This is a genomic window from Streptomyces sp. NPDC049627 (assembly GCF_044465645.1).
GTDB lineage: Bacteria > Actinomycetota > Actinomycetes > Streptomycetales > Streptomycetaceae > Streptomyces.
Window position 1 is genome coordinate 283,117 of sequence record NZ_JBITLW010000001.1, and the last position, 54,203, is coordinate 337,319.

At 72.1% G+C, this 54,203-nt stretch carries 53 protein-coding genes and 2 pseudogenes (1 of these 55 running past the window's edge); 26 read left to right on the forward strand and 29 right to left on the reverse strand.

Translation table 11 applies throughout. The features are described from left to right. The 4 genes from ACIBU0_RS01275 to ACIBU0_RS01290 form a co-directional block, all read left to right on the forward strand. Positions 1 to 2,699: the 3' portion of a hypothetical protein gene (locus tag ACIBU0_RS01275; RefSeq protein WP_398809820.1), read on the forward strand. 1,963 nt of this gene lie to the left of the window's left edge; the window shows 2,699 of its 4,662 coding nt (coding positions 1,964-4,662); the start codon falls outside the window, past its left edge; the stop codon is at positions 2,697 to 2,699. 2 nt (positions 2,700 to 2,701) lie between these two features. Continuing rightward, positions 2,702 to 4,423 (forward strand): hypothetical protein, encoded by a 1,722-nt coding sequence (locus ACIBU0_RS01280; protein WP_398809823.1) that lies wholly within the window; start codon positions 2,702 to 2,704, stop codon positions 4,421 to 4,423. A gap of 104 nt (positions 4,424 to 4,527) precedes the next feature. Continuing rightward, positions 4,528 to 5,511 carry a WD40 repeat domain-containing protein gene (locus ACIBU0_RS01285; RefSeq protein ID WP_398809826.1) on the forward strand — a complete coding sequence of 328 codons (984 nt, stop codon included), beginning with the start codon at positions 4,528 to 4,530 and terminating at the stop codon, positions 5,509 to 5,511. A 244-nt stretch (positions 5,512 to 5,755) separates the two neighbouring features. Next, entirely contained in the window at positions 5,756 to 6,934 is a 1,179-nt protein-coding gene (locus ACIBU0_RS01290) for an Ig-like domain-containing protein (protein ID WP_398809827.1), read from the forward strand. Here ACIBU0_RS01290 and ACIBU0_RS01295 read toward each other — a convergent pair. The 6 genes and pseudogenes from ACIBU0_RS01295 to ACIBU0_RS01320 all read right to left on the reverse strand — a co-directional run bounded on the left by ACIBU0_RS01295 (position 6,901) and on the right by ACIBU0_RS01320 (position 10,750). After that, complete coding sequence (locus tag ACIBU0_RS01295; protein WP_398809830.1) at positions 6,901 to 7,212, reverse strand: hypothetical protein; 312 nt, start codon at positions 7,210 to 7,212, stop codon at positions 6,901 to 6,903. The genes ACIBU0_RS01290 and ACIBU0_RS01295 overlap by 34 nt on opposite strands. Further along, entirely contained in the window at positions 7,199 to 7,756 is a 558-nt protein-coding gene (locus ACIBU0_RS01300; protein WP_398811712.1) for a neprosin family prolyl endopeptidase, read from the reverse strand. The genes ACIBU0_RS01295 and ACIBU0_RS01300 overlap by 14 nt, the downstream gene beginning before the upstream one ends. A 9-nt stretch (positions 7,757 to 7,765) precedes the next feature. After that, positions 7,766 to 8,425 (reverse strand): hypothetical protein, encoded by a 660-nt coding sequence (locus ACIBU0_RS01305; protein WP_398809832.1) that lies wholly within the window; start codon positions 8,423 to 8,425, stop codon positions 7,766 to 7,768. Between the two features lie 61 nt (positions 8,426 to 8,486). Then, positions 8,487 to 9,731, reverse strand: coding sequence for a hypothetical protein (locus tag ACIBU0_RS01310; protein ID WP_398809834.1), 1,245 nt, complete (start codon positions 9,729 to 9,731; stop codon positions 8,487 to 8,489). A 520-nt stretch (positions 9,732 to 10,251) separates the two neighbouring features. Further along, positions 10,252 to 10,588: pseudogene (locus ACIBU0_RS01315) on the reverse strand (alpha-ketoglutarate-dependent dioxygenase AlkB); the annotation flags it as partial. A 33-nt stretch (positions 10,589 to 10,621) separates the two neighbouring features. Then, positions 10,622 to 10,750, reverse strand: coding sequence for a hypothetical protein (locus ACIBU0_RS01320; protein WP_398809837.1), 129 nt, complete (start codon positions 10,748 to 10,750; stop codon positions 10,622 to 10,624). Positions 10,751 to 10,875: 125 nt separating this feature from the next. Here ACIBU0_RS01320 and ACIBU0_RS01325 point away from each other — a divergent pair. After that, positions 10,876 to 11,350, forward strand: a pseudogene (locus tag ACIBU0_RS01325) (integrase core domain-containing protein); the annotation flags it as partial. A gap of 403 nt (positions 11,351 to 11,753) precedes the next feature. Here the strand turns inward: ACIBU0_RS01325 and ACIBU0_RS01330 are convergent. Further along, positions 11,754 to 12,719: a pirin family protein gene (locus ACIBU0_RS01330; RefSeq protein WP_398809840.1), complete on the reverse strand. Its 966-nt coding sequence runs from the start codon at positions 12,717 to 12,719 to the stop codon at positions 11,754 to 11,756. Between the two features lie 114 nt (positions 12,720 to 12,833). Between ACIBU0_RS01330 and ACIBU0_RS01335 the strand changes: the two genes are divergently transcribed. Genes ACIBU0_RS01335 through ACIBU0_RS01345 form a run of 3 tightly spaced genes read left to right on the forward strand, consistent with a single transcriptional unit; the run spans position 12,834 to position 14,165 of the window. Next, positions 12,834 to 13,325 carry a MarR family winged helix-turn-helix transcriptional regulator gene (locus ACIBU0_RS01335; protein WP_398809843.1) on the forward strand — a complete coding sequence of 164 codons (492 nt, stop codon included), beginning with the start codon at positions 12,834 to 12,836 and terminating at the stop codon, positions 13,323 to 13,325. Continuing rightward, positions 13,322 to 13,768, forward strand: coding sequence for a MarR family transcriptional regulator (locus tag ACIBU0_RS01340; RefSeq protein WP_398809845.1), 447 nt, complete (start codon positions 13,322 to 13,324; stop codon positions 13,766 to 13,768). The genes ACIBU0_RS01335 and ACIBU0_RS01340 overlap by 4 nt, the downstream gene beginning before the upstream one ends. 49 nt (positions 13,769 to 13,817) lie before the next feature. Continuing rightward, the gene (locus ACIBU0_RS01345; RefSeq protein WP_398809848.1) at positions 13,818 to 14,165 is read left to right on the forward strand and encodes a tetratricopeptide repeat protein; all 348 of its coding nucleotides are present in this window, start codon (positions 13,818 to 13,820) and stop codon (positions 14,163 to 14,165) included. A gap of 57 nt (positions 14,166 to 14,222) precedes the next feature. Here ACIBU0_RS01345 and ACIBU0_RS01350 read toward each other — a convergent pair whose 3' ends face one another. Beyond that, entirely contained in the window at positions 14,223 to 15,662 is a 1,440-nt protein-coding gene (locus ACIBU0_RS01350) for a PepSY-associated TM helix domain-containing protein (RefSeq protein WP_398809851.1), read from the reverse strand. A 162-nt stretch (positions 15,663 to 15,824) separates the two neighbouring features. On the opposite strand from ACIBU0_RS01350, the gene ACIBU0_RS01355 reads away from it, so the two are divergent. After that, complete coding sequence (locus ACIBU0_RS01355) at positions 15,825 to 16,472, forward strand: peptide deformylase (protein WP_398809854.1); 648 nt, start codon at positions 15,825 to 15,827, stop codon at positions 16,470 to 16,472. Between the two features lie 5 nt (positions 16,473 to 16,477). Here ACIBU0_RS01355 and ACIBU0_RS01360 read toward each other — a convergent pair whose 3' ends face one another. Further along, positions 16,478 to 17,911: a dihydrolipoyl dehydrogenase family protein gene (locus ACIBU0_RS01360; protein WP_398809857.1), complete on the reverse strand. Its 1,434-nt coding sequence runs from the start codon at positions 17,909 to 17,911 to the stop codon at positions 16,478 to 16,480. A 130-nt stretch (positions 17,912 to 18,041) separates the two neighbouring features. On the opposite strand from ACIBU0_RS01360, the gene trxA reads away from it, so the two are divergent. Next, positions 18,042 to 18,428: a thioredoxin gene (gene trxA, locus ACIBU0_RS01365; protein WP_398809860.1), complete on the forward strand. Its 387-nt coding sequence runs from the start codon at positions 18,042 to 18,044 to the stop codon at positions 18,426 to 18,428. A 17-nt stretch (positions 18,429 to 18,445) separates the two neighbouring features. On the opposite strand, the gene ACIBU0_RS01370 is transcribed toward trxA, so the two are convergent. The 4 genes from ACIBU0_RS01370 to ACIBU0_RS01385 are packed head-to-tail and all read right to left on the reverse strand — an operon-like array spanning position 18,446 to position 22,907. Beyond that, on the reverse strand, positions 18,446 to 19,882 hold the full coding sequence (locus ACIBU0_RS01370) for a benzaldehyde dehydrogenase (RefSeq protein ID WP_398809863.1): 1,437 nt from the start codon (positions 19,880 to 19,882) through the stop codon (positions 18,446 to 18,448). Positions 19,883 to 19,912: 30 nt separating this feature from the next. Next, complete coding sequence (locus ACIBU0_RS01375; RefSeq protein WP_398809866.1) at positions 19,913 to 21,091, reverse strand: 4-hydroxybenzoate 3-monooxygenase; 1,179 nt, start codon at positions 21,089 to 21,091, stop codon at positions 19,913 to 19,915. Positions 21,092 to 21,139: 48 nt separating this feature from the next. After that, a complete protein-coding gene (locus ACIBU0_RS01380) occupies positions 21,140 to 22,174 on the reverse strand; it encodes a LacI family DNA-binding transcriptional regulator (protein WP_398809869.1) in 1,035 nt (344 codons plus the stop codon). 58 nt (positions 22,175 to 22,232) lie between these two features. Next, a complete protein-coding gene (locus ACIBU0_RS01385; protein ID WP_398809871.1) occupies positions 22,233 to 22,907 on the reverse strand; it encodes a TetR/AcrR family transcriptional regulator in 675 nt (224 codons plus the stop codon). Between the two features lie 98 nt (positions 22,908 to 23,005). Between ACIBU0_RS01385 and ACIBU0_RS01390 the strand changes: the two genes are divergently transcribed. Next, positions 23,006 to 23,569 carry an NAD(P)H-dependent oxidoreductase gene (locus ACIBU0_RS01390; RefSeq protein WP_398809874.1) on the forward strand — a complete coding sequence of 188 codons (564 nt, stop codon included), beginning with the start codon at positions 23,006 to 23,008 and terminating at the stop codon, positions 23,567 to 23,569. A gap of 63 nt (positions 23,570 to 23,632) precedes the next feature. On the opposite strand, the gene ACIBU0_RS01395 is transcribed toward ACIBU0_RS01390, so the two are convergent. After that, positions 23,633 to 24,538 (reverse strand): LysR family transcriptional regulator, encoded by a 906-nt coding sequence (locus ACIBU0_RS01395; RefSeq protein WP_398811715.1) that lies wholly within the window; start codon positions 24,536 to 24,538, stop codon positions 23,633 to 23,635. A gap of 114 nt (positions 24,539 to 24,652) precedes the next feature. On the opposite strand from ACIBU0_RS01395, the gene ACIBU0_RS01400 reads away from it, so the two are divergent. Further along, positions 24,653 to 24,871, forward strand: a complete 219-nt coding sequence (locus ACIBU0_RS01400) for a hypothetical protein (RefSeq protein WP_398809877.1) — start codon at positions 24,653 to 24,655, stop codon at positions 24,869 to 24,871. On the opposite strand, the gene ACIBU0_RS01405 is transcribed toward ACIBU0_RS01400, so the two are convergent. Next, positions 24,847 to 25,728: an LLM class F420-dependent oxidoreductase gene (locus tag ACIBU0_RS01405; RefSeq protein WP_398809879.1), complete on the reverse strand. Its 882-nt coding sequence runs from the start codon at positions 25,726 to 25,728 to the stop codon at positions 24,847 to 24,849. The two genes, ACIBU0_RS01400 and ACIBU0_RS01405, sit on opposite strands and share 25 nt — an antisense overlap. Before the next feature lie 68 nt (positions 25,729 to 25,796). Then, positions 25,797 to 26,777: an ArsR/SmtB family transcription factor gene (locus ACIBU0_RS01410; RefSeq protein WP_398809881.1), complete on the reverse strand. Its 981-nt coding sequence runs from the start codon at positions 26,775 to 26,777 to the stop codon at positions 25,797 to 25,799. A gap of 56 nt (positions 26,778 to 26,833) precedes the next feature. Here ACIBU0_RS01410 and ACIBU0_RS01415 point away from each other — a divergent pair, with 56 nt between their 5' ends. After that, positions 26,834 to 28,093 carry an MFS transporter gene (locus tag ACIBU0_RS01415; RefSeq protein ID WP_398809884.1) on the forward strand — a complete coding sequence of 420 codons (1,260 nt, stop codon included), beginning with the start codon at positions 26,834 to 26,836 and terminating at the stop codon, positions 28,091 to 28,093. Here the strand turns inward: ACIBU0_RS01415 and ACIBU0_RS01420 are convergent. Further along, positions 27,978 to 28,973 (reverse strand): TerC/Alx family metal homeostasis membrane protein, encoded by a 996-nt coding sequence (locus tag ACIBU0_RS01420; RefSeq protein WP_398809887.1) that lies wholly within the window; start codon positions 28,971 to 28,973, stop codon positions 27,978 to 27,980. The two genes, ACIBU0_RS01415 and ACIBU0_RS01420, sit on opposite strands and share 116 nt — an antisense overlap. Positions 28,974 to 29,206: 233 nt before the next feature. Between ACIBU0_RS01420 and ACIBU0_RS01425 the strand changes: the two genes are divergently transcribed. Then, positions 29,207 to 30,181: an alpha/beta hydrolase gene (locus ACIBU0_RS01425; RefSeq protein ID WP_398809890.1), complete on the forward strand. Its 975-nt coding sequence runs from the start codon at positions 29,207 to 29,209 to the stop codon at positions 30,179 to 30,181. Positions 30,182 to 30,390: 209 nt separating this feature from the next. Next, positions 30,391 to 31,383, forward strand: coding sequence for a helix-turn-helix domain-containing protein (locus tag ACIBU0_RS01430; protein ID WP_398809893.1), 993 nt, complete (start codon positions 30,391 to 30,393; stop codon positions 31,381 to 31,383). 30 nt (positions 31,384 to 31,413) lie between these two features. Here the strand turns inward: ACIBU0_RS01430 and ACIBU0_RS01435 are convergent, their stop codons facing one another. Continuing rightward, positions 31,414 to 31,767, reverse strand: a complete 354-nt coding sequence (locus ACIBU0_RS01435) for a hypothetical protein (RefSeq protein ID WP_398809896.1) — start codon at positions 31,765 to 31,767, stop codon at positions 31,414 to 31,416. Positions 31,768 to 31,915: 148 nt separating this feature from the next. Here ACIBU0_RS01435 and ACIBU0_RS01440 point away from each other — a divergent pair, with 148 nt between their 5' ends. Both ACIBU0_RS01440 and ACIBU0_RS01445 read left to right on the forward strand, forming a co-directional pair. Then, positions 31,916 to 32,374, forward strand: coding sequence for a MarR family winged helix-turn-helix transcriptional regulator (locus ACIBU0_RS01440; protein WP_398809899.1), 459 nt, complete (start codon positions 31,916 to 31,918; stop codon positions 32,372 to 32,374). Positions 32,375 to 32,421: 47 nt separating this feature from the next. Further along, entirely contained in the window at positions 32,422 to 33,615 is a 1,194-nt protein-coding gene (locus ACIBU0_RS01445; RefSeq protein WP_398809902.1) for a CaiB/BaiF CoA transferase family protein, read from the forward strand. Positions 33,616 to 33,636: 21 nt separating this feature from the next. Here ACIBU0_RS01445 and ACIBU0_RS01450 read toward each other — a convergent pair whose 3' ends face one another. Beyond that, on the reverse strand, positions 33,637 to 34,344 hold the full coding sequence (locus ACIBU0_RS01450) for an SDR family oxidoreductase (protein ID WP_398809904.1): 708 nt from the start codon (positions 34,342 to 34,344) through the stop codon (positions 33,637 to 33,639). Between the two features lie 103 nt (positions 34,345 to 34,447). On the opposite strand from ACIBU0_RS01450, the gene ACIBU0_RS01455 reads away from it, so the two are divergent. Together ACIBU0_RS01455 and ACIBU0_RS01460 are read left to right on the forward strand one after the other, a co-directional pair. Next, entirely contained in the window at positions 34,448 to 35,284 is an 837-nt protein-coding gene (locus tag ACIBU0_RS01455; protein ID WP_398809907.1) for a helix-turn-helix transcriptional regulator, read from the forward strand. An 88-nt stretch (positions 35,285 to 35,372) separates the two neighbouring features. Continuing rightward, a complete protein-coding gene (locus ACIBU0_RS01460; protein ID WP_398809910.1) occupies positions 35,373 to 36,239 on the forward strand; it encodes a hypothetical protein in 867 nt (288 codons plus the stop codon). 21 nt (positions 36,240 to 36,260) lie between these two features. On the opposite strand, the gene ACIBU0_RS01465 is transcribed toward ACIBU0_RS01460, so the two are convergent. From ACIBU0_RS01465 to ACIBU0_RS01485, 5 genes are all read right to left on the reverse strand, one after another. Further along, positions 36,261 to 37,412, reverse strand: a complete 1,152-nt coding sequence (locus ACIBU0_RS01465) for a low temperature requirement protein A (RefSeq protein ID WP_398809913.1) — start codon at positions 37,410 to 37,412, stop codon at positions 36,261 to 36,263. A 33-nt stretch (positions 37,413 to 37,445) separates the two neighbouring features. Next, complete coding sequence (locus ACIBU0_RS01470) at positions 37,446 to 38,312, reverse strand: fructosamine kinase family protein (protein ID WP_398809916.1); 867 nt, start codon at positions 38,310 to 38,312, stop codon at positions 37,446 to 37,448. Positions 38,313 to 38,349: 37 nt separating this feature from the next. Beyond that, positions 38,350 to 38,805 carry a (2Fe-2S)-binding protein gene (locus ACIBU0_RS01475; RefSeq protein WP_398809919.1) on the reverse strand — a complete coding sequence of 152 codons (456 nt, stop codon included), beginning with the start codon at positions 38,803 to 38,805 and terminating at the stop codon, positions 38,350 to 38,352. Between the two features lie 73 nt (positions 38,806 to 38,878). After that, complete coding sequence (locus ACIBU0_RS01480; protein ID WP_398811718.1) at positions 38,879 to 40,984, reverse strand: molybdopterin cofactor-binding domain-containing protein; 2,106 nt, start codon at positions 40,982 to 40,984, stop codon at positions 38,879 to 38,881. A gap of 120 nt (positions 40,985 to 41,104) precedes the next feature. Further along, positions 41,105 to 42,277: an FAD-dependent oxidoreductase gene (locus tag ACIBU0_RS01485; RefSeq protein ID WP_398809922.1), complete on the reverse strand. Its 1,173-nt coding sequence runs from the start codon at positions 42,275 to 42,277 to the stop codon at positions 41,105 to 41,107. A gap of 266 nt (positions 42,278 to 42,543) precedes the next feature. On the opposite strand from ACIBU0_RS01485, the gene ACIBU0_RS01490 reads away from it, so the two are divergent. After that, on the forward strand, positions 42,544 to 43,086 hold the full coding sequence (locus ACIBU0_RS01490) for a hypothetical protein (protein ID WP_398809925.1): 543 nt from the start codon (positions 42,544 to 42,546) through the stop codon (positions 43,084 to 43,086). 38 nt (positions 43,087 to 43,124) lie between these two features. On the opposite strand, the gene ACIBU0_RS01495 is transcribed toward ACIBU0_RS01490, so the two are convergent. Next, complete coding sequence (locus ACIBU0_RS01495; RefSeq protein WP_398809928.1) at positions 43,125 to 44,852, reverse strand: helix-turn-helix domain-containing protein; 1,728 nt, start codon at positions 44,850 to 44,852, stop codon at positions 43,125 to 43,127. A 169-nt stretch (positions 44,853 to 45,021) separates the two neighbouring features. Here ACIBU0_RS01495 and ACIBU0_RS01500 point away from each other — a divergent pair, with 169 nt between their 5' ends. The 5 genes from ACIBU0_RS01500 to ACIBU0_RS01520 all read left to right on the forward strand — a co-directional run bounded on the left by ACIBU0_RS01500 (position 45,022) and on the right by ACIBU0_RS01520 (position 50,194). Beyond that, positions 45,022 to 46,770: an FAD-dependent oxidoreductase gene (locus tag ACIBU0_RS01500; RefSeq protein WP_398809931.1), complete on the forward strand. Its 1,749-nt coding sequence runs from the start codon at positions 45,022 to 45,024 to the stop codon at positions 46,768 to 46,770. Between the two features lie 62 nt (positions 46,771 to 46,832). Continuing rightward, positions 46,833 to 47,690, forward strand: coding sequence for an intradiol ring-cleavage dioxygenase (locus ACIBU0_RS01505; protein ID WP_398809934.1), 858 nt, complete (start codon positions 46,833 to 46,835; stop codon positions 47,688 to 47,690). Next, positions 47,687 to 48,769, forward strand: coding sequence for a maleylacetate reductase (locus ACIBU0_RS01510; protein WP_398809937.1), 1,083 nt, complete (start codon positions 47,687 to 47,689; stop codon positions 48,767 to 48,769). The genes ACIBU0_RS01505 and ACIBU0_RS01510 overlap by 4 nt, the downstream gene beginning before the upstream one ends. Positions 48,770 to 48,823: 54 nt before the next feature. Further along, positions 48,824 to 49,726 (forward strand): YceI family protein, encoded by a 903-nt coding sequence (locus ACIBU0_RS01515; RefSeq protein ID WP_398809939.1) that lies wholly within the window; start codon positions 48,824 to 48,826, stop codon positions 49,724 to 49,726. Between the two features lie 87 nt (positions 49,727 to 49,813). Further along, the gene (locus ACIBU0_RS01520) at positions 49,814 to 50,194 is read left to right on the forward strand and encodes a luciferase family protein (protein ID WP_398809941.1); all 381 of its coding nucleotides are present in this window, start codon (positions 49,814 to 49,816) and stop codon (positions 50,192 to 50,194) included. Positions 50,195 to 50,203: 9 nt separating this feature from the next. On the opposite strand, the gene ppk2 is transcribed toward ACIBU0_RS01520, so the two are convergent. From ppk2 to ACIBU0_RS01535, 3 genes are all read right to left on the reverse strand, one after another. Beyond that, complete coding sequence (ppk2, locus tag ACIBU0_RS01525) at positions 50,204 to 51,130, reverse strand: polyphosphate kinase 2 (protein WP_398809944.1); 927 nt, start codon at positions 51,128 to 51,130, stop codon at positions 50,204 to 50,206. 123 nt (positions 51,131 to 51,253) lie between these two features. Then, positions 51,254 to 51,718 carry an SRPBCC domain-containing protein gene (locus tag ACIBU0_RS01530; protein ID WP_398809947.1) on the reverse strand — a complete coding sequence of 155 codons (465 nt, stop codon included), beginning with the start codon at positions 51,716 to 51,718 and terminating at the stop codon, positions 51,254 to 51,256. Between the two features lie 75 nt (positions 51,719 to 51,793). Continuing rightward, the gene (locus ACIBU0_RS01535) at positions 51,794 to 52,222 is read right to left on the reverse strand and encodes a MarR family winged helix-turn-helix transcriptional regulator (protein ID WP_398809950.1); all 429 of its coding nucleotides are present in this window, start codon (positions 52,220 to 52,222) and stop codon (positions 51,794 to 51,796) included. Positions 52,223 to 52,290: 68 nt separating this feature from the next. On the opposite strand from ACIBU0_RS01535, the gene ACIBU0_RS01540 reads away from it, so the two are divergent. Beyond that, positions 52,291 to 52,737 carry a PaaI family thioesterase gene (locus ACIBU0_RS01540; protein WP_398809952.1) on the forward strand — a complete coding sequence of 149 codons (447 nt, stop codon included), beginning with the start codon at positions 52,291 to 52,293 and terminating at the stop codon, positions 52,735 to 52,737. Between the two features lie 52 nt (positions 52,738 to 52,789). Here ACIBU0_RS01540 and ACIBU0_RS01545 read toward each other — a convergent pair whose 3' ends face one another. Next, complete coding sequence (locus ACIBU0_RS01545; RefSeq protein WP_398809955.1) at positions 52,790 to 54,118, reverse strand: enolase C-terminal domain-like protein; 1,329 nt, start codon at positions 54,116 to 54,118, stop codon at positions 52,790 to 52,792. Between the last annotated feature and the right edge of the window lie 85 nt (positions 54,119 to 54,203).

Genomic DNA, 54,203 nt, shown 5'->3' on the forward strand with positions numbered 1-54,203 from the left:
AGTACGGGCGTGCCGCCGCCGGGGCGAAGGACCCGCTGGTGTTCCGGCCCCGGCTGCGCTTCGCCGAGGTCCTGCTCAACCCCGACACGGCCTTGCAGACGATCGGCTCCGCGGGGCTGAAGGCGAAGCCCTTCACCCTGGGAAAGATCATGCAGTTGCCCGCCGGTGGAGTCGGCGGCAGGTCCGGGAGCGACACCGCGACCGACGGCGGGCCCGGGACCGAACGGGGTCCGACGGTGTTCCAGGCCATCGTCGACGCCCGCCTGTCCCTGGCCGGGCAGATCTCGGACGCGGCGGTCAATCGCCGGGGCGTCCTCTCCTTGTTGGGCACCGAACACCCGTGGAGCTTGCGGCTCGCTGAGATGGACGCCGCCCTCCAGTACCTCGCCGGGCGGGTGAAGGCGTGGAACAAGCGCGGGGACGCCTTCGGGCCGGTCGAGCGGCTCCTCGGCGAGTCCCTCGACCTCGTGTCGCACCGGCTCGACGCGTGGATCACCTCCCTCGCCACCGCCCGGCTCCACGCCCTGCGGAAGCGGCGTCCGGCCGGTGTGCAGCTGGGCGCGTACGGATGGGTGGAGAACCTGTCGCGGCACCCCGGCCGACGCAGCCGGGGGTGGGTGCTCGCGCCCTCGATCCCGCAGGCGGCGACCGCGGCCATCCTGCGCAGCGGCGCCCTGTCGCACCCGACCGACCCCGGGGCCTTCGCCGTCGACCTGTCCTCGCGCCGGATGCGCGTGGCGATGACCGTCGTCGACGGGATGGCCCAGGGCCAGCCGCTGGGCGCGCTGCTCGGCTACCGGCTCGAACGGCGCCTGCACGACGAGCGCGAGAACGCCGAAGCGCCCCGGGAACTGGACCGGTTCATCGCGCCGCTGCGCGCCAAGTGGTCGGTACAGAGCCCGCAGCATCCGGGCCCGGGGGCGCAGGAGTTCATCGGCCCTCACGACGTGACGGACGGCGCGCGGCTCGCCGAGGTGCCGGACCAGCAGGTCGTCGACTATCTCAAGACGCAAGCGGGGACCACGCCGATGTCCCCCGCGGAGCAGGCCGCCGTACGACGGCACCTCGCGGCCCTGCGGGACGACCTCGACGCGGTGGCGGACCTCCTCCTCGCCGAGAGCGTCCACCAGCTGGCCAACGGCAACCACGACCGCGCCGCCGCCACCATGGAGTCCCTCGCACCGGGCGGGCAGCCGCCGCCCCGGCCGCAGGTGCTCGACACTCCGCGGCAGGGCATCCCGGTGGGCCACCGGGTCCTCGTCGTCGTACCCGAGGGGACCGCCCGGGCGGCGGGCTGGGACGACGCGCAGCAGGTCGCCCGACCCCGCGCGCTGGCCGAACCGCGGCTCGACGCGTGGGCCGGGCACCAGTTGGGGCCCACGGCCCGGATCCGGCTGCGGGCCGCCTGGGTGCGGCCGGGCCAGGACGCCGGGGCCGGGTCGGTCACGGTGACCGAGCACGCCTGGCCGCTCGCGCGGTACTGCGCCCTGGACGTGGTGGCGCTCGCCGCGGCGGGTCCGCTGCGGGCGGTTCTGGAACACGCGCTGATCGACGAGCGGCCACCGAACGTGTCCGACGAGGCCCTGCCGGTCCTGCGCACCGCCAGGGCCTCGGCCTGGGCCCGTACCACCGTGGGCATCGCCCAGGTCGAGGCGCTGGGCGCGGCGGTCGCCGCGGTGCTCACCTCCGGCAGGGCGGGCACGGCGGCCGATCTGGCCGTGGCCCACAACCCCCCGCAGCCGGCCGCCGACCAGGAGCTGAAGGACCGGGCGGACACCGCGCGCGGCGGCCTCTGTGCTGCGCTCAAGGCCAAGGACCTGGAGGCGCTCGCCGCCTACGGGGTGACCGGCCCGCCGTCGGGCTCCACCGCGGAGCTGGAGGACCAGCTGACCGACGCCCTGCGCAGGGGGCAGGAGCGGCTCGACCAGGCGGACGAGGAGGCGAAGCGCAAGGACCCGGGAGGCGCGGCCGCGGTCTTGGAGGCGGTGTTCGGCGCCGGGTTCCGGGCCGTGGGCCTCGCCCGGGCACCGGAGGCCGACACGCTGGACGCCTCGTTCGGGTCCGGCCTCGACCGGGGCGGCGACGCCCGGCTCGTCCCGGGCGACTGGGTGGAGGAGATGGGCATGGTCCGGCCCGGCACCGGTGCCCTGGCGGACCTGCTGCTGCACGCCCAGGCCGCCGGGACCGGGGTCGGCCAGGCCCTGCGGATCGGACAGGTCCCGTTCGCGCAGGGCGACCGCTGGGTCGGCGCGCGGAGGACACCCGAGGACGAGAAGAAGCCGGCGACGGGCCTGGTGGTGCACGGGCCCGTCCAGCCGCTCGCGACGCACCGGGTGGCAGTCCTCGTGGTCGACGAGTGGTCGGAGTCGATCCCCGCGCAGCGGCACACGGCGGGCGCCACCTTCCACTACGACGCGCCGGGGGCGCGCGCTCCGCAGGCCGTCCTGCTCGCCGTACCGCCCGAGGTGGGGGTGCCCTGGACGCCCGACGTTCTGGCCGCCACCGTCGGCGAGGCGCTCGACCTGGCCCAGCTGCGGCTCGTCGACCTCGACGCGCTGGGCTGGCTGGGGCGCTACCTGCCGGCGGCCTATCTGCCCGACACGGCGCTGCCCTCGGCACCTTCCGTGAACATGAAGGACCTCATGAAGCGGGCCGAGCTGGGGGCCCTAGTCAAGCTGCTGACCGACAAGGAGTCCTGACGGTGTTCGATGTCATGTACTTCGGCCAGTTCCACCGTGTGGAGCCGGTGGTCAGGCCGAGCGGTACGGGCGGCCAGCTCGACGACGCGCTCGCGGCGCGGGTCGCCGACCCGCTGTTCCTGCTGGCCCGGCAGTGGCAGGTCGCCGAGTTCGCGGGCGAGGACGGCGGCTCGCCCGTCTGGTGCACCCTCAGCACCGAGAGCACACCGCTCGGTTCCTTCCGTCCGTCCGCCAACGGCACGGCGGTGCCCCTGCAGAAGGGCGTACCGCTGGAGTACCTGGCGGAGGCCGGGGCGACGGTGGGTGAGGCCGCACGGCAGCTCACGCTCCGCGCCGCCGCCCGGGCCGGCGGGCAGTTCCTCGCCACCCTCCGTACCGTGAACCTGCCCCTCGGCGTCCTGGACGACATCGACGAGGCGGTCCTCGCCAAGGCGCCGCTGCCCGGGCCCGGAAGCGATCCGGAGCTGGACCCGCTGCGTCGCGACCCGGCCGGGCGTGCCCTGCGCGAGGTCCTCGCGGGCCGGGCGCCCGACGGGGCCGCGCTCGCCGGCCATCTGGCCGACGGCTGGCGGCCGCCGGGGCTCACCGGCACCCAGCGGACCGCCTTCGACAAGGCAGCCGAACTCTGGCTTGCCTGGTTCAAGGAGCGGTACCAGCCGCCGGTGACGTCGAGCTGGGCACGGGAGCGTCTGGAGCACCGCTTCGCGGTCACCGCCGCGCCCGGCGGCCGGACGGTGACACTCACCGCGCCCGAGTACACCGGCGGCGCCGCCGACACGTACCACTTCGACCTCGACACCAGCGGCGGCGCGCTGCCCGCGCCGACCGGCGGTACACCGGTGGGGGCGCTGCCCACCCGGGTCACGTATCCCGGCATGCCGGCCGAACGCTGGTGGGAGTTCGAGGACACCACCGTCAACCTGCCCGACATCGGCGCGGGCGTGCCGGACCTGGCCCGGCTCCTCGTCGTCGAGTTCGCGAACGTCTACGGAAACGACCACTGGATCGTCCCGGTGGAGCTGGCCACGAGCGCGCTGCACCGGATCGCCTCGCTCACGGTCGTCGACACCTTCGAGGAGACGACCGTGATCGAGCCTGCCGAGGACGACCACTGGTCGGTGTTCCGTCTGACGGACGCCGCCACCGGCGCGCCGGCGCCGCCCCTCCTTCCGCTGCTGCCGACCGCATCGGCCCGCCTCGAAGGCGCCCCCGTCGAGGAAGTCCTGTTCGCCCGCGACGAGATGGCCAACCTGGGCTTCGCGATCGAGCGGATCGTGCAGAGCGCCACCGGCAGACCGCGGGTCCGGGCCGACGAACCGCCGGACGATGAACCGCAGGTCCCGCCGACCGACCCGGCGGCGCTCGCCTATCGCCTGCTGACGCCGGTCCCGCCGCAGTGGATCCCCCTGGTGCCGGTACCGCTGGAGCAGGGTGCGGCGGCCGTCTGCCTGCGGCGCGGGCAGATCCCCCGCTTCAGCGCGGAGGGCGATCGACTCCCGCAGGTCAAGGCGGCCGGCCGGATCCTCGAACCGGAGGTGAAACGGGTGTTCTTCCGCGACGAGGAGGTCCCGCGCGCGGGAGTGACGGTCAGCCGCGTGCCGGTCGTGGCGCGCGGCGAGGACGGCCGGGTCTACCAGTGGGTGGGCCGCCGCGTCCGGGCCGGTCGGGGTGAGGCGTACAGCGCCCTCGCGTTCGACGGGGCCGTACCGCCGAAGGGTTCGTGATGAATACGGAAGCCAGGACGAACGCACTCGCCGGGACAGGCATGCCGGACGGAGGGATCGGAATCGGCCCGCGCCGCGGCCCTCTGCGGCAGGAACCCACCGCCGTGCGGAGCGCGACCCGCGCGGTGGGCGAGATCGTCACACCCAAGGAGTTGATGGTCCTCGACCTCACCTCGGACGATGCCGAGATCGTCGGTGTGGACTGGATCGGGCAGGTCTACCGGTGGGACAGGCTGCTCGGCCGACTGCTGGCCGACCCGCTCCAGGTGCACACACGGACCGTCTACGCGATGCTGCTCACCCCCGACGACCACGAGATCGTCATCGGCGGCGGCGAAGGTGTCCTGCGCCGCTGGGACCGGGTAAACGGCACCCCCCTGGGTGAGCCCCTCACCGGCCATCGGAGCCGCATCCGGGGCCTCGCCGGCACCCGTGACGGGCGGGAGCTCGTGTCCGCCTCCCAGGACGGCACGGCACGCCGCTGGGACCGGGCGGCCAGCTCCTGGATCGGCGAACCCCTGAGGGGGCACGCGGGAACAGTACGGGCGGTCGCCCTGACCAGCGACGAGGACGTCATCGTCACGGCCGGGCAGGACAGCACCGTACGGCGCTGGAACCGGGCGGCCTGCACCCAAATCGGCGAGCCGTTCATCGGCCACCACGGCCCGGTCCAGGCGATCGCGACCGCTCCCGACGGGCGGAGTATCGCCTCCGGGGGGCGGGACGGCACCGTACGCCGCTGGGACCTCGCCTCGGGCCGGCAGGTGGGACCACCGCTCGTCGCCGACTCGCCTGTGTGGTCGCTGCTGCTCACGAGCGACGGCGAAATCGCGGCAGGCAGCGCCCACGGCCTCCTGCACCGCTGGGACCGCACGGGACAGCGCATCGGTGCGCCCGTCGCGGCGCACGCATGGGGTGTGGCGTCCTTCGCGGCCACGCGGGACGAGTCCGAGCTCGTCACCTGCGGCTGGGACAAAAGGATCCGCCGCTGGGCGCGCGTCACGGGGGAGCCCACCCGGTCGGCCCGGAAGGAGACCCGGATCGACCTCGTATCGCGCCTGGAAATCACCGGCACGACACCTTTCTGACCTCCTCCCCCCCACCGACGACCGATCGGGAGAGCCGATGCCGGCCATCACCATCGACACCTCAGAGCTGACATTTCCCCTTGTCGCGGTCGCCGACGCCGGGCCCGAATCCGGCGATGGAGCCGCACCCGGACACACGGACGCTTCCGCGTACGGCTCCCAGCCCGGGACCCCGTTCCTCGACGGGGCAGCCGATCCGCCTCCAGAGGTCTCCCTCCCGCCCCGCGCCGGGTACCGTCTGCGATTGGGAGACTCCATCACAGCCGACGTCACCTTCGACGTACGTGAGGACGGCACACTCGACTTCCCGGCGGAGTTCGACGCCTTCCTGCTCGGCCGCGGAGGAACACGGCTCATCGTGCGCGGCGTACCCGTCACCGTCGATGCGCGGGACCTGGACCATCCGCTCGTCCCGGACCTGCCGGACGCCGCTCCTTTCGCGGCCGACCGCGTGCACGAACTGAGCCTTCTGCCGGCCTCCCGTTACCGGCTGCGGGTCGCGGCCGGCACCGCCGACGGCGGCATCGACTTCTCCGTCACACGGGACGGCCGGGTCCTGCTTGCCCCAGAAGCGAGCGGGTTTGCCGAGTCTGACGGGCACACCTTGACGGTCCGCGGACGCACGATCACGGTCGACGGCCGCGCGCTCTCCCACGGCCTGCTGCCAGTCGGCGCACCCGTCACAGGCGCGGGCTTCCTGCCCCGTACCTCGACGCACCGGCTCACCCTGCTGCCGGCCTCCGGGTACCTGCTCCAGGCGGGTCCCGGCGTCACCGCCGACCTGGCGTACTCCGTCCGTCCGGACGGCTCAGTCGACTTCGCCGAGTCCTGTGACCTGTTCCTGTCGGGACGCGGCACTGACACCCTGGTCGTGGACGGGTTTCCGGTGGTGCTCTCGACAACCCGCGCGGACAGCGATCTCCTCGGCCTCACGGCCCTCGACACCCTGCCGCAGACCCCCCGCGAACAGACGGCCGTCCTCGCGCCGGCCACGGGGTACCTCGCGGGAACCGCGCACGGCCTGTGCAGCGCCTTCGGGATCGCCCGCGACGGCACCTTCGCCATCGACCCATCGGCCGAGCGCTCCGTGACCGCCAGGCCGGCCCTCGCGGCCGGGGCGGGCGACTCCGGTGACAGGCCGCTGACGACGTTGACGGTACGGGTCGCGCCGATGGTCCCCGGCGGGCACCCACCCCGGGGCCGGGTCACCTTCAGCGCGGACGGCCGGGTGCTCGGCACGGTCCTCCTCGACGAGGTGGGGATGGCGACGCTGCGGACAGCGGACCTGCCGGCGGACGGGGCCGGGATCGTCGTCTCGTACGAGGGCGACGACAACCACCGTCCATGCGGCGCGACCGTTCCCTCCGGCACTTCGGGGGTTTCCCCGTCTCAGGGCTCATGGGGCGGCGACGCCGCCCCATGAGCCGGTGGCTCTTCGGGGTTTCGGGTCGCCGGGGAGTCGGTGACGACCCGTTTGCCGTCCAGCGTGTAGTCCCGGCGGCGGCGCCGGGGCACATATCCCTCAGGGCAGAGCTTCACGCCCCGCCCCGGCGGGGGGAGCTGATCCTGCGGCGGCGCGTAGGGCGGCGGCTCCGCCGCCCCGCCCGCCACGTCGATCCGGACGCACTCGATGTCCGGATCGACCTCGGAGGGGATCACCTCGGGCCGGTCGTCCTCGGCCGGAAGGTCACTCGACTCCACCCGGGCCTCCCCAGTAGCAGTTCGAGCCCCAGGTCGTCGTCCCGGAGAAATCGGCCGCGATCCTGTAGGCGTTCGGGTTGGTCTCGTGGGTGTAGCCCAGCATGTTGACCATCGTTCCGGAGGTGTCGGACTGATAGGCCAGGTTGCGCATGTAGGCCGCGCGGCTCCAGCCCTCGTAGGGGAAGTGGCCGCTGCCCATCCAGGTGCCCGTAGGCCCCGGGTGACTGCTCTCGTCGACGACCTCACCGCCCCAGTCGATGGACTGCGCCTGGTTGAGCAGCCCCGCGGCGTTGAACAGACCGTCAGGGCCGCCGGCGGGGTAGTACCCCATCCATTCGCTGCCGACCCGGATCCACCAGTTGCCGCTGAAGAGCGTGACTTTGATGGCGAGTTCGTACTGGTCGCCCCCGTACACGCTCTCCGCGAGGCGAACCGTCGGGTAGACCGAAGTCGACACCTGCTTCCAGCCGAGCACGTCGGTGTTGTAGCCGCCCTTCTTCGGGCCGCTGGCCGTGTAGTTGTTCGTCGTGTAGAAGATGAACAGGTGCGGGTATCAGTCCCCGTAGAGGTCCTTGTAGGTCTGCGCACCCACTTCGACGGTCTGCCCGTCGGTCGTGCCCGGCGCGAAGCTGCCCCGCACCACCCACTCCTGCCCGAGGGAGAACTCGTCCGACCACTGGACGTAGGGCCGCCAGGTGTTGATGACGCCTTCCGTCCCGTAGTTCGTGACCTGCTGGATGGCGTGCGCGTACTTGTGCCGGGCGACGGCGGGAGGCGCGAAGCCGGAATCGTCGGGCGGTGTCACAACCCTCGCCCGAGTCCCCTTGGCGAGGTAGTCCTGGAGGGTGCCGACGGCAGTGATGCTGTCCAGCTGCTTGCGCACCATGGGGACCGTGCCGGGAGGGCCCGTCTGGGCGCTGCCTGATGCCGCCTCGAAGGGCTGAGGAGACGCGGGACGGTCGGTGGTGCCGGAGCGTTCCGGGTACTCGAGATCGGGTGGCTCGGCATCGGCCTCGCTGGGGACCCAGTCGAGGTCCTCACCGTACGGGGTGGTGGTGCGGGCGACGACGTCGCGGCGCGCGTACAGGTCCTTGAAGTACTGCCGGATCTCGTCGAGCCGCTCCGCGGCCTCGCGGTCCAGGTCCCGGCCCGCTCGCGCCGGCGGCGCGTATTGCGGCGACTCCGGGTTCCGCTCGGTCCTGCCCGATTCCATGGTTCTCTCCTCTCGGTGCCCGGTACTTGGTGTGCTCGTCACGGGCGTCCAAGGGTGTCGTTCAGGGACCGACGCCGAACTCGACGTACTGGGGCTCGATGAACTGGAACGTCGTTCCGCCCTGGAGGGTGTAGCCCGTGGCGACCCATTCGGTGTCGTTCGGATGCTTGGTCGTGCAGCTGAGGTAGTCGCCCCAGAGAGCGGCGTACGGACCGTCAGTGCTGTCGCGCGTGGCGACGAACACCCAGCCGGGCGGGTCGAGATATCCCACGACGTGGCGCGGATTGACCGCGCCGCCACCGCCGAAGAACAGCGAGATCCCGACCACGCCGTTGGCGTTGGGGCAGGTCGCAGGGTAGGCGAACGCCGCTCCCGGGTTCCAGATGTCCGGCTCCGCCAGCACCGCCATGGTGGTGGCGTCGACGACGAGTCCCTTGATCCACGGCTGCGGATGGGCGCTTGTGGGCAGGGCGTGCCAGAGGAAGCCGACCCTGCCGTCGGCGACCCAGCCCGCGGTAGCCCTGGCGTGCAGTTTCCCCAGCCAGTTGACGCCGCTGGGACACAGGGACGTGTACGAGCCCGCCATCGTGCTACCCGTCCAGGCGCCCGGCGTGGAGACGTCGGACCAGCTCCACGAGGCCCCGTCGGCGTCTGGCCACCGGAAGATCCGCACCGGGCTCCGGACGGCCTCGGCCATGAAGTACATGTCTGAGGTCGCGCCGCGGGCCAGGCAGAGGGACGCGTGCGTCGTGGTCGTGTAGTAGACGTACGAGAGCTGATGCTGCGCCAGGGCGGTGAGGGAGATCTTGAAGACCAGCGCGGCGGTCCAGCTTCCGCTCTTCCAGACGTTGTACGTGATGTAGAGATGGTTGCTCGTGGTGGCGATGTCGGGCCTGTCGAACGTGGTTTGTGTGGCCCACGCCGTGTCGAAGAGGCCGGGGTGGAAGTCCCAGGTGAACCACGAACCGGGCGCGGGACTACCGGTGGTGGAGACGGCCAGCCGGAAAATGTTGGAGCCGTTGACGTCCTCGTTGTACTGGAGAAGCCAGATCCACAGGTTCCGCGACCGCTCGTGCAGCGTCATCTGGTCGCAGCACAGGCCACCCGCCGCGAACGGGAAGGTGGCGAAGGGGTCAACGTGCGTCCAGGTCGATCCGCCGTCCTGTGAACGGCTGGCGTACACGTTCCCGGTGACGAAGACGTGGTCCAGGAACCGGGCGGCGGTCGGTTCGCCGTCCACTGCCGTGATGGGGCCTGTCGCGGAGTCACTCAGACCTATGTTCCTGATCAGGTTCACGGACGGCATGCGGTGCCACCTCGTCTCGTGCGCTGCGGTTCCGCACCTCGTGCCGCTGTGCGCGTCATTCCACCGTGTGCCGCGTCACCCGGGCGTCACGCCGGGCCCGACCTCGGGTCCGGGGCGGGTGCCGGTGTGGGCGGCACGTCGGCGTGGCCGTGGTCCGCGGGAGCACCCTTCCTGCGCCCCCCGGCGAGCCGGGCTCGTTCGCGCCGCTCGATGTCCCGGTCACGGGGCGGCAGCTCGCGCGGGAGCGTCGCGGCCTCTTCGGGGGTCGTCGCACGGATGCGGGGACCGGGCTGTGGAGGATCGTACGCGGCGTACGGAGGTTCGGGCACAGAGGCTGGGGCAGCGTCGGTGGGCATGGGGAGCCTCGTAAGATCGGGGACGGGCAAGGGGGTCACGGCCACGGCATCCCGTAGCCTCCATTGTGCTCCCAGCGGCGAGCTGGCGCAGCTCGGCTTCCGTGCGGCCCGGGGCTCGGCCGAAGCCGCGCGGGCGGCTCGGACGCTGATGCGGGGGGGGGGGGGGGGGCAACCGCGCGGCTGGTCTTGGGATTCGCGTGGTCCCAGATGCGCTGGCAGGAGCTGTCCATCACGACCAGGTCGCCGCGCCCGAGAGGGAGTCGGAGCGCGACGGGCCCGCGGCCGCGCAGGCGGAGCGCGAGGTCGCGCGTCGTCCAGGGAGAGGATGGCGACCATCGTGTTCTGCGTGGAGAACCAGCCGGTCCGTTCACCGTGCCAGGCAACGCTTTCGCGCCCGTCGCGGCAGAGGCAGAGTCCGGCGCTGACGAAGGATTCGCCGAACTCGGGCGCGTTGTGGGCGCTGAGGGTGGTGCGGTCCTCGTCAAGGGCGGGGTGCGGGAGGCACGGTTATTGCATGAAGCCGATTGATCCTTTTCATCCGGTGAGGCCGAGCACGGTCAGGGGGCGGCTGTAGCGGCGAGCGGTGTGGCGGAGGGCGGCGACGATGTTGGTGCGGCCGTCCTGGCGGTGGAGGCCGATGGCGAGGTCGCGCAGGCCGGCCATGGTGCGGGGCAGTTGCGCGGTGCGGACCTTGGAGCGTCCTCGCGGAAGGTCCGGTCGCGGACGTGATGCAGGAGGTCTTCGATGCCGTCTCCGCGGTCGGGCGGGCCTGCGCGATCAGCCCCGGCCAGGCCGGCCGCGCCACCCGCAACATGGGTTTCGACTACATCCACTCGGCCGTCGACGACCACACCGCCTTGCCTACAGCGAGATCCACAGCGAAGAGAAGGCCGCCACCTGCGCCGCCTTCCTGGCCGGGCCGCAGCCTCTTCGCCGCCAACGGCATCGACCGCATCGAACGGGTCCTGACCGACAACGCCTGGCCTCACCACAAAAGCTTCGCCTGGCAACAAGCCCTGGCCGACCTCGGCGCCACCGGCAAACTCACTCGCATCTACCGACCCCAGACCAACGGCGAAGTCGAACGCTGCAACCGCATCCTGCTCGACGAATGGGCCTACCTACGTCCCCTACACCAGCAACGACGAGCGCAACCACGCCCTGGCAGACTTCCGCCACACCTACAACCACCACCGCTGCCACGCCGCACTCGCAGGCCAGCCACCCAACACCCGCGTGAACAACGCTGCGGGGCAATACAGCTGGGGCAGTGGTGGGGCACGCATACGCCACTCCATGGCCACGGTCTGCTTGGCGCTGGCTCCCCAGGCTGGAGATCCGCTCGCCCAAAGGCGGTACTCCGCCTCGGCGTCTTGGTCTACCGCGACCAGACGGAACCCGATCCATGACCGACGTCGTCAAACGCAGTCCCCGCAACGCCCGACTCGACCGCCAGCCAGGTCAGCATCGGTCCGGACCCCACCGAACCTGCAAACGCCTCCGCAAGCCCCGGAGCTGGGAAAAGAGCCCCTCACCCGAGCCTGACGAGGCGTCAGCAGAGTCAGCATTAGGTCAGCCAGAGTCCTGCCACAGCCGCCCACAGACAGTGAGAATTACTCGACCGACTTCCACCCTGCGGCCACCAACGCTGACACGTTTCCGAAGGTCAGCGCACCCTCCCCCGCGGCTTCAACGGCACCTGCGGCAGTCCCGGTGCGGGCAGCGGCGCCCCGTCGTACCCCTTCACCTCTCCGAATCTCGTCCCTTCCATCCAGTCCCGGCGCGCCTGTTCGATCTCCTCCTGCGACCGTCCGATCCAGTTCCAGAACATGATCAGCTCCTCCTCGAACGGCTCACCGCCCAGAAGCATCAGCCCCGCGTCCGACTCCGCACGCAGCGGCAGTTCGGTGCGTCCGCAGCCGAGGTAGAGCATCGATCCGGGCAGTACCGCCACGCCGTCCACGTGGGCCTCGCCGGACATGGACAGGACGGCGTACTCGAAGTCGGGTTCGAGGGGGAGGCGCAGGTCGGCGCCACGTGAGAGGGCCAGGTCGGCGCCGACGATCGGGGTGTACGCCGTCCCGGGCGAGGTCGCGCCGTCGAGGGCGCCGAGGATCAGCGTGGCTCGCAGGCCCTGCGCGGTGACGAGCGGCAGCTCGGCGTGGTGCTCGAACCTCGGGTCGGTGTGGCGGTGACGGTCGGGCAGGGCGACCCACAGCTGGGCGCCGTGCAGGAAGCGGGCGTGGGACTTCGGGCTCTCCTCGGAGTGGCTGATCGCCCGGCCCGAGGTCATCAGGCCCAACTCGCGCGGGCGGATCATCTGGAGGCTGCCCGTCGAGTCGCGGTGCAGCACCTCGCCCTCGTGCAGCCAGCTCACCGTCTGCAGACCCATGTGCGGGTGCGGCGGCACCTGCATGCCGGGTTCGTCGGCGATGTCGTCGGGGCCGTAGTGATCGACGAAGCACCAGGCTCCGACCATGCGGCGGCCCAGGTTGGGCAGCAGTCGGCGGACTTCGCTGGACTCGCCGAGCTTGACGTGGCGAGGGCTGAGAAGTTCGCGTACGGGCTCCGCCACGACGAAACCTCGGCCGCCGCAGATGGCGGGCACCGCCTCGCGATCAAGATTGCTCATGGCGCCCAAACTAGCCCCGCCGGGGGTGCCGCGTCAGTCCGTCATCCGGGCCTGTCTCGATGCGGGTCCGGAAAATAGTAGCCATGGACATAGTAGCCATGTACTGTATCCAGCATGAGCAAGGGTTCCGAGAACGTCTCACCCGGTTTCCTGGTGTGGCGCCTGTCCACGAAGTGGCGTGTCGCGGTCGACCGGGCCGTGACCCCCCTGGGGCTCACCCATGCGCAGTACGCGCTGGTGGCCTCGCTGTACGGCATGCAGCGCCGCGGCGAGCGCCCCAGCCAGCGGCGCCTCGCCGACCACACCGGCCTCGAACCGCTGTATGTCTCCAAGCTGGCCCGATCCCTGGAAACCGCCGGCCTCCTCGAACGCACCCGCGACCCCCGCGACCCGCGCGCGGTGCAGCTGGCGCTGACCGAGCAGGGCCATGAGCGGACCCTGCAGGCGATCAAGGTCGTCCAGGGCCTGCTGCAGCAGCAGCTGGCCCCGCTCGGCGGCCTGGACAGCGCACGCGCCCGGGAGTTCACACGCGACCTCGCGACCCTGCTCGACGCACCTCTCGACCCGCTCGCCACCGACCGCGAGCCCGACAAGGAGCAACCATGACCACCACCACTCCCCTGCTCAACCCCCGAGTCATCGCCCTGGCCCACTACGCGAGCCGAGCGCTTCTCGAGAACGTGCTGACGCGCCACGGCGCGACCTTCCAGCAGTCCGTCACCCTCCGGCTCGTCACCGTCGCCGGCGAACCGATCGAGAGGGAGCAACTCGTCGACGGTGTGGTCGGCGCGCTCAAGATCGGCGCCACGGAGGCGCACTCCGTGGTCGACGAACTGATCGCCGCAGGGCTGCTGGCGCCTCAGGGTCCGTCCCGGGTGCGGATCACAGACGACGGACGCGAGCTGTACGACAGGACCGGCACCGAGACCGCCCCCGTCACCGCCCGGATCTATGCCGACATCCCGGCGGAGGACCTGGCCACCGCCGGACGGGTGCTGACCCTCATCACCGACCGGGCCGACGCGGAGCTCGCAGCCCTGAACAAGTAGTGGAATATTGAACCACTCTCGTCCGTTGACGGCCTCGAAGGAGGCCACAGTGGACACGACGTACTACGACCACGGAACACCGGCCGAGCGCTGGGAGCGCGCGCAGATGTTCTTCGACGCCAAGGACTACGCCGCCGCCGCGCGCGTCCTGGGCAAGCTGGTCGGGGAGGTGCCGGAGCAGGCCGGACCGCGGCTGCTGCTGGCGCGCGCCTACTACCACTCGGCCCAACTGCGGCGCGCGGAGACGGAGTTGCGCCTCATCGTCGAACGCGACCCGGTCGAGCACTACGCGCGACTGATGCTGGGCCGCACCCTGCAGCGGCAGGGACGGCACGAGGAGGCGGAGCCGCACATGCGCCTCGCCTCGGCGCTGTCGGGCGACTTCGAACAGCTCTGAGCACCGCTTGGGGGCCCGGTTCCCCGGAACCGGGCCCCCAAGTCGCTTCACACGTCCCTATCCCCTGGCATCGGCGGGCGTCCGCTTCCCCCGCCGATGCGCGATCTCGCCCAGGACGACGTCCACGGCGATGAACGCGGCCAGCGAGATGCCGAGGAGCGGTACGAAGTAGCCGAGCACGGCGACGGCCGCGACCAGCGGCACCAGGATCTGCGGGGGCACCTGCTGCCAGGCACCGCGCGGCAGGGGCCTGCCGAAGGCGGAGCCGCGGCCGCGCTGCCACCACATGCGGTAGCCCCACACGATCAGCAGGATCAGCGAGAGGGCGAGCAGCATCAGCGCGATCTGGTTGACCAGGCCGAACAGGACACCGGTGTGCAGGTCGATGCCCCAGCGGGTCAGCTTGGCCAGGACCGGGTGATCAGCGAACCGCAGCACATCGGTGACCTCACCGGTCGTCGGGTCGACCGCGACCGCGTCCTGCTTCGTCGGCCAGCTGCGCTGCACCTGCTTCACCACGTACGCGGAAGCGTCGTCGGCGGGCGGCACGATCTCCACGGGGTCGCCCAGGCCCTCGCCGCGGGCGGCCGCCAGGACCTTGTCGAGGCCGACGCCGTGCTCGCCACTGCCTCCGGTGCCGGCGGCGCCGCCGTGGCCTGCGTGGTCGCCGCCCGCCGCGGCCGACACGGAGGGGGTGGCCTGGCCGAGGGAGGTGCGCAGCTCGTCGATGTTGGCACCGGCGTAGGCCGACCAGGTCAGGCCGGTCGCCGAGAGGAAGACGAATCCGGCCGCGGCCCAGACGCCGACGGTGCCGTGCAGGCCGAGCGTGCGGCGGCGCCCGCTGGTGCCGCGGACCGCGCGCAGGGTGCGGCGACGGGAGAACCACAGCACCAGGCCGCCGCCCGCGATGACCCACAGCCAGCTGGCCGCCAACTCGCTGTAGAGGCGGCCGGTTTCACCGAGGTGCAGGTCGCGGTGGAACTCGTCGATCCAGGTGCGCAGCGGCAGCGCCCCGGTCGAGCCGTACTGTTCGAGGGCGCCGCGCACCTCGGCGGTGTACGGGTCGACGAACACCGCCAGCGTGTGGCCGGCGCCGACGCCCTCGACGCCGGACAGCAGCACCCTGGTGGCCGCGTCGTCCTCAGGAGAGGGCCGTATCGCCGAGACCGCACCCTCGGGGTGGGCCTTGCGTGCGGCGGCCACCTGCTCGGATATCGGCAGCTTCTCGTCACCGACCGGGACGGTCGTCTCGTGGGCGTACACGAACTTCTCGGCCTGGAACGCCCCGGCGTACAGAAAGCCGGTGGCCGCGGCGACGAGCAGGAACGGCGCGACGAGCACCCCGGCGTAGAAGTGCAGACGCAGGATCAGCGGGCGCAGCGGTGCCCATCTGCGGGGCCGTGACGCCGGGGCGTCGGGGTGCGACGCCTCCTGCGAGGGGGGTCCCCCCGCTCGAGCGCAGCCGAGAGTGGGGGAGGTCGAGGGAGCGGTGGACATCGACGGTATCTCCGGGGCGTGGGACTGGCAGTGGGGACGTTTCTCTAGCTGCTGCAGCGGTCCAGTAGTCGGATGAGAGGTCCGTCGAGTTCCCGGCCGTCCAAGTGGCGTACGTCACAGGAGAGTCGGCGGGTCCCACGGGTGTCATGGCATGCTGGCGTGATGGCAACTCCGAGCGATCGCGCACCCCTGGCCGAGCAGGTCGAGCAACTCCTCGCCAATGAGGGTCCGTTGACCATCGTGGCGGCCGGCGACCCGGTGCTGCGGCGCCCCACCGAGCGCTTCGAGGGCCAGCTGGCCCCCGCCCTGCTGGCCCGCTTCGTCGAGGCTCTGCGCATCACGATGCACGCGGCGCCGGGCGTCGGACTCGCCGCGCCCCAGGTCGGCGTTCCACTGAGGATCGCGGTGATCGAGGACCCGGCTCCCGTGCCGGAGGACGTACGTCTGGCGCGCGGGCGGGTGCCGCAGCCGTTCCGGGTGCTGGTGAACCCGTCGTACGAGCCCGTCGGGACCGCCCGTGCCGCGTTCTTCGAGGGTTGTCTGAGTGTCCCCGGCTATCAGGCGGTGGTGGCCCGCCCTGCCGAGGTGCGCCTGACCTGCGAGGACGAGCACGGACAGGCGGTCGACGAGGTGTTCAGGGGGTGGCCCGCCCGTATCGTGCAGCACGAGACGGACCACCTCGACGGCATGCTCTACCTGGACCGGGCCGAACTGCGCTCGCTCTCCTCGAACCAGGCGGTGGCCGAGCGGTGGGCGCGGCCGACGGCGGAGGAGGCCGCGAAGGCCCTGGGCTTCGAACTGCCGGACTGAGGACGTCAGTTGTCGCGGTACGACTCCAGCAACCGCAACCACACCTCACTGATCGTCGGATACGACGGAACCGCGTGCCAGAGCCGGCTGATCGGCACCTGGCCGGCCACCGCGATCGTCGCCGAGTGGATGAGTTCGCCGACGCCGGGGCCGACGAAGGTGACGCCGAGGAGGATCTCGCGTTCCAGGTCGACGACCATGCGGGCCCGGCCGCGGTAGCCGTCGCCGTACAGCGACGCCCCCGCCACCGAGGCGAGGTCGTAGTCGACGGCGCGGACCCGGTGGCCCGCCTGTTCGGCCTCCGCGAGGGACAGGCCCACGGCGGCGGCCTCCGGGTCGGTGAAGACGACCTGCGGGACGGCGGCGTGGTCGGCGGTGGCGGCGTGGGCGCCCCAGGGGTCGGATTCGAGGAGGGGGACGCCGGAGGCACGGGCGGCGATGGCAGCGCCCGCGATGCGGGCCTGGTACTTGCCCTGGTGGGTGAGGAGGGCGCGGTGGTTGACGTCGCCGACCGCGTACAGCCACTCGCTGCCGGTGACGCGCAGGCTGTCGTCGACCTCCAGCCAGGAACCGGGCTCCAGGCCGACCACGTCCAGGCCGATGTCGTCGGTGCGCGGGGCGCGCCCGGTGGCGAAGAGGATCTCGTCGGCCTCGATGCGGTCGCCGCGGTCGGTGTGGACCACGACCGTGCCGTTCTCGCGGGTCACCGACTCGACGGAGGTCCCGGTGCGGACGTCGGCGCCGGCCTCGGCGAGCGCGTCGGCGACCAGTTCGCCGGCGAAGGGCTCCATGCGGTTGAGAAGGCCCTTGCCGCGGACGAGGAGGGTGACCCGGGAGCCGAGGGCCTGATAGGCCGTGGCCATCTCGGTGGCGACCACTCCCCCGCCGACCACGACCAGCCGGCCGGGCACGGCCTGCGCGCCGGTGGCCTCGCGGCTGGTCCACGGCTTGACGTCGGCGAGGCCCGGCAGGTCGGGCAGGACGGCCCGGCTGCCGGTGCAGACGGCCACGGCGTGCCGGGCGGTCAGCACGTGCCGTACGCCGTCGGGGCCGGTCACCTCCAGGGTGCGGGGGCCGGTGAGGCGGCCGTGGCCGCGGTAGAGGTCGGCGCCGATGCCGTTCAGCCACTGGGCCTGGCCGTCGTCGTGCCAGTTCGAGGTGTACTCGTTGCGCCGGGCGAGGACAGCGGCGGCGTCGAGGGGGCCCTGCACCGCCTCGCTGAGGCCGGGCAGGCGGCGGGCGTCGGCCTGGGCGATGGTCGGGCGCAGCAGCGCCTTGCTGGGCATGCACGCCCAGTACGAGCACTCGCCGCCGACCAGCTCGCTCTCCACGACCGCGGTGGAGAGGCCGGCCGCACGGGTGCGGTCGGCCACGTTCTCCCCCACGGGCCCGGCCCCGAGCACCACGACGTCGTACGCGTTGGAATCCGTTTCCGTCATGGGGTCAGTCTTACGGGTGGTGTGCTGCGTGGCCACACGGGTAAGCGCGCGGAAATACGACGGAATACGCGGCCGCACGGCCATGTTGTCGACGACGGCTTCGCCCGATACCAGGAAGAGGGAATACGCCATGAGCAGCACCGTGGAGCTCACCAAGGAGAACTTCGACCAGACGGTCACGGACAACGAGTTCGTCCTGATCGACTTCTGGGCGTCCTGGTGCGGGCCGTGCCGTCAGTTCGCCCCGGTCTACGAGAAGGCGGCCGAGGACAACCCGGACCTCGTGTTCGGCAAGGTCGACACCGAGGCGCAGCCGGAGCTGGCCCAGGCCTTCGGTATCCAGTCGATCCCGACGCTGATGATCGTCCGTGACCGGGTCGCCGTGTTCGCTCAGCCGGGTGCCCTGCCCGAGGCCGCCCTGGCGGACGTCATCGGGCAGGCCCGCAAGCTCGACATGGACGAGGTCCGCCAGGCCGTGGCCGCTCAGCAGGCGCAGGCCGAGCAGAACGGCCAGTAGGACCGCGTTCCGACGTTCTAGAAGGGATACGCCGCCACGTCGCCGCGCACCGTCGTCCAGCGCACGTCGGTGAACGCCTCCAGATTGGCCTCGCCGCCGAACCGGGCGCCGGTGCCGGAGGCGGCGACGCCCCCGAAGGGCGCGACGGCCTCGTCGTTCACGGTCTGGTCGTTGATGTGCACGATGCCGGTCGGGATCCGCTGGGCCAGGTCGAGGCCGCGGGCGGCGTCTCGGGTGACGATGCCGAGGGAGAGGCCGTAGGAGCTCGCCGCGGCGAGGGCGGCGGCCTCTTCGGCGGTGGTGAAGGGGCGTACGGGCGCGACCGGACCGAAGACCTCCTCGGCGTACGCGGGGGTCTGGTCGTCGACGCCTGCGAGCACGGTCGGCCGGTAGAAGAGCTCCTCGTGCGTGCCGCCCGCGGCCAGCTTGGCCCCCCGGGAGGCGCTGGCCTCCACCAGGCCGTGCACCTTGCCCAGCTGGCCGGCATCGATGAGCGGGCCGAGGTGGACCTGGGCGCGGTGCGGGTCGCCGACCGCGAGGGAGTCGGCCTTGGCGGCGAGGCGCTCGACGTACTCCTCGTACAGGGACTGGTGGACCAGGTGCCGTCCGGTCGTCATGCAGATCTGGCCCTGGTGGAAGAAGGAGCCCCACGCGGCCGTGGAGATCACCGCGTCGAGGTCGGCGTCCTCCATGACGATCAGGGCGGAGTTGCCGCCCAACTCCAGGTGTGCGCGCTTGAGATGACGTCCGGCGGCCTCGCCGACGGCCCGGCCCGCGGCCGTGGACCCGGTGAAGGAGATGACGGGCACGCGCGGGTCGGCGACCAGCGCCTGGCCCACCTCCGGCCCGCCCGGCAGGACGTGCAGCAGCCCCTCGGGCAGACCGGCCTCCGCGAAGACGGCGGCCAGCGACAGCCCGCCGCACACCGCCGTGCGCGGGTCGGGCTTGAGCACGACCGCGTTGCCGAGCGCGAGCGCCGGGGCGACCGAGCGGATGGAGAGGATCAGCGGGGCGTTGAACGGGGAGATCACGCCGACGAGCCCGACGGGGACGCGGCGGGTGTAGGACAGGCGGGGCGCCTCGCTGGGGAGGACCTGCCCGGCCGGGCGGGAGGCGAGCGCGGCGGCCTCGTAGCACTCCTGCGCGGCCACGTGCAGTTCGAACTCGGCCTTGCCGGGGATCGAGCCCGACTCGCGGACGATCCACTCCCGCAGTTCCTCGGTGTGCGCGGCGAACAGGTCACCGGCCGTGCGCAGCACCGCGGCGCGCACGAGGTGCGGGGCGCGGGCCCACTCGGTCTGGGCGGCGCGGGCGGCCGCTGCGGCCGTATCGACGTCCTGCGCGGTGGCCAGGGTGACGGTGCCGAGCGTGTCGCCGGTGGCGGGCTCGGTGACGGCGTACTCGTCTCCCGACAGGGGGTGGGACTGCCAGGCCTTGGGGTCGAGCAACGGCATTGCGACTCTCCGTTCGATCACCGGCGGGACTCACACGGGGAGCGGTAGTCCCGAGTAGTTCGCCGCCAGTTCGGCGGCCGCGTGACGGGATGCGGTGATCCGGCGCAGACGTGCCAGCTGCATCCGGTGCTCGAACGCATCCCCGTCTGGTTGAACGTGCAACATCCTAGTCATGTCGTCCGAGAAACGGGTGGCCTGCCACACACGCTGAAGGCACAACTCCGAGTACCTGTCGAGCAGCTGTGTGCTCCCCGTGCGGTAGTGCTCGGCGAGGGCGCGGGCCAGGACCCGTACGTCCGACACCGCGAGGTTGAGGCCCTTGGCGCCGGTCGGCGGGACGATGTGGGCGGCGTCCCCGGCGAGCAGGAGCCGGCCGTGGCGCATGGGTTCGTGGACGTAACTGCGCATCGGCGTCACGGACTTGGCGGTGACGGGGCCGCGGTGCAGGGTCCAGTCGGCGTCGATGGCGAAACGGGCGGCGAGTTCGTCCCAGATGCGGTCGTCGGGCCAGTCGTCGGGGTCGGTGTCGACCGGGACCTGGAGGTAGAGGCGGGAGACGGACGGTGAGCGCATGCTGTGCAGGGCGAAGCCGCCCTCGCCGCGCGCGTAGATCAACTCGTCGCCGGACGGCGGCACTTCGGCCAGGATGCCGAGCCAGGAGTACGGGTAGTCGTGCGCGTACGAGCGGCCGGTGCCGGCCGGGAAGGCGTCGCGGGAGACGCCGTGGAAGCCGTCGCAGCCGGCGACCCAGTCGCAGGTCAGCGTCTGCTCGCGGCCCTCGTGCAGGAACCGTACGACGGGTGCCTCGCCCTCCGGCTTCTCGACGGCGAGCGCCTCGGCCCCGAACAGCAGCGGCGGGCCGTCGGCGAGCTGGAGGGCGACGAGGTCCTTCACGATCTCGGTCTGGGCGTAGATCGTCACGGTACGGCCGCCGGTGAGGGCCGGGAAGTCGATGTGGTGGCGTTCACGGTCGAAGCGCAGCTCGATGCCCTGGTGCACCAGTCCCTCGGCCTGCAGCCGCTCGGCGGCGCCGGCCTCGTGCAGCGCGTGGACCGTGCCCTGCTCCAGCATCCCGGCGCGCTGGCGCTGCTCGACGTACTCCCGCGTCCGGCTCTCCAGGACCATGCAGTCGATGCCCGCGCGGTGCAGTAAGCGGGCGAGCAGCAGACCGGCGGGGCCGCCGCCGACGATGCCGACCCTCGTGCGCATGCCACGCCTCCCTGGCCTGGGTGGTGCGCCGGCCGGGCTCGCGGTGCCTCAGCTGGAGTCGCGGTGCACGACCGTCGCCCCCAGCACCTTGTGCGTCTCGGGCGCGGCGCCGGGGCTCTGCACCGCGCGGTCGACCAGTTCCGCGAGGTCGCGGCCGGACGGCAGCTCTATGTGGACCGTGCTCAGCCTAGGCCGCAGGAGCCGTCCGAGCATCAGGTCGTCGGCGCCGATGACGGCCGTGTCGGCGGGGATGCCGAGGCCCTCGTCCTGCAGGGCCCGCATCAGCAGCATCGCGTACTCGTCGTTGTAGGCGAACACGGCGTCCAGGCCGAGATCGCGCCAGCGGGCGGCGAGGCGCGCGGCGGACTCCTCGTCGTAGGCCAGGGGCAGAGCGGTCACGGTGGCGTCCGTGCCGTGCAGGGCGCGGCGCACGCCTTCGAGGCGGGGCGCGGAGAAGGACTCCAGGCCCTCCTCCGCGGGCACGACGACGCCGATACGGCGCCGGCCGCGGTCGTACAGATGGCCGCCCGCGCAGTACCCGACGGCCTCGTGGTCCATGAGGAGGGCGTGCGCGCCGTCGACGGACTCGGGGCCGAGCGTGACCACGGCCCGGGCGCCGGACCGTTTGAGCACCGCCACCCCCTTCGGATCGAGCCCGGAACCCGGCACCAGGACGGCGACCGGGCGCAGTTCGGCCCAGGCGCGCGCGGCGTCGTCGCCGTGCAGTCCGACGCCGCCGTGCTGCACGACGGTGTAGTCGAGACGGCCGAGCGCGGCCTGGAGGTCGCCGAGGAACCGGCTGTAGAGCGGGCCGACGGGAAAGCTCGGTGCGGGCATCAGGACCATACGGCTGTGCCCGGCGCGCAGGCTGCGCGCGGCCGCGTGCGGGACGTACCCGAGTTCCTTCGCGGCCTCGTGGACGCGGCGGCGGGTGGGCTCGCTGATCCGGACGGCGCTGGTGTTGTTGAGGACGTAGGAGACGGTCGCGCGCGAGACGCCGGCCAGGCGGGCCACATCGGCGCTCGTGGGTACCGAGCGCGGTGCGGGTGAGGCGGGCGCGGGCGTTTTCGGTATCTGCACCATGACGTACGGCATCCTTGCAGACACTCTGAGCGGTGCTCAGGTCAGGACCGTCGCCCGGTCACGCCCCTGGGCGCGTCACGCGCTCGACGAGGTCGAGCCAGCCCTTCTCCAGCCGCTCCATGGGCATGCCGCACTGCCTGGTCAGGTGGTTGATCAGGGCCGGGTCGAGAGACGCCATCAGCGTCTGGGCGAGGAGGTCGCAGTCGGCGTCCGGCAGGATCTGCCGCAGCAGCATCGAGACGTGGGTGTGCAGCGCCTGCGCCGCGGGGTGGGAGAAACGGCGGGCCGGCTCCCCCTGGGCGGCCAGTCGCAGGTCCAGCTGCTCGGCCGTGCGGTACAGCACCGCCACGCCGAACGCCCGCAGCCGCTCGACCGGCGCCGCTCCGGGGCCCAGCGGCGGCGGCCCGCCGAGGAAGTCGGCCTGCAGCGTCCTCGCGGAGTGGTCCAGCAGCGCCGTCAGCAGGCCGGTGCGGTCGCCGAAGCGGCGGAACACGGTCCCTTTGCCCACGCCCGCCTCCGCGGCCACCGCCTCCATGGTCACCCCGGCCACGCCGTGCTCAGCGATCAGCCGGGTGGCGGCCTCCAGCAGCCGGGCGCGGTTGCGGGCCGCGTCGGCGCGCAGGCAGGGCTCGTCGGCGGCGGAACCCACCGTCAGCAACTGGGGCGCGTCGAGGGGCTCCTCAGGCTTCGGGAGGGGCGGCAGGTCGGCGGACATGAAGCCAGCGTAAAGCATCGGGAATGAAACTGGACCGCGGTCCGGTTAAGGTGCTAGAAACTAAACGGACCCCGGTCCGGATCGTGACGGCAATGTTTCAGCATCTTGGAGTTCGCATGTCTGTTCGCATCCTCGCGCTTGTCGGCAGCCTTCGTGCCGGTTCGCACAACCGTCAGCTGGCCGAGGCGGCCGTCAAGCTCGCTCCCGAGGGCGCCGAGGTCGTGCTCTTCGAGGGCCTGGCCGACATCCCCTTCTACAACGAGGACATCGACGTCGAGGGCAGCGTCCCGGCCGCCGCCGCCAAGCTGCGCGAGGCCGCCCGGGCCTCCGACGCGTTCCTGTTCTTCTCCCCCGAGTACAACGGCACGATCCCGGCCGTGCTGAAGAACGCCATCGACTGGCTGTCCCGCCCGTACGGCGCCGGCGCCTTCGGCGGCAAGCCGGTCGCCGTCGTCGGCACCGCCTTCGGCCAGTACGGCGGTGTGTGGGCGCAGGACGAGACCCGCAAGGCCGTCGGTATCGCGGGCGGCAAGGTGCTGGAGGACGTCAAGCTGTCCATCCCCGGCTCCGTGACCCGCTTCGCCGAGACGCACCCCGCCGACGACGCCGAGGTCGCCGCCCAGCTGACCGAGGTCATCGCGCGCGTCCACGGTCACGCGGGCGAGCCGGTCGCCGCCTGATCAGCAGCGGCACAGGTCCTGAAGGGGGCCGGAGCAGACCCGCTCCGGCCCCCTTCGCGCGCCTTACGCCACCGCTGTCGGCGCCAGTTCCCGCAGTTCCCGCAGCGCCGCCGCCACCGCCGGGCGTTCCCGGCACCCCCGGCGGGTGCAGGTGAGCAGCTTGCGGTGCGGGTCGCCCGTGCAGCGGACGCGGGTGACCGGCAGGTCCGGGGGCAGCTGTGCCAGCCGCGGCACGAGGGCGACGCCGAGCCGGTGGGCGATCAGGTGGGCGATGACGTTCCAGTCCAGGGCGTGGTGGATCACGTCGGGAGTGAAGCCGGCCGCGCCGCACGCCGACATCACCCGCGGGCGGCAGGGACTCTCCGGCACCGGCGCGATCCAGGCCTCGTGCGCCGCCTCCGCAAGGTCGATGCGTTCACGTCCGGCCAGCGGATGATCGGCGGGGACCACGAGGTCGTACGGGTCGTCCAGCAGCGGCTGCTGGTCGAAGCGCGCGTCGCTCAGCGGCGGGTTGTGCGGGGTCACCTCCACGACGGCCAGGTCGGCCTCGCCCTCGAAGAGCAGGTCGAAGCTCTCCGGCACTCCCGTCTCCCGGATCCGCACGGTCAGCCGCGGGTGCCGCTCCCGCAGGCGTACGGCCATCGGCGCGAGCAGCGCCGGCACAGCCATGGGAAAGCCGCCGACGCGCAACTGCCCGGCGGGGGCGCTGCACTCGGCGCGCAGATCGAGCTCGGCCTCCTCCCAGCGCGCCGCGATCGCGTCGGCGTGCGCGAGCAGGCTCTCGGCGGCCGGGGTCAGGCGCACCCCGCGGCCCTGCGGCTCCAGCAGGTCGACGCCCAGATCGCGGGCCAGTTGGCGGATCTGCTGGGAGGCGGCGGACGGCGTGAAGTGCAGAGCGCGGGCGGCCGCGGTGACCGTGCCGTAGTGGGCGACCGCCCTGAGGACGTGCAGTCGGCGTAGGTCAATCATGTAGTCCACGCTTCAAGGTGACGTGGAGAAAGTCAACCTGGACGTGTACGAAGGCGCACCGCACCCTTGGTGGTGTCGCGACGGTCAACCAGCCACGAGGTACGAGGAGTCGCCATGACCAGCACGACCGGCATCGTCTGCCCGCACTGCGGGTGGCCCGACGGCGCCGAGCCCTTCCAGGTGCTCTCCCGGCACAGCACGACGGCCGGTCACACGGTGTGGACGCGTTGCGGCTGCGGTTCCCTGCAGATGCGGGTGGTCGACGGCCGCGGGACGCGTGTCGTCTCCCGCAGCCGTCCGCCCGTGACTCAGTCGAGTCCGGCCAGCCGCTGAACGGCCGGAGCCACGAAGGTCTCCATCCAGCCGGAGGTCGCACCCAGGCGCGGGGAGAGGATCACGGTGTCGATCCCGAGCTTGGTGTAGCCCGAGATGTCCCGGGTGAACGCGTCGAGGTCGCCCTCGGTGGCCGGGTCCCCGCTGTAGGCGACGGTCTTGCGGATCGCGTCGTAGTCGCGGCCCTCGGTGTCGCAGTGACCGCGCAGCACGTCCAGCTTGTGCCTGACCTCCTCCGGCGAGGTGGTGAACAGATTGCACGCGTCGCCGTACCGGGCCACCAGCCGGAGCGTCTTCTTCTCCCCGCCTCCGCCGATCATGATCTCGGGGTGCGGGGCGCTGACCGGCGCCGGCACGCACAGGGTCTCGGCCAGCCGGTAGTGGGTGCCCTCGAAGGGGCCGTTGGCCTCGGGGTCCCACATCTGGAGGCAGATCCGCAGGGTCTCCTCCAGGCGCTCGAAGCGCTCGGCGACCGGCGGGAACGGCACGCCGAGCCCCGCGTGCTCCCGGTCGTACCAGGCGGCGCCGATCCCGAGGGTGGCCCGGCCGCCGGACAGCACGTCGAGCGTGGTGGCGATCTTGGCGAGCAGGCCGGGGTGGCGGTAGGTCACACCGGTCACCAGGGCGCCGAGGCGGACGGTGGAGGTGTGGGCGGCGAGGTAGCCGAGCGTCGTGTAGGCCTCCAGCATGGGGTCCTCGGCGCCGCCGTTGAACTCCATCTGGAAGTAGTGGTCCATCACCGACAGCCAGCTCACGCCGGCCGCCTCGGCGGCGGTGCCCGCGGCGGCGAGTTCGGCGCCGAGCGCGGGGCCTCCGCCGGAAGGGTCGAACCGGTTGATGTGCACACCGACCCGCATGGTCTGTCTCCGTTCACCCGGACCGTTCACCGACCCTGACGACGCTAGTTCTTCGAGCGCTCTCGAAGTCAAGCGTGACAGGCGAGTTGGTCGCCCAGAGGGGTGCGCCGGTAGAGAACCCGCCGTCCGTCGCGGGCCCGGGTGACGAGTCCCGTGGCGTGCAGCACCTTCAGGTGCTGGGAGACGGCGCTGGGCGTCACGCCGAGGCGGCGGGCGAGCTCGACCGTGGGGAGCGGTTCGGCGAGCAGGCGCAGGACGGTGGTGCGGGGTGCGCCGAGGAGCGCGGTGAGGGCGGAGGCGTCCGGCTCGGGCCGCGGTTCCCACAGGGTCGCCGCTCCCCTGCCGGGGTAGGCCAGCATCGGCGGTTCGTCGGCGCTGAGCGGGGGTGCTGGCTTGTGCGCGAACAGAGACGGCACGAGGCGCAGCCCACGCCCGGATCCGTCCACCGCGTGCCGGCCGATCATCCGGTCGATGCGCAGGACGCCCTCGCGCCAGCGCACATTGCGGTGCAGGTCGGAGAAGAGCAGCTGGGCGCCGCCCATGGCCAGCTGCCGGGCGCGGTGGGTGATGTCGGCCTCCAGCACCAGCCGCATCCGCGGCCAGTCCGGGGCCATGGCCAACTCCCAGTAGCGCAGGAGGAGTTCGCACAGCTCCTCCAGCAGCTCCGCCACGGGGGCGTCGCCGGGTGCGGTGATCTGCCGCAGGACGTCCGGGAGGGGGCGCGGCGCATGGGTCGCGAACAGGTCACGTCGTACGAGATCCGGTGGCGTCGCGCGGACCACGGCGAGCTGGTCCTCCAGCGCGGGCGCGAACGTCGTCGGGCGTGGGGTCAGGAAGTCGGGCAGGGTCAGGCTCTCGGCCACCAGCGAGCCCAGCAGGCGGGCGTCGGCGGGATCGAGCCGGTCGAGGACCGAGCGGCGCCAGTGGGTGTGCAGGGGGTAGAGGCCGGGCGCGCGCAGGGCTCGCAGGCTGCCCATGACCTCGCGCAACGGCGAGATCGCGAACCGGGTGTCCGCGAGGTCGTCGACGTCGAGCAGGAAGCTGATCATTAAGCCTCCGGCTACATGGTTTGGCAACGGCCCGCCGCTGCACTGGACTTCGGTCCATGACGGATCACGAGCCCCGGCAGGGTACCTCGGCGATCGCTCTGCTCGCCTTCGCGTGCGGTGTCGCCGTGGGCAATGTCTACTTCCCCCAGGCGATCGGCCCGTTGGTGACCTCGGGGCTGGGCGTCGCATCCGACGCCGCCGCCACGGTGATCACCGCGACCCAGTTCGGCTACGCGGCCGGCATCTTCCTGCTCGTCCCCCTCGGCGACCGGCTGCGGCCCCGTCGGCTGCTCGTCACGCTGCTCACCCTGACCGGCCTCGGCCTGCTCGCCGCGAGCACCGCGCAGTCGCTGCTGCCGCTCGTCGCCGCGAGCGCGCTGGTCGGCGCGGCGACGGTGATCGCCCCGCTCGCCGGTCCGCTGGCGGCCGGTCTGGTGCCCGCCGAGCGGCGCGGAGTCGTCGGCGGCACCCTGCTCAGCGGCTGTCTCGCCGGCATGCTGCTGTCCCGGGCCGTAGGCGGTGCCCTCGGCGAGTGGCTGGGCTGGCGGGCGCCGTACGTCGTCGCCGGCGCGCTGTCCCTCGCGGTCGCCGCCCTGCTGGCCCGCATGCTGCCCCCGCTGCCGCCGGCCGCCGTGCCGCCCTGCCCGCCCTACCCGGCGCTGCTCGCCGCGCCCCTGCGGTTGCTGCGCACCGAGCCGGAGCTGCGCCGCTCGTGTCTGTACCAGGCCACGGCGTTCGCCGGGTTCTGTGCGGTGTGGACCGCCGTGGCGCTGCTGCTGACGGGGCCGGCGTACGGCATGAGCGCGAGGGCGGCCGGGCTGCTGGCCCTGGTCAACGCGGCGACGATGGTGTGCACGCCGCTCGCCGGGCGGCTGGTGGACCGCCGGGGTCCGGACCCGGTCAACCTCGTCTGCTTCCTCGTGGTCGGCGTCTCGGCGGCGGTGCTGGCGTTCGGTGGCCTGGGCGGCGCACCCGGGCTGGCCGCGCTGGTCGTCGGCACGGCGCTGCTCGACGTCGGCATGCAGTCCGGGATGGTCGCCAACCAGGTGCGGATCTACGGCCTGGGCACGGACGTCCGCAGCCGCCTGAACACCGCGTACATGACCTGCGTCTACCTCGGCGGCACGGCCGGCTCCTGGCTGGGCGCCCGCGCCTACGGCCGCTTCGGCTGGACCGGCGTGTGCGTACTGGTCGCGGCTCTCACCGCCGCCCCGCTGACCCGGCATCTGTTGCGACGCGCCGCGCCGCTGCCCGCTCCTGCTTCTTCGAGGCCCGCAGGCTGGTCACCGTCGTCACCGCCAGCACGAGCACGATGAAGCCGAGCGAGAAGGGGATGCCGATCTCGGGGACGTGGACGCCGGACTCGTGCAGCGCGTGCAGCATGAGCTTCACGCCGATGAAGCCGAGGATGACCGACAGGCCGTAGCTGAGGTGGACCAGCTTCTTCAGCAGGCCGCCGATCAGGAAGTACAGCTGCCTGAGGCCCATCAGCGCGAAGGCGTTCGCGGTGAAGACGATGTACGGGTCCTGCGTCAGCCCGTAGATGGCGGGGATGGAGTCGAGCGCGAACAGGACGTCCGTGGAGCCGATCGCCAGCATCACGACCAGCATCGGCGTCATGATCCGCTTGCCGTGCTCGGTGACGAACAGCCTGGTGCCGTGGTAGCGGTCGGCCACGCCGAAGCGGTCCTCCGCCAGCTTCAGCAGCTTGTTCTCCTGGTACTCCTCCTCGTGCTCCTCCTTGCGGGCGTCCTCGACCAGCTTCCAGGCGGTCCAGATCAGAAAGGCGCCGAAGAGGTAGAACACCCAGGAGAACGCGGAGATGATCGCCGCACCGGCCGCGATGAAGCCCCCGCGCAGCACCAGGGCCGTGATCACGCCGACCATCAGGACGCGCTGCTGGTACTGCGAGGGCACCGCGAACTTCGCCATGATCAGGACGAAGACGAAGAGGTTGTCGACACTGAGCGACTTCTCGGTGACGTACCCGGCGAAGAACTCCCCGGTGGGCCGGCCGCCGCCGAAACAGAACAGGCCGAGTCCGAACAGACAGGCCAGGACGATCCAGACGACCGTCCACGTTGCCGCTTCTCTGAGGGACACGTCGTGGGGTTTGCGACCGATGAAGAAGTCCACGGCGACGAGTGCGCACAGGGCCACGACGGTCAGCAGCCAGACGGAGAGGGAGACGTTCACGGGATGACTCCTGGTGCATGTGGGGCCTTGACAGCGTTGTCGGCGCTGGTGGCGACTTCCACCCCCGACAGGTGAACAACCGGTCATGTCCTGGCAAGCTGCGGGCCACGGGGGTGCCACCCGCCGTACGGCGGGCAGGTTCCGCCGATCGGCGGCCCTGCGGGACGGTCCGGGTCACGGATCATGACCTCAGAGCCGCCGGGCACGCTGGTGCCCCCGTGTGAGGAGCAGCCATGACCCAGGTCCCGCCCCCGTTCGACCCCGAGCTCGCCGCCGCCCTGGAGCTCATCAAGGAGGTGGTCTCGCCCGGCATGACGATGGACGAGATACCCGGGATCCGTGAGGGTGCCGGAATCCAGATGCTCGCCGAACTGGACCTGACCATGGGCGGCTTCTTCGAGGTCGAGGACCGGGCAGTGCCGGGCCCCGAGGGCGCGCCCGAGATCTCCCTGCTGATCTGCCGGCCGGCCGCCCCGTCCGAGGCGGGTCCACGACCCGTGATCTACCACGTGCACGGCGGCGGCATGGTCCTCGGCAACAACCGCGTCGGCGTCGACGCCGCCCTGGCCTGGGCGAAGGAGCTGGACTCGGTGGTGGTCTCCGTGGAGTACCGTCTCGCGCCCGAGCACCCGTACCCGGCACAGATCGAGGACGTGTACGCCGGCCTGGAGTGGACCGCGAAGCACGCCGCCGAGCTGGGTGGTGACCCGCAGCGGATCGTTGTCGCCGGTGCGAGCGCCGGCGGCGGGCTGTCGGCGGCGCTGGCTCTGCTCGCGCGGGACCGCAGCGGGCCGGAGCTGGTCGGGCAGCTGTTGATGTGTCCGATGCTGGACGACCGCAATGACACGCCGTCCGTGCATCAGATGGCGGGGCTCGGTGTCTGGGACCGTACGGCCAACGAGACCGGGTGGACGGCGCTGCTCGGTGAGCGCCGGGGCGGTCCGGACGTGCCCGCGTATGCGGCGCCTGCCCGTGCCGAGGATCTGTCGGGGCTGCCTCCCGCTTTCCTGGACGTCGGTTCCGCGGAGAGCTTCCGCGACGAGGTCGTCGCCTATGCGTCGCGGATCTGGCAGGCCGGTGGGGTGGCCGAGCTGCATGTGTGGCCCGGTGGGTTCCACGGGTTCGACGGGTTCGCGCCTCAGGCGGCGTTGTCGCAGGCGTGCCGGGGTGCGCAGCTGGCTTGGCTGAAGAGGCTGTTGAGTGAGTGAAATCCGCCTATTCGTCTGCCGGGGTCTGTGACTGTGCGGATGCGGGTTGTGGGGGGCTGGTCGCGCCCACGCGGCGGAGCCGCACATTCATACAGCCCCGCGCCCCTTGGGTCTGCCGAGTCCGCCGCCGTTCCAAAGCGCGTGTGCGTCGATGGCACCGGCCATACGAGAGCTCCCCATCTCTTGACCTGATACCGCACCATGGGCCCATGAAAGAGCTGGCTGGACGTCTGACCGCGGTGGATCCGGACGCCGGGGCCGCCGTTCGCGTCATCGCCTACTTCGATCGGCTCGCCGAGTCGCGGGCCGGGCTGGAGGCGCTCGTGCGCGGGGCCGCCGTGCTGGCCGGGGTGCCGGCCCGGCTGGTGGACGTGGACCGGCGGGTGCAGGTGCGGGTCGAGGCGGACGGGACGCGCCGGGACAGCGAGGGGCCGCCGGATGCCGCCTGGCCGTCCGCCGCGCTGACGCCGGGCGGCGCTCCGGCGCTGTGGCTGGAGCGGGCCGGGGCGGCGGAGCCCAGTGTCGTCGACGCGGTGATTCTGGAGCGGGCCGCCGGTGCCGTACGGCTCGTGCTCGACCGGACGCGTGGGCGGGCGCCGGCCGATGATCCGGCGCTGGTCGAGACCGTCCTCGACGGCACGGCGCCGGAGGCGGCGCGGCTGCACGCGGCCCGCCGGCTGGGCCTCGACCCCGCCGCACCGGCCCGCGTCCTCGCCCCGCTGGACGGCCGGCCCCGCGTGGTCCCCGCGCATCCGGACGCCGAGCCGCCCGCGGGCCGCGTGGGCGTGGGCCCCGCCGTCCCGGTGCTCGACCTGCCGCGCTCCTGGTCGCTGGCCCGCACCGCGCTCCGGTTCACGGCCGAGGGGACCGCTCAGGACCCCGGTCCCGGCGTCGTCCACGCCGACGACCTCGGCGGCATCGCCCTCCTCGCCGACCTCGTCGTACCCGGCGCCGACCCGCCGCCCGACGTCCAGGCGCTGGAGGCGGCAGCGGCGGCAGCGCCCTGGCTGCTCGCCACGTTGCACGCCGTCGCCTCGACGGTGAGCCTGCGGTCGGCGGCGGCCGAGATCAACGTCCACCACTCCACGCTCCAGGAACGGCTGACGCACGCCGAGCACCTGCTGGGCTGGCCGCTGCGGACTCCGCAGGGGAGGTTCAGGCTGGGCGTGGCGCTGACGATGCGGCACCTGGCGCGACCCTGAAGACGACCCCGGAGATGGGGGCCGCCGCGGTCAGCGGAACTCGTGTACGACCTCGATGGTGCCGACGATGTGGGCGTTGAACTCGTCGAGCTCCTCGGCGGGTACCCAGAGCTCGAGAATCGTCTCGCCGCCCGCCTGCTGCACGGGATAGCGGCTCAGGAACTCCGAGTCGACCTCGAACCGGGTCACGAACCCGGCGCCGTCGTGCTTGACGTTCCAGTCCCGGGCGATCTTCACCGCGTAGTCCTCGTTGAGCACCGGGTAGAAGATCGGCTGCTCGGGCAGCCTCGGCGGCCAGGCGTGCCAGTCGAGCTCGCGGACGAGGTCCAGCTCCTTGGGGCCGGTGGGTCGCCACAGGGTGGTGGTCGGGGGCTGGTTGATCATGGACCTGACGATACCGGCACCGTTGCCGGCCACCCTGAAGTTTTCTGATCACACTGCTTGCAGGCGCGGTCTACATGCTCTCGCTGGCAATTTCGCTGATGCCATATCCTTGATGTTCTTCACCTCGTGATCGGAGGACATCGGCGCCATGACCGCCACGGACCCCGCGCTCACCGCTCTCGCCCAGGGCTGGTGCGCCCTTTCCCTGCTGCACGGGAGGATCGAGGCGCACATCGAGCGCGCGCTGCAGGCCGGGCACGACCTCAGCGTGCGCGAGTACTCCCTGCTCGACGTGCTCAGCCGCCAGCACAGCGGCGAAGGCGGCCATCTGCAGATGAAGCAGGTCGCCGACGCGGTCGTCCTCAGCCAGAGCGCCACCACCCGCCTCGTCACCCGCCTGGAGGACCGCGGCCTGCTCTCCCGCTACCTCTGCCCCACCGACCGCCGCGGCATCTACACCGACGTCACCGACGCCGGCCTCGAACTCCTCGAGGAAGCCCGCCCCACCAACCAGGCGGCGTTGCGCGAGGCCCTCGACGAGGCCGCGAAGAATCCGGAACTGGCCCCGCTGGTCCGGGCGGTGGAGACGCTCCGCGTCCCCGCCTGAGACCGCCCGTTGACGGACCCTCGAACAGGCACGTACTAATGGCCCGCATGAGCGCGCCGCATCTCCCCTTGTCCGGCATCACCGTGGTCAGCCTGGAACAGGCCGTGGCCGCCCCCTATGCCACCCGGCAGCTCGCCGACCTCGGCGCGCGGGTGATCAAGGTCGAGCGGCCCGGGGACGGAGACTTCGCGCGCCGGTACGACACGACCGTGCACGGGCAGTCCAGCTATTTCGTCTGGCTCAACCGGTCCAAGGAATCCCTCACCCTGGATCTCAAGGCCCCTGAAGGCCGTGCGATCCTGCACCAACTCCTCGACGGCGCGGATGTGTTCGTCCAGAACCTGGCGCCCGGCGCCGCCGACCGCCTCGGCCTCGGTGCCGAGGCGCTCCGCGAGCGGTGGCCGCGGCTGATCCCGTGCACGATCTCCGGGTACGGCACGTCCGGGCCATGGGCCGACCGGAAGTCGTACGACCTGCTGGTGCAGTGCCAGACAGGCCTCGTGTCGCTGACCGGGACCCCCGAGGAGAGCGCACGGGTCGGCATCTCCGTCGCCGACATCGCGGCCGGGATGTACGCGTACAGCGGCATCCTCACCGCCCTGTACACCCGCGCCACCACCGGAACGGCCCACCCGGTGGAGATCTCCCTGTTCGAGGCACTGGCGGAGTGGATGGGCCAGCCCGCCTACTACACGCAGTACGGCGGCGCCCAGCCCGCCCGCCTGGGCACCCAGCACCCCACCCTCGCTCCGTACGGCGCCTACACCGCCGCCGACGGCCGCCAGGTGCTGTTCTCCATCCAGAACGAGCGCGAGTGGGCCGTGCTGTGCGCCGAGTTCCTGGGCCGGCCGGAACTGACCGACGACCCGCGCTTCGCCACGAGCTCGGCCCGCGTGGCCCACCGCGACGAGGTGAACGCCGTCGTCGCCGAGCGCTGCGCCCGCTCCGACGCCGAGGAGGTCCTCAAGGACCTGGAGTCCATCAAGATCGCCTGCGCCGGGGTCAACGACGTCGCCGCGTTCCTGGACCACCCCGTGCTGGCCGCCCGCGGCCGCTGGCAGGACGTCGCGATCCCCGGCGGCACCACGGTGCAGGCCCTGCTCCCGCCGACCGACCTCGCGGGACTGCCCGCGCGCATGGACCCGGTGCCGGAGGTGGGCGAGCACACCGAGGCGATCCTCGCCGAACTCGGGCGCACGGGCGAGGAGATCGAGGCCCTGCGCGCGGACGCCGTCATCTGAGGGGGCGGGCGTGCATCAGCGTCACCAGGGCAGCGGCCCGTTGACGTCGAAGTAGCCTCCGGTCGGGCCGTCGGGACCGAGCTGCGCCATGCGCACGATGATCTCGGCGCCCTCCTCGACGGTCTGCGTGCCGGTGCGCCCGTTCAGGTCGGTGGCGGTGAAGCCCGGTTCGACCGCGTTGATCCGCATGTCCGGGAACGCCTTCGCGTACTGCACCGTGATCATGTTGACCGCGGTCTTGGAGCTCGGGTATGCGACGGCCTGGTAGAAGTGCGCCGGCGAGTCCGGGGAGGACAGCCCGGTCAGCGAGGCCAGGCCGCTGCTCACGTTCACCACGACGGGGGCCGCGGACCGCTGGAGCAGCGGCAGGAAGGCGTGGGTGACACGGACGACGCCGAACACATTGGTATCGAACACCGTTCGCATCTCGTCAGCGGTGGTGTCCCCGGCGGTGGGGATGCTGTTGTCCTCGGCCCGCACTTCGATGCCCGCGTTGTTGACCAGTACGTCGAGCCCGCCGTCGGCCCCGATGGTCTTCGCGGCGGCCTGGACGGAGGCGTCGTCGGTGACGTCGAGTTGCACGGACCGGGCTCCGATCTGTTCGGCGGCGCGGCGACCGCGCTCGGCGTCCCGGGCACCGATGTAGACGGTGTGGCCCGCCGCGACGAGCCGGCGGGCGGACTCGAAGCCCAGCCCCTTGTTGGCTCCGGTGATCAGTGTTGTCGTCATGCCCTCCACCGTGCTGCGCGGCGGGCCGGGCAGCCAGGAGTCCCTTCTTCCTGGGACTCGCAGTACCAGGCACAGTCGGCGAAGGCGGTGTTCACTGGAGGGCATGACGGCGACGGAACTGGGACGCGCGCTGCGCCGCTGGCGCGACCGGGTCACCCCGCAGACCGTCGGGCTGCCCGTCGGCGGACAGCGGCGTGCGGCCGGGCTCCGGCGCGAGGAGCTGGCCCTGCTGGCGGGGATATCGGCCGACTACGTCACCCGCCTCGAACAGGGCCGGGCGACCGGCCCCTCCGGGCAGGTCGTCGAGGCCCTGGCCCGGGCGCTGCGGCTGTCGGAGGACGAGCGGGCCTATCTGTTCCGGCTCGCCGGGCTTGCGCCGCCCGGCCCTCAGACCGTCCCCGCGTACATCACCCCCAGTGTCCAGCGGCTGCTGGACCGGCTGGTGGACACACCCGTCGCCGTCACCGACGCGGCGCTCACCGTGCTGCTGGTCAACCCGATGTACGCGGCGCTGATGGGTGACCCCCACGGCCTGCGTGGCTTCGAGCGCAACGGGGCTTGGCGCACCTTCCTCGGCGCGCCGACCCGTGTCCGGCACACACCCGAAGAACGGCGCGCTTTCGAGATCGGCATGGTCTCCGAGCTGCGGGCGACCGCCGCCAGGTATCCCGCCGACCGTCAACTGCGCCGTCTGATCGGTGAGTTGCGCGCGGGCAGTGAGCGGTTCGCGGAGCTGTGGGACGCAGGCGTCGTGGGCCGACTGGAGGCCTCCCGCAAGACGATCGAGCATCCGCAGGTGGGTCTGCTGACCCTGGACTGCGACCTGCTGCGCGTCGAGGGAAACGACCTGCACATCCTCGTGTACTCGGCCGAGCCCGGCACCGAGGCCGCCGAGAAACTCGAGCTTCTCGCGGTCCTCGGCGCCCAGTCACTGGTCTGACCGAACGCGGCGGGCCCTGCGTGCGTCACAGTCCGGGACGGTCCGGCACCGTCCCTGCCACGCCCATCGCCGTCCGTTCGGGGGATCCATGCGTACCACCACCTCACGTACCGTCCAGTTGCTCACCGCCCTGGGCCTGCTCGCCGCCGGATGCGGCGCCGGCGCCGCCGACTCGGGCGGAACCGAACCGGCGCCCGACACCAGGCCCCGCGCCCTGAAGGTGGCCAAGGCCTGGGACGGTTCACGGGCCGCCGAGATCTGGCGCACGGGCTACTACCCGATGGCGGACGCCGTCCAGCTGCCCGAGGACGCCTTCCACAACGAGGCGGACAAGGAGGCCTATCTGACCGAGAACTTCGTGCTGCGCGGCGACCTCCCCGACACCCCGCGGAAGGACGGGAAGGTGACCTGGCGGGACGGCGGCTCACTCACCCTGCCGCTCATGGGGGCGAAGGAGGCGTACGACGGGCTGGGGCACGACGGCGGCCACGGGCCGCATCTCACCGTGACCGGGGCGAAGCTGGGCGAGACGACGCTGGCCACCAGCCGCGGCCCGGCCACCGTCCCGGCCTGGCTGTTCACCCTGAAGGGATACGACACGCCGCTCAAACGCGTCGCCCTCATCCCGTCGAAAGCCCCCAAGTCTCCGATCGGCCCGGCCCGGGACACCCCCACCGACGATCTGTGGGACCTCGGCCCGCTGGTCGACGTGGCCGACGACGGCCGGTCGGTCACCCTGCAGGCCCACCACGGCGCCTGCGACGACGGTCCCGGCGTGGACGTGCTGGAGACGGACGGCAGCGTGGTGCTGTCCGGCTACATCCGCGGCTCGAACGACGGTCCCTGCACGGCCAACCTGCTCGCCGAGAAAGTGACGGTCGAACTGGACCGCCCGCTCGGCGACCGGATCCTGCTGGATGCGTTCACCGGTCGCCCTGTGCACGGCGCCGAGTGAGTCGCAGAAGCTGAAGGGCCGTCAAGTGCGCAGTGCCCGCCGGTGGTCGACGGCCGCCACGGTCGCCAGGACCGCCACGACCGCGACCATGGCGAACCAGCCGGCGAACGCCGCCGCGACCCCCAGCGGCACCGCGCACCCCGCGCCGACCAGCCGATCCCCGGTCCGCCCGCTGTTCAGCAGTCCCCGGTACAGCGCGTGCCCGAGCAGGAAGACGGCGGTGCCGCAGCCCAGCCACCACCGGTTCGTGTGGCCGCCGAGGTGGTGGATGGCGTCGGTGATGCCGGCGGCGACCAGGACGACGCCCGTGATCATCACGAGATGGGCGCCGGTGAACGCGTAGTAGGCGAGCATCTGACGCCGCCGTTCGGTCGCCTTCTCGAACTCCGCCTCGGCCCGCGACTCGTCGCCGTCGAAGTACACCCACCACAGTCCCGTCGCCACGGCGATGCCCAGCACGACACCGAACGCCAAGGAGGCGTCCACCGCGTGGCTCTCCGAACTCTCGGCGCCGATCCCGATGGCCACCACCGACTCGCCCAGTGCGACGATGAGGAGCAGCGCGTGGCGCTCCACGAAGTGGTGGGGTTCGATGACGAAGCCGCGGATGCGGCCCAGGAAGGGCGAGAGGTAGAGGAGGGGCACGGCGGCGGCCCAGCACACCCAGCCCCACGCGTCCGGCACATGCGGGGCCACGAGGACGAGGACACCGGCCGCCGCGTTGAACGGCATGTTGCGGAGGATGGCCTGTCGGGCCGAGGGGGCGTCGGCCGTGAGATAGACGAGGCCGTGGATGGCGACGACGGCCAGATAGGCGAGCGGGAAGGCCCAGCCGTCGGGCTCGAAGGCGTACGGCACGTCGAGGCCCATGATGAAGAAGCACATCATGGCGAGCGTCAGCAGCAGCCGCACCGGTACGGCGTCCGGGCGCACGGCGTTGGTCAGCCACCCGAACCCGCTGAACATCCACCACACGACGACCAGCGGGAACAGCGCCTTGAGGAGGCCCTCCCAGCCGGGGTGCGTCTCGACCGCGTGCGTCACCTGCGTGACGACGAAGACGAACACGAGGTCGAAGAAGAGCTCCGCGGGTGTCACCCGGCCGCGGCTGCTCTCCGAGAGCCAGAGCCGCCGGCGCGTGGGGGCGGCCCCGGTCCGTCCGTGCCGTCTCATGGCTGGTCGCTTCTCCTCGTCGGAACGGGCGGGTCACCTCGTCGAGGCCGCGCTGGCCGCCGCAAGGGCCTGTTCAGCGTAGCTGCGGCCGAACAGGACGGCGTGTACCAGGAGGGGGAACAGCTGGTGGAGGCCGATGCGGTCGGTCCAGCCGTCGGCGAGGGGCGCGGCCTGCTGGTAACCGTCGAGGATGCGGTCCAGGTGGGGGCAGCCGAAGAGGTGGAGCATGGCCAGGTCGGTCTCGCGGTGGCCGCCGTGCGCGGCGGGGTCGATCAGCCAGACGTGTCCGTCGGCGCCCCACAGGACGTTGCCGTTCCAGAGGTCGCCGTGCAGCCGGGCGGGCGGCTCGGCCGGGCCCGCCAGTTCAGGCAGACGCTCGCACACCTGCTCGATGACCGGCGCCTCAGAGCCGCGGAGCGTGCCGTCGTCGACCGCGCGCCGCAGATACGGCAGCACGCGGTGCTCGGCGTACCAGCCGGGCCAGTCGGGGCCGGTGACATTGCGCATGGGGGCGAGCCCGATGTAGGCGTCCTCGGGACCGCCGGGCGGTGGGGCGCCGAAGGCGGGTGCGCCGGCCGCGTGCAGGGCGGCCAGTTCGCGGCCCAGCCGCTGCGCCGCCCCGGCACTCGGCCGGCCGGCCGCAACCCGGTCGGTGACCAGCCACCGCTCGTCGTGGCCGTGCACGGCGGGGATACGGACGGTGCCGGCGTCGGCCAGCCAGCGCAGTCCTGCCGCCTCGGCCCGGGCGGCGCCCTCCCCGTCGGCGCGCTTGACCATCACCACCCGGCCACCGCCCAGGGTGACTTCGCAGAGCGTCCCGGAGAGCCGTCGCTCGCCCGTCACGGCCAGCCCGGTGAACCGCGCCGCCGTCGCGCCCGGGCCCTCGAAGGAGTTGTGCACGGCCCTCAGGGTAGGGCCGTGCTCGGCGGTACCGAAGTCAGCTGCCGGCGGCGGCCTTCTTGATCGCCTCGCGGATCCGGGTGTAGGTGCCGCAGCGGCAGACGTTCTCGATCCGGTCGATGTCGGCGTCCGTGGGCCGGGGCGTCTTCTTCAGGAGGGCGGCCGTGGCCATGATCTGGCCCGGCTGGCAGAAGCCGCACTGGGCGACGTCGCAGTCCAGCCAGGCCTGTTGCACGGGGTGCAGTCTGTCGCCGTCGGCCAGGCCCTCGATGGTGGTGACCTCGCGGCCGGCGCAATCGGCGACCGGGACGACGCAGGGCTGGATCTCGTCGCCGTCGAGGTGGCTGGTGCAGGCGCGGCAGGCGCCGACGCCGCAGCCGTACTTGGGGCCGGTGACGTTCAGCAGATCGCGCAGCACCCACAGCAGGGGCATGTCGGCCGGTGCCTCGACGGTGACGTGCTTCCCGTTGAGGGTGAAGGAGTAAGAGGGCATCGGTACCTTCTCGGGCGTCGATCAAGTCGGTCGTTCCGGGGCTTGATCGGGGGTCGGAAAGCCTTGATCGGGGTCAGAAGTCGATCGGGAAGCGGCGCGGCTTCGTGCCGGTCGCGCGGGCGTAGGCGTTGGCGACGGCGCCGGCCGCGGCCGGGACGCCGAGCTCGCCGGCTCCGCCGGGGTCGCGCCGGGAGGGCATGATGTGCGCCTCGAAGTGCTCTGGGGCGTGCCGCTGGCGGGCGTAGTGGAAGTCGGCGAAGCTGCTCTCGCGGACGGCACCCCGGTCGATGTGCAGGCCGGCCCGCAGCACGGTGGAGATCCCGTCGACGGCGGTGCCCATCAGCTGGGCCTCGAGTCCGCGCGGGTTGACGGCCGTTCCGACGTCGACCGCCATCACCACCTTGGTGACCCGGGGGTTTTTCGGATCGGTGGCGTCGATCTCGGCCAGGCAGGCCACGCAGGAGCCGTACTCCTCGTGGACGGCGACCCCCTGGGCGTGGCCCTGCGGCATGGTCCGGCCCCATTTCCCGGCGGTCGCGACCTTGTCCAGTACGGCCTTGACGGCCTTGCTCCGCAGGGTCGTGCGGCGGAAGGCGACCGGGTCCTTGCCGAGGCTGCGGGCGACCTCGTCGACGACGATCTCCTCGGCGGTGCGCACCGTGCCGGAGTCCACCGAGCGCCAGGCGCCGAGCGGCATCGCCAGGTCGACCGAGCCCGAGTCCCCGGAGAGGCGCCCGAAGTTGTAGAGGCCGCTGTCGCTGGGGAGCGGGGCCGCCGCGGGGGCGCGTAGGGCGGCGGTGCGGACGCCGCCCTGCGGGGACGGACCGCCCTGCTCGCCGAAGGACTCGTTGACCGAGGCCGTCGCGTGGGCGAAGGCCACGACCCTGCCCTGGGCGTGGCTGGCCCGGATCCGGTGGTGGGAGGCCGGGCGCATTCTGCCGTGCCGGATGTCGTCGGCCCGGCTCCACATCAGCTTCACCGGCCGGCCCGCCTTCTTGGAGATCTGGGCGGCCTCGATCGCGGCGTCGTAGTTCAGGCGGCGCCCGAACGAGCCGCCGCCGCGCAGGACATGGACCCGGACCTTCGACGCCGGCAGGCCGATGGTGGAGGCGATGTCGTCGCGTGCCGACTGCGGTGTCTGGGAGGAGAACCAGATCTCGGCGCTCCGGTCGCGTACGTCCGCCACCGCGGTGAGCACCTCCATCGGCGCATGGCTGACGAAGGCGAACTCGAACTCGGCCTCGGTCTGCGCCGATCCGCGCGGCGGGGCCGCGAGCCTCGGGACCGCGGCGCGCAGCCGGGAGCGGATCTCCTTGTCGGAGAGGTTCGCCAGGGGCCCTGGCGCCCACTTGATCCGGAGTGCGTCCCGGGCCTGGAAGGCGTGGTGGAAGGTCTCCGCGACCACGGCGACACCGCCGTCGATCCGGACGACCGCGTGCACGCCGGGCATGGCGCGGGCGGCCTCGGAATCGACCGAGACGACCTTTCCGCCGATGGTGGGCGGCCGGGCCACCACCGTCGGCTTCGCTCCGGCCACCGCGAGGTCTCCGGTGTACTTGGCCCTGCCGGTGATGATGTCGCGGGCGTCGATGCGGGTCGTGGGCCGTCCGATCACCCGGTGCTGGGATGCGGGCTTGGGTGCGGTCGGCACGACCGGCCGCGTGATCCGGGCGGCGCTCCTGCTCAGCGACCCGAAGGTGGCCGAGCGCCCGTCGGGTGCGAAGACGCGGGTGCCCCGGGTGTGCAGGGTCCGCGCGGGGACGTGCCAGCGCCGGGCGGCCGCGGTGATGAGCTTGGCGCGGGCCGTGGCGGCCAGGTGCCGGGCCGGGCCGTACAGCGAACTGACCGAGTTCGAACCGCCGGTGAACTGGCTGCCCCTGCTGCGGGCGTCCGCGAGCGGGATGTCGACGTCGGCGAGCCGGGCGTCCAGCTCCTCGGCGATCATCATCGCGACGGCGGTGGTGACGCCCTGGCCGACCTCGACGCGCGGCAGCCGTACGACGACCCTGTTGGCCGGGGTGACCTCCAGGACCAGCATCTCCTCGTCGGTGCCGGTGACCACGACCTCGGACGGCCGGCGGGCGTCGTCCGCGGTCTCCTCGGCGCCTTGTGCGGTCGAGCCGTCGCAGCCGAGCGGTGCCGCGACGGTCAGGGTGGTCGCCGCGAGCGAATAGACCACGAACTGTCGGCGGGACAACTGACGGGCCACCAGACGCTCCTCTCCGAGAACCCGGGATGGTTCGACCTGTATGAGGGGCGGGTGCACGCCGGGGTTGCGCCGGTTGGCCACTCCATCGATCTACGGCACGAGCGGCCGGAGGTCGGTGCCCCACTCCAGGTGGCGTATGAGCTCGTCGTCGCCCGGCCGGTTCCCGCCCGCGGCCCTGGGGACGGGACCTGACGGGGTGTGAGTGCCGCGCGAGATGCCGCCGCTGACGGTGATGTTGTGTTCCGTGCGCGGGCGCCGGAGCGTCTCGTACAGGGAGAGCGCGCCGTCGGTGTCCGGGGCGTCCCGCAGGGACTTGGCGAGGACCACGGCGTCCTCCAGCGCCATCGACGCGCCCTGTCCGGTGGCGGGGGACGCCGCGTGGGCCGCGTCGCCGATGACCAGGGCGCGGCCGGAGCGCCAGGGCGTCCCGGTGGGGAGTTCGGTGGCGTTGGTGACCATGAGGTGGTCGGGGGTGGCCGCGACGAGGTCCGCGGCTGGAGTGGCGTCCTTGCGCAGCAGCGGGAGCAGCAGGTCGCGCCATCGGCCGGGCGTGCCGTGGGCGATGTCGTCGGCGGCCAGAGGCGTGTCGGAGACGCGTGCGAACCAGTACGTCTCACCCGTGGGCGACACCGCGTACCCGAAGGCGACGGTGCTGCCGCGCACCATGGTGATGGTCTCGGTCCCGGCGGACTCGGGAGCGGCGCCGGTGTAGCCGTAGAAGACGTACTGTCCGGCGTAACGCGGGCGTACGTCGGGGGCGATGAGCCGGCGGACCGTGGAGTGGAGACCGTCGGCCCCGATGAGCGCGTCGCCGGTGGCCGTGCTGCCGTCGGCGAAGTGGGCGGTGACGCCGTCCGCGTCTTCCTCGACCCCCATGAGCCGCGCACCGTGCCGGATGGCGATGCCCCGGCGCGTGACTTCGTCCTGCAGGGCGGCGGTGAGGTCGCCGCGCCGCAGGCACCGGTACCGAAGGTGCGGGGTACCGGCCTCGCCGAGCGGCACGTGGGCCGCCTCGGTGCCCGTGTCGTCGAGGACGCGCATCGAGGTGAGCGGGAAGCCGAGCGCGGTGACCGCGGCCGAGGCGTCGATCTCCGCGAGGGCGCGCATGCCGTTGCTCGCGAGGGTCAGGAACGCGCCGATGTCCTCGGCGGAGTCGGGGTGTGCCTCGTACACGGCGACGTCGAACCCGGCCTTGTGCAGAGCGAGAGCCGCTGCCGCACCGGCGATCCCGCCCCCTACGACAAGCACTCGCAACCGCGTCACATCGCCCCCTGGGTACGCGCACGGCTCCCGCGAGACGAGTCGCCGCTGTCCTTCGTGCAACGTCCCGGGCCGGGCCCGGGTTCCCGGGCGGACCGCGCAGCCGCCGTACCGGTCCGGATGGCCGAATCGGCATCCCGCGAACGCCGATCCGGAATGAGTGCAACCATTCCGCCAACCCGAATGTCTCCCCTAATATCAGACACACCACCCTTCCGGGGGACGAAATGGGACGAAACAAAACCGCATGGGCGACGACAGTCGCGCTCATGGCCGCCACGCTGGGTGTGGCGGCGGTCCCGGCCGATGCCACCACGGCCACCACCACCCAGACCACTGCCTGCCCCACCGGCTGGGGCAGTCTCGCCAAGACCCGCTCCGCCGCCACGTCGGAGTCGGTGACGAACATCAGGACCGGCCGGCACGCCTGCTTCGACCGCATGGTCGTCGACGTACCCGGCGCGGGCACCAGTCACCTCGGCTATTCCGTCAGGTATGTCAGCCGCCTCTACCAGGACGGTTCGGGCAAGTACATCCCCGTCGCCGGCGGAGCCGTCCTCGAAGTGCGGGTGGCCGCCCCCGCCTACGACGTAGACACCGGGAAGCCCACCTACCCCGCGCGGGCGGGTCAGCGCCTGACCGGCGTGGACCTCACGGGTTACCGCACCTTCCGGGACGCACGGTTCGCCGGCAGCTTCGAAGGAGACACGCAGATCGGGCTCGGCGTCCGGGCACGGCTGCCGTTCCGGGTGTGGGTGGCGACCGACCGGGTCGTGGTCGACGTCGCGCACAACTGGACCGGGGCGCGGTAAAGCCCTCAGGACGGAGGACCTTCAGGGCTCCGGGACGATCAACTCGCCCCGGAGCCCTGGTACTCCCGCAGCTTCCGGTACAGGGTGGCCCTGGCGATGCCCAACGCCGCCGCGGCCCGTGCCTTGTTGCCGCCGTGGCGGCGCAACGCCTCCAGGATCGCCGACCGTTCGGCGAGCTCCATGGGGCTGAGGCTGCGCGCCGCGGGGCCCTCGCGGACGGGATCCGGCAGTTCGCTCCGCCGCACCGGTCCGCAGGCCCGCCGTCCGCTCGCGAGCGCCCGTACGAGGTGGGCGAGTTCGGTGACGTTTCCGGGCCAGGGATGCTGTTCCAGCGCCCGCAGCGCGTCCAGCGTCCAGGTCAGCGGCGGACAGCCCGGGGCGGGCCTGGGCGCGAGAGCGGTCAGCAGCTCCCGGATGTCGTCGGGGCGTTCCCGCAGGGCGGGCAAGGTCACCGAGCGGGCCGCGAGGGTGTCGAGGAGGCGCTGGAGGCAGGGGCCGGGCGGGGTTCCCGGGGTGTAGGTGGCGACCAGGTGGACGTCCGGGCGCTCGTCCAGGACGGAGTTGAGGGCGGCGATGTCCGGCTGGGCCAGCCGTTCGGCGTGGCGCAGCAGCAGCGGGCGGACACCGGTCCACGTCTCGTCCTTGAGACCGAGTCCGGACGACTCGGCGGCGTCCACGACCAAGGGGTCCGTGCGGCCGAGGAGTTCGAGGGCGAGCGTGGTCTTGCCCGTGCCCCGCTCGCCCGCCACCAGGAGAGGACCGGCCGTGCGGGCCAGCCCCGCTGCCCGTGCGAGCGCGTGCCGCCACGGCACCGAGCTTCCCACCAGCGAGCCCGCCGGACGCGGCGGCGACGACGGCGCCGGCTCCTCGGTACGTGGCGCGAGTACGGCGATCAGGCCGAGGGCGCGGCCTTCGTGCCGTACCGGGGTGATCTCGACCGTGCACCCGGCGTCTTCGGGCAGCGAGATGTCGTACGGCTCGCCGGTCCCCCTCCCCCACGCCCGCGCCGCCCCCTGCTCCAACGCCTCCAGCACCTGCGGCGAGGCAAGGCGCACCGCCGCCTCGCTGACCAGGCGGTTACGGCCGTCCAGCGCGACGACCGCCCGCTCCCGCCCCCGCGCCGCCCGCTCGTAGGCGTCCAGAAGGAGGCGCTCATCGGTACGCGCGCGTGCCCGTAGTTCCGCCTCCACTCCCATGGCGGCCGCCTCGGCGAGGGCCGCGCCGGGGTGCGGTCGGCAGCCGGCGCACAGGGTGGAGGCGACCGTCAGCGTGCCCAGGGGCTGACCCGTGTCCGGGGAGAGCAGCGGCACGCTGACCGCGGACACGTCCTGCCACACGTCGAGGAAGTGCTCGGGGCCGTGCACCTCCGCCCGGCGGCGGGTGCGCAGGGCGAGCGCGGCGCTGTTGTGGCCGACCTCCCGCTCGGACAGGTCGCGGCACGCGTCGTCGCCGGGCGCGCTGCCGGCCGACCACAGCACCCTCAGCCGCTCGTCGGTGAGGACCAGTACCGACCGTTCGTTGTCGAGGGCCGCGGCGAGGCGGGCGAGTACCGGACGCGCCGCCTCCACCAGCGGCGAGTCGGCAGGCCCGGCCACGGGTTCCCCCACCGGCCCGTCGAGATCGGGGCGTACGCCGAAGAACCGGGCGCGCCGCCAGGCGGCGACGACATCGTCCGGCACGCCGTCCGGGAGCGGACGCCCCGCCAGGAACCGCTGACGGGCCTGGCGGAGAGGGGCGAGGGCAGGGGGATGTTCCGCGGTGGTCATGGCGTCCCTCACCGTATCGGGGGCAGTGCCTGTGCGGCGACGGTGGACTGTCTCGTATTGAGACACCCACGGCCGACCGCGCCGCTCCATGATCTTGAAAGGCCGGAGCCGGTTCTCGTCCCCTGTTCTCCTGTCTCCTCTGCCGTCTCATCTTCTGGAGCGTTCTGTCGTGCACACCGTTGTCGAGACCGACGTACTGATCGTGGGCAGCGGTCCGGCGGGCGCCTCGGCCGCGCTCGCGCTGAGCACCTACGGCGTGCGCAACATCGTCGTCACCCGGTACGGGCACCTCGCGGACACCCCCCGCGCGCACATCACCAACCAGCGGACCATGGAGGTGCTGCGCGATCTGGGCGTCGAGGAGGACGTGATCGCCCAGGCGACGCCCCAGCATCTGATGGGCAACACGACCTTCTGCACCAGCCTGGCCGGCGAGGAGCTGGGCCGGGTGCGCTCCTGGGGCAACGATCCGCTCGTGCAGGCGGCACACGAGTTGGCCGGCCCGACCCGCATGTGCGACATGCCGCAGCACCTGATGGAACCGGTGCTGGTGAACGCGGCGATCGCGCGCGGCACCGACTTCCGCTTCAGCACGGTCTACAAGTCCTTCGTCCAGGACCAGGGCGGTGTCACGGTCACCGTCGAGGACCGGCTGCGCGGCGACGAGTACACCATCCGCGCCCAGTACCTCATCGGCGCCGACGGCGGCCGTTCCAAGGTCGCCGAGGACGCCGGGCTGCCGATGGGCGGCCAGATGGGCGTCGCGGGCAGCATCAACATCGTCTTCGACGCGGATCTGTCGAAGTACACCGCGCACCGGCCCTCCACCCTCTACTGGGTGCTCGCGCCCGGCGCGACCGTCGGCGGCATCGGAGCGGGCCTGGTGCGCTGCGTGCGGCCCTGGAACGAGTGGCTGATCGTGTGGGGTTACGACGTCACCGCGGGCGCCCCCGACCTCACCGAGGAGTACGCCCTGTCGGTCGTGCGGCAGTTGGTGGGCGACGACGAGATACCGGTGACGATCAAGTCGTCGTCGGCGTGGACGGTCAACGAGATGTACGCGGAGACCTACGCCAACGGCCGCGTCTTCTGCGCAGGTGACGCGGTGCACCGCCATCCGCCGTCCAACGGGCTCGGCTCCAACACCTCGATCCAGGACTCCTACAACCTGGCCTGGAAGCTGAAGCTCGTCCTCGACGGCGTCGCCACGCCGAAGCTCCTCGACACCTACGACGCCGAGCGGGCTCCGGTCGGCAAGCAGATCGTGACCCGGGCCAACAAGTCCATCGCCGAGACGGCCCCGGTCTTCGAGGCGCTCGACGGGCTGTCGCCGCAGACCCCCGAGCAGCTGTGGGCCAACATCGCCGCGCGCAAGGACGCCACCGAGGAGGCCGAGAAGCAGCGGGCCGCGCTGCGCGAGGCGATCGCGTTCAAGGTGTACGAGTTCAACGCGCACGGCGTCGACCTCAACCAGCGCTATTCCGCCGAAAGCTCCGCCGCGGTCGTCCCGGACGGCACGCCCGACCCGGGCTTCACCCGCGACCCGGAGCTGTACCACCAGCCCACGTCCCGCCCCGGCGCCAAGCTCCCGCACGCCTGGATCACCTCCGGGACCCGGACCCTGTCCACCCTCGACACCGTCGGCAAGGGCCGCTTCACGCTGCTCACCGGCATCGGCGGCGACGCCTGGGTGCGGGCGGCCGCGGCCCAGCCCCTCGACATCGCCACGGTGGTGATCGGACCGGGGCAGGAGTACGAGGACCCGTACGGAGACTGGGCGAACCTCAGGGAGATCTCCGACGCGGGCGCCCTCCTCGTACGCCCCGACGGGTACGTGGCGTTCCGGCACGCCGGCGCGGCCGAGGACGCCGAACGGTTGCTCACGGACGCGCTGCGGCGGATTCTCGGGCACGGTTGAGAGGGCACGGTCGAGATGTGCGCCCAGGTAGCCGGGAATCACGATGCGGGGAAGGAGCCGACATGAGCGGCGAGCCGACTGTCACCGACGAGGCCGTCGCCAGTCTGGACGGGACCGCCGATCCGCGCCTGCGGGAGCTGCTGGCCGGCCTGATCCGGCATCTGCACGCCTTCGCGCGCGAGAGCCGGCTGACCCAGCAGGAGTGGGAGCGGGCGATCGGGTTCCTGACGGCGACCGGGCAGGCGTGCACCGACACCCGTCAGGAGTTCATCCTGCTGTCGGACGTGCTCGGGCTGTCGATGCTGGTCGAGACCCTCAACGAACGGCAGGGGCCGGGCGCCACCGAGTCGACGGTGCTGGGCCCCTTCCACATGACCGAGTCCCCGGTGCGCGAGCTCGGCGCGACCATCGACCTGGTCGGTGACGGCGAGCCGTGCGTGGTCAGCGGCCGGGTGCTGTCCCGGGACGGCGATCCCCTGTCCGGCGCGGTGATCGACGTGTGGCAGGCCGACGGGCACGGTTTCTACGACGTGCAGCGCCCTGACGTGCAGCCGCCGGGCAACGGTCGGGGCCTGTTCACGGCGGACGCCGAGGGCCGCTTCTGGTTCCGTACGTGCGTGCCGAGCCCGTACCCGATCCCGACGGACGGCCCTGTCGGCGACCTGCTCCGCGCCACCGGACGGCATCCTTACCGCCCGGCCCACATCCACTTCATCGCCTCGGCCGCCGGCCACACGCCGGTGACGACGCACATCTTCGTGGCGGGCAGTGAGTATCTGGACTCCGACGCGGTGTTCGCCGTCAAGCCGAGCCTGGTGCAGGACTTCACGGAGACCGACGATCCGGCACTGGCGCGGGAGTTCGGCGTCGGCAACCCCTTCCGGCACGCGCGTTTCGACCTCGTACTGGAGCGGGCGTGAAGGACGTCCTCGACTTCGCGTACGAGACCCGGCCGGTGCGGGTCGTGTTCCGGCCCGGTGCCGCGGTGTCGGCGACGCCCGACGAGGCCGAACGCCTCGGGCTGCGGCGGCTGTTGGTGGTGTGCGGTGCGCGCGGGGCGGACACCGCCCGGGCGGTCGCGGACGCGCTCGGCCCGGCCTGTGCGGGGCTGCACGACGGGGCGCGGATGCATGTGCCCGCCGAGGTCGCCGACCGGGCCGTCGAGGTGGCCCGGGCGGCGGGTGCCGACGGGTGCGTGGCGGTCGGCGGGGGCTCGTCGGTCGGGCTGGGCAAGGCGATCGCCCTGCGCACCGGCCTGCCGCTGATCGCGGTGCCGTCCACGTACTCCGGCTCGGAGATGACCCCGGTGTGGGGCCTGACGGAGCACGGCGCCAAGCGCACCGGCCGCGATCCGAAGGTGCTGCCGCGCAGTGTGGTCTACGATCCCGAGCTCACCCTCTCCCTGCCCGTGCCGCTCTCCGTGACGAGCGGGGTCAACGCGATCGCGCACGCCGTGGAGGCGCTGTACGCCCCCGACACCTCGCCGATGGTGGCGCTGATGGCCGAGGAGGGCGTACGGGCGATGGCGCGGGCCCTGCCGGACGTGGCCGCCGAGCCGGCGTCCCTAAAGGCACGCGGCCGTGCGCTGTACGGCGCCTGGCTGTGCGGCTCCTGCCTGGGCGCCACCACCATGGGCCTGCACCACAAGCTGTGCCATGTCCTGGGCGGCACCTTCGGCCTGCCGCACGCCGAGACGCACACGGTGGTCCTGCCGTACGCCCTGGCCCACAACGCGCCCGCCGCACCGGACGCGGCCGCCGCCGTGGCCCGCGCGCTGGACGCGGACGACGCGCCGACGGCTCTGTGGGAGCTGGCCGGACGCCTCGGCGCTCCCCGCTCCCTCGCCGAACTCGGCCTCACCGAGACCGACTTGGCGACGGCCGCCGCCCGGACCGCGGGCGAGGCGTACGCCAACCCCCGTCCGGTCACGGCCGACGGCGTGCTCGCTCTGCTCCGGGCGGCCTACGAGGGCGCACCGCCCACGGCTGCCGTCCGGTAAGCCTCTCGTTCCTCACTCACATCCCTCCCCCGTCCCCGAAGAAAGGTGATTGCGATGCCCCTCGGACTGCTCAGGAGTCGACGCTCCCGAGGGGTGCCAAGTGCCGGGTTTCCCGTGCCGTCCGGCGCGGGTGGCGTGGGGCGTGAGGTCGTGGATCCGGTGGGGCTGCCGATGCGGGGCGCCGAGGTGACGGTGACGGCGATGGACTCCCACGAGGTGGTGGTGCGCGGCACCACGGACCCGTACGGCCTGTTCTTCGCCGCGCTTCCGCCGGGCCGCTACGGCCTGCGGATCACTGCCGAGGGCCTCACGCCGCACCAGGAGACCCTGGACGTCATCGGCGGTACGACGCCGCCCACCGCGCGGGTCCAACTGATGTCGGGGCGGCAGCTGGACCTCCCGGTCCCCGGCACCTGGCTCTTCGACCCGCCGCACACGGCGATCCGGTTCATCGCCAAGCACGTCGGGATGGCCCATGTGCACGGCCGGTTCGAGCGGTTCACGGGCGGGATACAGGTGGCCCCCGACATGACCGACTCGCGTGTGTCTGTGCGCATCGAGGCCGCCAGCATCACCACGGGCAACAACACCCGGGACAACCACCTGCGTTCGGCCGACTTCCTGCACGTCGAGCGCTACCCGTACATCGACTTCACCAGCACGCGTTTCGCGTACCGGGGCGGCGCCAAGTGGACGCTCCACGGCTCCCTGACCATGCATGGGATCAGCCGCTCCGTCGAGCTGGACACGACGTATCTGGGGTCGGTCAACGGCGGTTACGGCGAGGAGCTACGGTGCGCGGCGCTGGCCAGGGCGGAGCTGCACCGGGAGGACTACACGCTCAACTGGCGCAGCATGCTCGCCCGTGGCATCGCGGTGGTCGGGCCCGCGGTCCAGCTGGAACTGGACGTGCAGGCGATGTACCGCACGCACGACACCCCGACGCCTCCGGAATAGGCGGGGCTGGCCGAGAGGTACCTCACGCCCTGGTTACGTTTTGCTCAACCTCTGGTTGCGGCACGGTGATCGGGTGACCATAGGGTCATGAAACTGGCCCAACGCGCCATGGAACGACTGGAAGTCTGGCCCGACCTCAGTTCGGGCCCGGCCAGTTGCGGCACAGGCCGGGCCCTGCGCTCCGTCCACAGCGAGATCGTGCACTTCCACTCCGACCACGACGTGGACCTGCATCTCACCGAGGGGGCCATCGAGCGCTTTCGCGGCGACCTGCAGGAGTCGACCGCGATCCGGCTGGTTCCCGGCTCCCGCTGGGTGACCGTCCACCTCGACTGCGACACCGATGTCGATCTGCTGATGAGCCTGGTCAGCGTCGCGCTCAAGGCCCATCAGACCGGGCCGTCCCCCGCCGGTCTCCGGGCCCGGTCCGAGTGCAACTTCCGCCGCGTCACGGTGATGCCCCGCTAGCGCCGGGCGTCAGTGCCGGGGATTGTCAGACAGGTCCTGGGGCTCCGAGTCGTCCTCCCCCGCCTCCAGCAGGCCCGCCGCCGCGCCGACGATCCGGGGGTCCGGGGTGCCGACGATCTCCTCGTCCTTGTCGGTGTAGTCGAAGCGGGCCAGTACGCTGCGCATGGCCTCGACGCGGGCCCGCTTCTTGTCGTTGCTCTTCACCACGGTCCAGGGCGCGTGCTCGGTGTCCGTCTCACGGAACATGGCGACCTTGGCGGCGGTGTAGTCGTCCCAGCGGTCCAGCGAGGCCAGGTCCATGGGGCTCAGCTTCCACTGCCGTACGGGATCGACCTGGCGGATGGTGAACCGGGTGCGCTGCTCGCCCCGGGACACCGAGAACCAGAACTTGACCAGGTCCACCCCGTCGTCCACCAGCATCCGCTCGAAGGCGGGGGCCTGTCGCATGAAGCGCCGGTACTCGTCGTCGGTGCAGAAGCCCATCACGCGTTCCACGCCGGCCCGGTTGTACCAGGACCGGTCGAACAGCACGATCTCGCCCGCGGTGGGCAGGTGCTGCACGTACCGCTGGAAGTACCACTGTCCGCGCTCACGCTCGGTCGGCTTCTCCAGCGCCACCACGCGGGCGCCGCGCGGGTTGAGGTGCTCGGTGAAGCGCTTGATCGTGCCGCCCTTGCCGGCCGCGTCCCGGCCCTCGAAGACGATGACGAGACGCCGGCCGCTCTCCTTGATCCAGCTCTGCAGCTTCAGCAGTTCGATCTGCTGGAGCCGCTTGTGCCACTCGTACTCCGGGCGCTCCATGCGCTGTTCGTAGGGGTAGTTCTCGCGCCAGGTGTCCACCGGGCTGCCGTCCGGCCGGATCAGCACGGGGTCGTCCTGGTCTGTGTAGTCGACGCGCAGCCCTGACAGCAGTTCGGTGTCCAGGCACCGATGCAAGCGAGCGCTTTCGTACGCACGGCGAACCCCAGGCAAAGATCAGTCATAGGTGACGTCCCTGCCGCCGTCCCCCCGGTGGCCGTCCTCAGGGTTCAGAGGTTGCCGGTCATCGTTCCGGCGAGATCAGCGTGCCGCGTCCTCGACGAGCCGGGCGAGGTTGGCCAGCGCCATCCGGGTGCCGGTCTCGTTGTCCTGCGCGGGAACGGCGTCGGGCAGCCCCTCGTGCACGACGAGGACGTCGGTGCCGTCGCCGGTGTCGGTGAGGGTGGTGGTCATCGTCATGGTGCCGCGCAGGGCGGGGTCGTCGGTCTCGAACTCGACCTCTTCGACGACCTGTTCGTCCGGCACCAGGCGCACGAAGTGACCGTGGTAGGTGTCGGTGTGCGGGTCCGACTTGCCGGTGCCGGTGGGCAGGTCATAGGTGAGCGAGACCCGGAACGCCCCGCCTTCCCTGCCGTCGAACTCGTGCACCCGCGCGGTCATACCGTCCGGGACCCGCCACCGGGCGACGGCGTCCGCGTCCAGCAGGGCTCGGTAGACGGTCGCGCGGGAGGCGTTCACATGCCGGGAGACGCGCGTCGAGTGCATGGCCTCACGATAGCGGCGGGGGTGCACAGCGCCAGCCGGACGCGGCGAGGGCGAGGCCCCGGGGTCACGCCCGTGTCAGGGGGACTCCCAGTGCGCCAGTGCGCGCATCGCCGCCGTGGTCCGGGTGAACCCCTCCTCGCCGAGCAGCGCCCGCACCTCGTCGTTGAACCGGTCGACCTCCGGCTGCGCGGCGTCGAGAGCGGCGGCGCCGTCGCCGGTCAACTCCAGTACCACCGCCCGGTGTTCCTGCGGATGGGCCCGCTTGACGAGCAGACCGGCCGCGGTGAGCCGGCCGACCAGTCCGGTGACGGCGGACTCGCGCAGTCCGAGGATGCGGGCCAGTCGCTGCTGGGTGATGCCCGGCTCGTCCCGGACCGCGAACAGCGCGCCGAGCTGGGCCGTGGTGATCCCGGCGGCGGCCAGCAACCGCCGGTCGGTGGCGGTCCGCAGCTGGTGCGCCGCCCGTTGGAGCAGGAAGAACAGACGCTGATCGGGCTCGGGCATGGACCGATGTTGACAGACGACGCCGGACGGCGCCATCCTCACTTCACTAGTGAAGTGAGGTGCGCGACGTGAACGACACCCCCGACCTGGCCCTCGCCCGCAAGGTGCTGGCGGCCCAGCCCTTCAGCGTGCTGCTGGGCGCCAGGCTGACGGCCTTCGGCGACGGCGAGGCGATCCTCGAACTGGACCTTCGCGAGGAGTTGCTGCAGCAGCACGGCTTCGCCCACGGCGGTCTGCTCAGCTATGCGGCGGACAACGCGCTGTCCTTCGCCGCCGGCGCCGAGGTCGGTCTCGGCGTGCTGAGCGCCGGTTTCACCATCGACTTCCTGCGCCCCGCCAAGGGCGAGACCCTGCGCGCCCATGCCCGGGTGGTCCGGGCCGGACGTACCCGTGCGGTGGTCCGCTGTGACCTGACGACGGTCGACGGCGACGGCGTTCCGACCCTGTGCGCGGTCGCCCAGGGCTCCATCGCGGTCACCGAACCGACGCGGGGCACCGAACGCGACGCACCCTGACCGCTTCCCTACCGGCCGCGGGTCCTCACCCCCCTGAGACACGCTCAAGTACTCAGCGCACGAGACAGGGCCGCTTCGCGTCGAAGGTCCAGCCCTCGATCAGGTACTGCATGCCGATGGCGTCGTCCCGGCCCGACAATGCCTTCTCCCGGTACAGCTCGTGTGCGGCGAGGAGCCGGTCCCGGTCCAGGCGGACTCCCAGTCCGGGCGTGTCCGGTACGGCGACCTCGCCGCCGGTGATCCGGGGCGGGTCGACGGTGAGCCGCTCCCGGCCCTCCTGCCAGATCCAGTGGGTGTCGAGGGCGTTGTACTCACCCGGAGCGGCCGCTCCGCAGTGGGCCATCATCGCCAGGGAGATGTCGAAGTGGTTGTTGGAGTGGCAGCCCCAGGTCAGCCCCATCGCATTGCACAGCTGGGCGACCCGCACCGAGCCCTGCATGGTCCAGAAGTGCGGGTCGGCGAGCGGGATGGACACCGACTGCAGGGCCAGGGCATGGGTGAGCTGGCGCCAGTCCGTGGCGATCATGTTGGTCGCCGTGGGCAGCCCGGTGGCCCGGCGGAACTCCGCGAGGATCTCGCGGCCTGAGTAGCCGCCCTCCGCCCCGCAGGGGTCCTCGGCGTAGGCGAGCGTGCCGACGAGGGGGCGGCACAGTTCGACGGCCTCACGCAGGGACCAGGCGCCGTTGGGGTCGAGGGTGATCCGCGCCTCGGGGAAGCGCTCCTTGAGGGCCTGAACGGCCTTCACCTCCTGCGCACCGGGCAGGACTCCGCCCTTGAGCTTGAAGTCGCAAAAGCCGTAGCGGTCGTAGGCGGCCTCGGCCTGCCGGACGATCGCCTCGGAGGTGAGCGCCTCCTCGTGCCGGATGCGGTACCACTCGACGTCCGCGTGGGGTGCGCGGACGTAGTCCAGGTCGGTGCGGTCCGGGTCGCCGACGTAGAAGAGGTAGCCCAGCACCCGTACGCTGTCGCGCTGTTTGCCGTCGCCCAGCAGGGCGGCGACCGGAACCTCCAGATGCTGCCCGAGCAGGTCGAGGAGCGCCGACTCGACAGCGGTGACCGCGTGCACCGTCGTACGCAGGTCGAAGGTCTGGGCTCCGCGACCGCCCGAGTCGCGGTCGGCGAAGGTCGCCCCGATCGTCTGCAGGACGCGCTTGTAGTCGCCGAGGCGGGCGCCGACGATCAAGGGTTCCGCGTCACGCAGGGTCCGGGTGATCTTCTCGCCGCCGGGCACCTCACCCAGGCCCGTGCGGCCCTCGGAGTCCTCCAGGACCACGACGTTGCGTGTGAAGCAGGGGGCGTGGGCTCCGGAGAGGTTGAGGAGCATCGAGTCGCGGCCGGCGACCGGGAAGACGGAGAAGCGGGTGACGACGGGCTGACTCATGGATGGCGGGTGCCGTTCTCGTGAGGGGTTCAGCAAAATGAACAGGGTCCTCATATGAAGACGTCGTTTGTATATGAGGACGGAG

What these genes read in the sequence shown, in the direction of transcription:
- ACIBU0_RS01305 (WP_398809832.1), bottom strand. Translation starts at nt 8,425, where the DNA reads ATGGAATCGGGCAGGACCGAGCGGAACCCGGAGTCGCCGCAATACGCG.
- ACIBU0_RS01310 (WP_398809834.1), bottom strand. Translation starts at nt 9,731, where the DNA reads ATGCCGTCCGTGAACCTGATCAGGAACATAGGTCTGAGTGACTCCGCG.
- ACIBU0_RS01320 (WP_398809837.1), bottom strand. Translation starts at nt 10,750, where the DNA reads ATGGCCGGCCTGCGCGACCTCGCCATCGGCCTCCACCGCCAGGACGGC.
- ACIBU0_RS01330 (WP_398809840.1), bottom strand. Translation starts at nt 12,719, where the DNA reads ATGAGCAATCTTGATCGCGAGGCGGTGCCCGCCATCTGCGGCGGCCGA.
- ACIBU0_RS01335 (WP_398809843.1), top strand. Translation starts at nt 12,834, where the DNA reads ATGAGCAAGGGTTCCGAGAACGTCTCACCCGGTTTCCTGGTGTGGCGC.
- ACIBU0_RS01340 (WP_398809845.1), top strand. Translation starts at nt 13,322, where the DNA reads ATGACCACCACCACTCCCCTGCTCAACCCCCGAGTCATCGCCCTGGCC.
- ACIBU0_RS01350 (WP_398809851.1), bottom strand. Translation starts at nt 15,662, where the DNA reads ATGTCCACCGCTCCCTCGACCTCCCCCACTCTCGGCTGCGCTCGAGCG.
- ACIBU0_RS01355 (WP_398809854.1), top strand. Translation starts at nt 15,825, where the DNA reads ATGGCAACTCCGAGCGATCGCGCACCCCTGGCCGAGCAGGTCGAGCAA.
- ACIBU0_RS01360 (WP_398809857.1), bottom strand. Translation starts at nt 17,911, where the DNA reads ATGACGGAAACGGATTCCAACGCGTACGACGTCGTGGTGCTCGGGGCC.
- trxA (WP_398809860.1), top strand. Translation starts at nt 18,042, where the DNA reads ATGAGCAGCACCGTGGAGCTCACCAAGGAGAACTTCGACCAGACGGTC.
- ACIBU0_RS01370 (WP_398809863.1), bottom strand. Translation starts at nt 19,882, where the DNA reads ATGCCGTTGCTCGACCCCAAGGCCTGGCAGTCCCACCCCCTGTCGGGA.
- ACIBU0_RS01375 (WP_398809866.1), bottom strand. Translation starts at nt 21,091, where the DNA reads ATGCGCACGAGGGTCGGCATCGTCGGCGGCGGCCCCGCCGGTCTGCTG.
- ACIBU0_RS01380 (WP_398809869.1), bottom strand. Translation starts at nt 22,174, where the DNA reads ATGGTGCAGATACCGAAAACGCCCGCGCCCGCCTCACCCGCACCGCGC.
- ACIBU0_RS01385 (WP_398809871.1), bottom strand. Translation starts at nt 22,907, where the DNA reads ATGCTTTACGCTGGCTTCATGTCCGCCGACCTGCCGCCCCTCCCGAAG.
- ACIBU0_RS01390 (WP_398809874.1), top strand. Translation starts at nt 23,006, where the DNA reads ATGTCTGTTCGCATCCTCGCGCTTGTCGGCAGCCTTCGTGCCGGTTCG.
- ACIBU0_RS01395 (WP_398811715.1), bottom strand. Translation starts at nt 24,538, where the DNA reads ATGATTGACCTACGCCGACTGCACGTCCTCAGGGCGGTCGCCCACTAC.
- ACIBU0_RS01400 (WP_398809877.1), top strand. Translation starts at nt 24,653, where the DNA reads ATGACCAGCACGACCGGCATCGTCTGCCCGCACTGCGGGTGGCCCGAC.
- ACIBU0_RS01405 (WP_398809879.1), bottom strand. Translation starts at nt 25,728, where the DNA reads ATGCGGGTCGGTGTGCACATCAACCGGTTCGACCCTTCCGGCGGAGGC.
- ACIBU0_RS01410 (WP_398809881.1), bottom strand. Translation starts at nt 26,777, where the DNA reads ATGATCAGCTTCCTGCTCGACGTCGACGACCTCGCGGACACCCGGTTC.
- ACIBU0_RS01415 (WP_398809884.1), top strand. Translation starts at nt 26,834, where the DNA reads ATGACGGATCACGAGCCCCGGCAGGGTACCTCGGCGATCGCTCTGCTC.
- ACIBU0_RS01425 (WP_398809890.1), top strand. Translation starts at nt 29,207, where the DNA reads ATGACCCAGGTCCCGCCCCCGTTCGACCCCGAGCTCGCCGCCGCCCTG.
- ACIBU0_RS01430 (WP_398809893.1), top strand. Translation starts at nt 30,391, where the DNA reads ATGAAAGAGCTGGCTGGACGTCTGACCGCGGTGGATCCGGACGCCGGG.
- ACIBU0_RS01435 (WP_398809896.1), bottom strand. Translation starts at nt 31,767, where the DNA reads ATGATCAACCAGCCCCCGACCACCACCCTGTGGCGACCCACCGGCCCC.
- ACIBU0_RS01440 (WP_398809899.1), top strand. Translation starts at nt 31,916, where the DNA reads ATGACCGCCACGGACCCCGCGCTCACCGCTCTCGCCCAGGGCTGGTGC.
- ACIBU0_RS01445 (WP_398809902.1), top strand. Translation starts at nt 32,422, where the DNA reads ATGAGCGCGCCGCATCTCCCCTTGTCCGGCATCACCGTGGTCAGCCTG.
- ACIBU0_RS01450 (WP_398809904.1), bottom strand. Translation starts at nt 34,344, where the DNA reads ATGACGACAACACTGATCACCGGAGCCAACAAGGGGCTGGGCTTCGAG.
- ACIBU0_RS01455 (WP_398809907.1), top strand. Translation starts at nt 34,448, where the DNA reads ATGACGGCGACGGAACTGGGACGCGCGCTGCGCCGCTGGCGCGACCGG.
- ACIBU0_RS01460 (WP_398809910.1), top strand. Translation starts at nt 35,373, where the DNA reads ATGCGTACCACCACCTCACGTACCGTCCAGTTGCTCACCGCCCTGGGC.
- ACIBU0_RS01465 (WP_398809913.1), bottom strand. Translation starts at nt 37,412, where the DNA reads ATGAGACGGCACGGACGGACCGGGGCCGCCCCCACGCGCCGGCGGCTC.
- ACIBU0_RS01475 (WP_398809919.1), bottom strand. Translation starts at nt 38,805, where the DNA reads ATGCCCTCTTACTCCTTCACCCTCAACGGGAAGCACGTCACCGTCGAG.
- ACIBU0_RS01490 (WP_398809925.1), top strand. Translation starts at nt 42,544, where the DNA reads ATGGCCGCCACGCTGGGTGTGGCGGCGGTCCCGGCCGATGCCACCACG.
- ACIBU0_RS01495 (WP_398809928.1), bottom strand. Translation starts at nt 44,852, where the DNA reads ATGACCACCGCGGAACATCCCCCTGCCCTCGCCCCTCTCCGCCAGGCC.
- ACIBU0_RS01505 (WP_398809934.1), top strand. Translation starts at nt 46,833, where the DNA reads ATGAGCGGCGAGCCGACTGTCACCGACGAGGCCGTCGCCAGTCTGGAC.
- ACIBU0_RS01515 (WP_398809939.1), top strand. Translation starts at nt 48,824, where the DNA reads ATGCCCCTCGGACTGCTCAGGAGTCGACGCTCCCGAGGGGTGCCAAGT.
- ACIBU0_RS01520 (WP_398809941.1), top strand. Translation starts at nt 49,814, where the DNA reads ATGAAACTGGCCCAACGCGCCATGGAACGACTGGAAGTCTGGCCCGAC.
- ACIBU0_RS01530 (WP_398809947.1), bottom strand. Translation starts at nt 51,718, where the DNA reads ATGCACTCGACGCGCGTCTCCCGGCATGTGAACGCCTCCCGCGCGACC.
- ACIBU0_RS01535 (WP_398809950.1), bottom strand. Translation starts at nt 52,222, where the DNA reads ATGCCCGAGCCCGATCAGCGTCTGTTCTTCCTGCTCCAACGGGCGGCG.
- ACIBU0_RS01545 (WP_398809955.1), bottom strand. Translation starts at nt 54,118, where the DNA reads ATGAGTCAGCCCGTCGTCACCCGCTTCTCCGTCTTCCCGGTCGCCGGC.